The organism is Nonomuraea sp. NPDC054003 (genome assembly GCF_055585125.1).
In genome coordinates, this window is sequence record NZ_JBVJKR010000005.1 from 1 (window position 1) to 55,849 (window position 55,849).

The window sequence follows — 55,849 nt, forward strand, 5'->3', positions numbered from 1 at the left end:
CGGAGTGGCCGCCCTCATGTCACATCGATCTTCCCTTACGGGCGCCAAGGTGACGAACGGGTTCAAACCCGTACACCACTCCCGTGGACGCTAACCGACTGAGCCGGTTTTGCCATCAGGGGCGTGTGTCGTGGCCCCGGTCATGGCCGAGCGGTTCCTACCGTCTTGCGCATGATCAGATGCCTACTTCTCGCCTCGTTCGCGGCGGCGGCGCTGAGCGTGCCCGCTCCGGCGTCCGCCGCCGAGGACGAGCCCGTCATCAGGGAGATCGACGTACGGCCCGCCGCGCCCGTCGTCGGGGCCGAGGACTCCGTCCGTCTGGTGATCGACGTGGTCGCCAGGGGAGTGAGCGGGCGGCACGGGGTCGTCGTCGAGGTCGAGCCGGGCGCTCCGCCGGGGCCGGTGCTCGACAGCCGCCGGCCGGTCCGGCCGCCCGCCGCGGACGAGCGCGAGGAAGGCCGGTTCCCCCAGGACGGGCCCGGCGAGCCCAAGTCGAGCGGGTCCATCGCGGCCACGATGGCCTCGCGCCTGGTCACCGACGGCTGGCAGACCTGGCGGTTCCTGCCCGACAAGCGGCTCAACCGCTTCTATCCGGCCGGCACCTGGACCGTGACCGTGACCGCCAGGGGCGAAGGGGGAGCGGAGCGGACCGAGTACGCCTCGTTCCAGCTCAGGCGGGAGACCAGGCTGGCGGCCGTGAAGGCGGAGCGCGACGGTGCGGGCGTGCGGGTGAGCGGCCGCCTGAAGAGGCTGGATCCGCGCGGCTACGCCGGATTCCTGCCGTTCCGCGAGCAGCGGGTCGAGATCCTGTGGCGGCGGGACGCGTCGGACGGCTGGGAACGCGCGGCCGAGGCCGTCACCGACGGCCAGGGCGGCTTCTCGCGCACCGTGCCCGGCCGGGAGGACGGCGAGTGGCGGGTCCGCTACCCCGGGAACGGTCAGCAGGCCGAGGACGACTCGAAGATCCACCAGTTGTAGGGACAGCCGGCGGCGTTGCGGAATCGTGATCGGCTTTACCGCAACTTTTCCTTACCCTTACGCGTCATTGGCGTTGACGCGCCCTGTCGTGGGGCGCGTCCTCCTACGGGGAAGGAAGTCACTTTCATGATGCGACGACTCGCCGCCGGAGTGGCGGCGGCCGCCATGGGCGCCGCGGTGCTCGCCGGCACGGCCACCCCCGCGATGGCCGACGACGGGGGCCGCACGCGCCTGCAGATCGACGTCAACCCCGAGCCCGCGTGGCGCGGTCAGCCGCTGTCGGTCAAGGGCAAGCTCTCGGTGAAGTGCGACGAGGACTACATCGACGGCTTCGTGTCGGTCCACCACGCCGACCACTGCGACGAGACGGGCACCTGGCACCACCTCGGCTGGAAGCGGATCGTCATCCTCTTCAAGCCGGCCGGCAGCGGCAGGTGGGAGCACGTCGACACGGTCAAGACCTACCGTGACGGCTCCTTCCACACCAAGGTCAGGGCCCGCACGTCCGGCACCTGGCGCGGGGTCTTCGAAGGCTCCCGCCACCTGGCGCCCTCCGAGGGCACCGACTGGGTGAAGGTCCTCGGCCACCGTCACCGCCACTGAGAAACGCACGATGTCGCCCGGTCCCCCCTCGCGGGGCGACCGGGCGATCTACTTTGTAAAGGCGAAGCTCCGGTCGGCCCGGTTGCGGCGGAACCTGCCCAGCCGCTCGAAGTCCAGCTCGTACGCGGCGACGGCGGCCGACGGCTGGGCGGTGAAGAACCCCGCTCCGTCAGCCGGCGACGGGTTCGCCAGACCGGTCACCCCGGCGCAGGGCTGCCCGTGGTACCCGGCCTCGTGATGCCAGTCGCTGACCGCCACGTACGTCATGAACTCGTACGCCCGCGCCACGCTCATGTGCTCCCACAGGCTGCGCGCCGGGCCGGGCGTGGGCCACTGCGTCACCGAGAACGCGGGCACCACCACCACGTCGGCAGGCGGGCCCGCCAGGCTCCCCGAGTACCACAGGTCGGCGCAGAGCAGCACCCGCACCCGGCGGCCGGCCACCTCGAAGCCGTCCCCGATCGGCGCGGGCACGACCCCGTCGTCCCGCTCGACCCCGTACGGGTGGAACTTGCCGTACCCGGCGAGCACCTCGCCGGCCGCGGAGACCGCCAGACCCTGGTTGACCTTGCCGGCGCCGGCGGGCGCGTAGTGGGAGCCGCCCACGACGGCGGCGCGGGCCCGTGCCGCCAGGCCGCGCAGCCGCTCCAGGTACTCCCGCCGCGGCAGCTCGGAGCCGGCCAGTTCGGGGAGCACCACCAGGTCGGCGGGCGGAGCGCCGGCCAGCAGCGTCTCGACGGCGGTGAGGTTCGCGTGGCCGTCGGGGGACCAGCGGGCGGGCTGGACGAGGAGGATCCGCACGAATCCGCTCCTTCGGGGTTTTCCTCGCATCATGCCAGGCGGCCCCGAGGCGGCCTCGGGCCGTCCCCCCGCTGAACCCGGGTCTGCCCTGGCGCGTACCTTCTCACGTTCTGTTCAGGTGCCATGGAGGTGTCGTGGAGCTCAGCCTTTTGCGTGCCCAGGCGCACAGCCCTTCGTACTTCTCGTTGCTGCGCGGCTCCGACGGCCAGCGCCCGCCGGTGGACTTCTGCATCCCGTGCAACCCGTACTTCCCCACGCCGGAGATCTTCGAGCACCTGGGGAGGAACCTGGAGACGATCCTGAAGTTCTACCCGAGCGGCGCAGACACCATCACCGCCGAACTGGCGGCCACGATGGGGCTCCACCCCAAGACCGTGGCCATGGGCAACGGCTCCACCGAGCTGATCACCTGGATCGACCACCTGCTGGTGCGGGAGAGCCTGGCGATCCCCATCCCCACCTTCGGCCGCTGGACCGACCAGCCGATGGAGACCGGCAAGCGGGTCGACATGTATCCGCTGCTGGAGAGCCGGGGCTTCGCGCTCAACGTCAACGACTACGTGTCGTTCATCCGTACCCGCGGCTCCCGCGTCGCGGTCATCTGCAACCCGAACAACCCCGACGGCGGCTACCTGCCCAAGCACGAGGTGCTGCACCTGCTCGACCAGCTCATCGACCTCGACCTGGTGATCGTGGACGAGTCGTTCGGCGACTTCGTGGACGCCGAGCCCTACCCCGGGGTGGCGGCGGAGGCGGCGGTGCGGCCGAACGTGATCGTGCTGCGCAGCCTCGGCAAGAACTTCGGGCTGCACGGCATCCGCTTCGGCTACCTGGTCGCCAACCCGGCGCTGGCCGGGAAGATCGCGGACGCGCTGCCCAAGTGGAACCTGAACTCGTTCGCCGAGGTGGTCGTGTTCATGATGAAGCAGTGCATGGGCGAGTACCAGGAGAGCCTGCGGCGCCTCGCCCAGGACCGGCGCGCCATGTACCACCAGCTGTCGTGCATGCCGGAGCTGACGGTGTTCCCGTCGCAGGGCAACTTCCTGCTGGTGAAGCTGCCGTCCGGCTTCGACGGGGTGCCGCTGCGCGACCACCTGCTGGCCGAGCACGGCGTGTACGTCCGCGAGTGCGGCAACAAGCTGGGCACCACCAGCCAGTTCCTGCGCCTGGTGGTGCGCCCTCAGGAGGACGTGCGGCGGCTGCTGGTCGGCATGACCCAGTTCCTCTACTCGGGGAGCCTGCACGAGGTGCCGGTGATCGGGGTGCACCACCGTCACCCGAACTCGCTGTCGGCCTGACAGGCCTGGTAGGTCTGGGGGCGCGGCGGCTGACATGCCGCGGCGCCCCGCGGTGGGAGTCGCGAGGCGCCGCGGTCTCCTCCACACGCCGCGTGAGGAGAAGCTCAGCAGGCTGTCAGCGGGCGGCGAAGTTCTGGGTCCAGTAGATCTGGCCCGAGGAGTTCTTCACGGCGCCGACGCCGATCAGGTTGTACGAGCAGTTCATGATGTTGGCCCGGTGACCCGAGCTGTTCATCCAGGCCTTGACCACGTCGGCCGGCGTGCGCTGGCCCATGGCGATGTTCTCGGCCCAGCCGCGCCCGCCGGTGAAGCCGGCCTGCCGGATGCGGTCCATGAACGAGCGGCCGTCCTGCGAGGTGTGGCTGAAGTAGCCGTTCCTGGCCATGTCCGAGGAGTGCCCGGCGGCGGCCTTGTTGAGCTGCGGGTCGTGCTTGAGCGCCTGGCAGCCGCCCTTGGCGCGCTCGGCGTTGGTGAGGCGGACGACCTCGTTCTCCTCGGCCGTGCCCACGGTGCCGGGCGACGAGGTCGTGGTGGGCTGGGGAGCCTGGGTGGCGGTGCGGGTGGGGGTCGGCCTGGGCGTCTGCGTCGCCGTGCGGGTCTGGGTGGGCGTCGGCCTCGGCGCCTGCGTGGCGGTGCGGGTGGCCGTCGGAGCGGGCTGGGGAGTCCTCGTCGCGGTGGGGACCGGCGTGGCGGCCAGGTCGCACTCCTTCACGCGGACCGCCCGGGACTTGCCCGCGTGGCCGCGGTAGTCGGTGGCGACGGCGTAGTACGTGCCCGGCGCGCACGCCATCGCGACGGTGACGCGAGGGCTGCGGCCCCGGTCGGCGCCGCTCTTGAGGATCCGGTCCTTGCCCGGCACCGCTCGCAGGATGCGCACTCGTACCGTGCCGTAGGTGTAGCAGCCGCGCAGGGCGGCGGTCGCCCGGATCTTGCCGTCGTCGGCGAGACGCGGCTTGGTCACGGAGACGCGGCAGGCCGACTGGGGCACCGTCGCGGCGTTCGCCGTGGCGACGGGTGCCGAGAGCGCGGCCGCGCCCACGAGGCAAGCGAGTACCCCTAAGGGTCTGCGCATGGGGGGATTCCTTCCAGTTTGCGGTAGAGAGGCTGGATGGATTCCGCATTCTGCCGAGTCCGTCTCGCCTTTGTCACCAAAAACCGGATATTTGTGTAAACCAAAGGGGCCTCTCAGGCGTCTGGGACGCCTGCGAGAGGCCCCTTCTCATGGGGATACGCGGACAGGTGGGACTCGGTTCACCACTGCCGCTGTCGAACGCGCGGCCACCGGCCCGCGCGGAGGCCGGTCAGCCGAGCCCGAAGGCGTCCAGGAGCCCGGCGATCCTGAGCTGGTCGAAGACCCGGGGGGTCGGGTTGACCACCCTGAACCCGGCCTCGACCTCCCACGCCGACTTCATGGCGTCGACCAGCACGCCGACGCCGGAGGAGTCGAGGAACGTCACCTCGCCCATCTCGACCCGCACCGCGCGGGGCCGCCGCGCCGTCACCGCGGAGGAGATCGTCTCCCGCACCCGCGCGGCGTTCGTGAAGTCGATGTCGCCGCGCAGCACCACGGTCAGCGTCCCGTCCGTGACCTCGCCCACCGAAACCACGTCCATGTCGCGTTCGCCTCCTCGGAGCCTGGGCGAGCCTCGCCTGCTTGCCCGTACGCTGCCATACTCGGCCGCGTCCGGTCGAACCGGCCCGGCGCGGCGTCCACGCCGGGCTTCCCCCACCGCTGTCTATCATCGGGACCTCCGCGCCGCTACGGCGGGCTGCCGGTCGATCGTGCGGAGGGACGCCGCCGCCCCCGCCCGGCGAGGTGCGGGCGGGGGCGGCGGCGTGTGCGGGGACGGCCGGGCGGCCGGTCAGCGGGCGCCGAGCAGGTGGTCCATCGCCAGCTGGTCCAGGCGCTCGAACGCCATGCCGCGGCCGCCCGCCGCGTCCGCGTCGAACTCCTCGAAGGCGGTGCGGTCGGCCAGCAGGTCCGCCAGCGACTCCCCGTCCGCCAGCGTCGGGCGGGCCAGGTCGTCCAGCCGGGCCGCCCGCAACGCCTCCTGCACCTCCGGGTCCGCGCGGAACGCCGCCGCGCGCTCCTTCAGCAGCAGGTACGTCCGCATGTTCCCGGCCGCCGAGGCCCACACGCCGTCGATGTCCTCGGTGCGCGGCGGCTTGAAGTCGAAGTGCCGCGGGCCGGTGTATCCGCCGGTCTCCAGCAGGTCCACCACCCAGAACGCGTCGCGCAGGTTGCCGGCGCCGAACCGCAGGTCCTGGTCGTACTTGACGCCGGTCTGGCCGTTCAGGTCGATGTGGAAGAGCTTGCCGTGCCACAGCGCCTGGGCGATGCCGTGGGTGAAGTTGAGCCCGGCCATCTGCTCGTGGCCGGTCTCGGGGTTGACGCCGACCAGCTCGGGATGGGCGAGCTCCTCGATGAACGCCAGCGCGTGGCCCACGGTGGGCAGCAGGATGTCGCCGCGCGGCTCGTTCGGCTTGGGCTCGACCGCGAAGCGCAGATCGTACCCCTGGCCGAGCACGTACTCGCCGAGCAGGTCGAACGCCTCCTTGAGCCGGTCCAGGGCCACCCGCACGTCCTTGGCCGCGCCGGACTCGGCGCCCTCGCGCCCGCCCCACGCCACGTACACCTTGGCGCCCAGCTCGACGGCGAGGTCGATGTTGCGGATGGTCTTGCGCAGCGCGTAGCGGCGCACGTCGCGGTCGTTCGCGGTGAACGCGCCGTCCTTGAAGACCGGGTGCGTGAACAGGTTGGTGGTCGCCATCGGCACCACGAGGCCGGCCGCGTCCAGCGCCTGGCGGAAGCGCTTGACGTGGCCTTCGCGCTCGGCGTCGGTCGAACCGAACGGGATGAGGTCGTCGTCGTGGAAGGTCACGCCGTACGCGCCCAGCTCGGCGAGGCGGTTGACGCTCTCCACCGGGTCCAGCGGGGGGCGGGTGGCGTCGCCGAACGGGTCGCGGCCCTGCCATCCGACGGTCCACAGGCCGAACGAGAACTTGTGCTCCGGGCGGGGAGTGAGGCTGTCAGTCATCGGACTCCTATTCGTAAGGGCAAAAAACAAATTAATATGCGGGAGCGCGGTAGGGAAGCCCACAACCGGGAGGCACCATGTCGGCACAGCGCGTCGTCATCGGCATCGACAGCTCCACCCAGTCGGCGAAGGCCGTCGCCGTGGACGTGGACACCGGCGCGATCGTGGGAGAAGGCCGAGCCCCGCACAGCGTGACCTCGGGCGCGGGCCGCGAGAGCGACCCGGAGCAGTGGTGGCGGGCGCTGTGCGCGGCCGTCGAGCAGACCGGCTGGGCCGGCCGGGCCGGCGCGGTCTCCGTCGGCGGCCAGCAGCACGGCCTGGTCACCCTCGACGAGTCCGGCGCGCCCGTCCGGCCCGCCCTGCTCTGGAACGACGTCCGCTCCGCCGGGCAGGCGGCCGCGCTGGCCGACAAGTACGGCCCCGAGACGCTCGCCCGGCGCACCGGCAGCGTGCCGACGGCGGCGTTCACCATCTCCAAGTGGCTGTGGCTGCGCGAGAACGAGCCGCACCACGCCGCGCGGGCCGCGGCCGTCCGGCTGCCGCACGACTACCTCACCGAGCGCCTGACCGGCGAGGGCGTCACCGACCGCGGCGACGCCTCCGGCACCGGCTGGTGGACGCCCCAGGGGTACGACACGGACCTGCTGCGCGACATCGGGCTCGACCCGGCGCTCCTGCCCAGGGTCGTCTCGGGGCGGGCGGGCACCGTACGGGCGGGCGGGCCGCTGCCCGAGGGCACCCTCGTCGCCTCGGGCACCGGCGACAACATGGCCGCCGCGCTCGGCCTCGGCCTCGAACCCGGCACCCCGGTGCTCAGCCTCGGCACCTCCGGCACCGTCTACGCCGTCACCCGGCAGCACCCCGAGGACCCGACCGGCATCGTCGCCGGGTTCGCCGACGCGCTGGACAACTGGCTGCCGCTGGCCTGCACGCTCAACTGCACCCAGGCCATCGACAAGATCGCCGCCCTGCTCGGCCGGGATCGGGAGGCGGTCGAGCCGGGCGGCGACGCCGTCGTGCTGCCGTTCCTCGACGGCGAGCGGACCCCCAACCTGCCGCACGCCGCCGGGCTCGTGTACGGGCTGCGTCACGACACCACCGCCGGGCAGGTGCTGCAGGCCGCCTACGACGGCGCCGCCGCGGCCCTGCTGGCGGCGCTCGACGACGTGCTGCGCGCCGGCGGCGAGCGGCCCGACCCGGCCACGCCGCTGCTGCTCATCGGCGGCGGCGCCAGGGGCGCCGCCTGGCGGCAGACGATCCTGCGCCTGTCCGGGCGGCCGGTGCTGGTGCCGGCGGCGGCCGAGCTCGTCGCCCTCGGCGCCGCCGCCCAGGCCGCGGCCCTCCTCACGGGCGAGGCCCCGGACGCGGTCGCCCGCCGCTGGGGCACGGCCCGCGGCGAGCTCCTGGAGCCGGTGCCCCGGGACGTCGCGGCGGTGGAACGCATCGCCGGCACCCTGCCCCGCGCCGGCCAGCTCTTCACCCGGCTCTGATGTCGGAAGAACCGCCATGCGTCCCCACCGGCTCTGATCCGAGAGAACCGCCATGCGCCCCTTCCCCCGGCCCCTCGTACCCGACCCCCGCACCCTCCCTGGTCCGGCTTCCCCTCCTGTACCGGCGCGGAGACCTGCTGACCACGCCGGGAGCCCTCGCAGGCTGTCCCCGGCCACGGCGCGTACGCTCCCTGGTCCGGGCCGCGTACGTTCCCTGCTCTGGTCCTTCGGTCAGTGAGACGGGGGCAGTGCTGGGGATGCCCGCCGGTCTTGGTCTTTGGCGCGGGCTGTGTGGGGCGGGTCGGGCGCTCCCCACTCCCGGTTTTCCGCCCGCACCGAGTACGCTCCCCGGTCCGGTTCTTGGGTCTGTGTGATCGAGGGTGACGCGCGGGTGAGCGTTGGTTTGGGTTTTTGGTGGGCGGGCCCGGCTGTTTGGTTGGCGCTTCGGTACGGTTTGCGCCGTTGGGGGTGGTCGGTCAGGTGAGGGCGTTGTTCGGGGGAGGTCCGGGGTGAGAGGCGGGACGCGGCCCGCGTCGCAGCGGAGCATGCGGCAGCACAACCTGGCCCTGGTCATGGGCACCGTCGCCGGGCGCGGCCCGGTGTCCAGGGCGGCCGTCGCCGGGCACACCGGGTTGACCAGGGCGGCCGTGTCGAGCCTGGTCGACGAGCTGCTCGCCGCCGGGCTGCTGACCGAGCTGGGACCGGCCGCCAACGGGCGGGTCGGGCGGCCGGGCAGCGCGCTCATGGTCAGCGACCGGGGTCCCGCCGGGCTCGGGCTGGAGGTCGGCGTCGAGCACCTGGGCGTGTGCGTGACCGACCTGCGCGGCCAGGTACGCGCCTGGACGGTGGTGGACAGCCCGAACGCCGCTCTGCCGCCCGCCGAGGTGCTCGCCCGGCTATCCGCGCTCGCCGACGACGCGACGGCAGACGTGGCCGGGCTGGGGTTGCGGCCGGTGGCGGCGGTGATGGCCGTGCCCGGTCTGGTCGCCGACGCCTCCGGCACCGTCGGGAGCGCCCCCAACCTGGGCTGGCACGACGTCCCCGTGGCGGACCTGTGGCCGGGCGCGCTGCCGCCGCGGGTCGAGAACGAGGCCAACCTGGGGGCGCTCGCCGAGCTCTGGGCGCACCCGGTGGCGTCCGACTTCATCCACGTCTCGGCGGAGAGCGGCATCGGCGCCGCCCTGGTGGTGGGCGGCCGCCTCTTCACCGGCGCACGCGGCCTTGCTGGCGAACTGGGCCACATGCCTGTCCACCCCGACGGCCCGCCCTGCTCCTGCGGCGCCCGCGGCTGCCTGGAACAGTACGCCGCCAAAGCCGCCGTCCTCCGCACCGCCGGCCTCCCTTCCCCTTCCGCCCCCACCACCACCCCCTCCCTCACTACCTCCACGCCCCCCACCTCCACGCCGGCCTCCACCGTGCCCGCCTCCACCGCGCCGGTTTCCCTCGCGTCCACCACGTCCGCGCCTGCTGCGTCCGCGCCTGCTGCGTCCGCGCCTGCTGCGTCCGCGCCTGCTACGTCCGCGTCCGCCACCTCCACTCCCGCCACCACGTCAGCGCCTGCCACGTCCGCACCCGGCACCCCCGCGTCCGCCGCCCCCGCACCGGTCACCCCGGCACCCGTCACCCCCGGGCTAGAAGCTCGGACGACGGCCCATTCAGCCGACTTGGGTGCCGCCCCGGCAAGGCAGCAAGCGGCTCCTCCCGGTTCCGGTGGCCCTCCGGCGACGCCTTGCGGGAGCGGGGGCACTCCGGCGGATCCCTCCGATCCCGATGCGCCCATAGCGGGGCTTCCGGCGGTTTCCTCTGATCCCGGAATACCTGTGGCCGGCCTCCTGGTCGATCCCGATGCGCCTGGGGCGGGGATCCAAGAGCGGTCTGGCGGATGGGGTGGACGGATGCCTGGTCCCGATGGGATCGGGTTGCTGGCGGCGCGGGCGCGGGAGGGGGACGCGCGGGTGGTGGCGGCGCTGGAGGAGGCCGGGAGGGCGCTGGGGACGGCGCTGGCCGGGGCGGTGAATCTGCTCGACCCGGCCGCCGTGGTGCTCGGCGGGGCCTATGCGGAGCTGGGGGAGTGGCTGGTGCCGCCGATACGGCGGGAGCTGGCCGCGCGGGTGACCGTACGGGAGTGGGACCCGGAGGCGCTGACCGTGTCGGAGCTGGGGAGGCGCGGGCCGCTGCTGGGAGCGGCGCTGGCCACGGTGCGCTCGGTGCTGGAGGACCCGGCCGCGCTCTGGGCCTGAACCCCGAGGGTGCTCTCCCGGGCGATCAGCGTGTGGGAGGCGCACACCTCCTGGGGGCGCCGGTCGGGAGCCGGGCCCGCCAGGAGGCCGGCGAGCAGGTCGACGGCCGTCTGGGCGATGCCCGCGCGGTCGGGCGCGATGGTCGACAGCGACGGGGTGGAGAACCGCCCGTCCTCGATGTCGTCGAAGCCGAACAGCGCGATGTCGTCCGGCACCCGCACCCCGCGCGACAGCAGCGTGCGCAGCGCGCCCAGGGCGAGCGTGTCGTTGAAGCAGAAGACCGCGTCCGGCCCGGCCCCGGAGTCCAGCAGATCGGCCATCGCCCGGGCCCCGTCCGCGCGGTGGAAGGCGTCCACGGGCACGACCAGCGCGGGGTCCTCCGCGAGCCCGGCGGCGGCCAGCGCCTGCCGGTAGCCGCGCAGCCGCAGCCGCGCCGTCGCCCCGGACGCGGCCTGGCGCGCGCCTATCGCCGCGATGCGGCGCCTGCCCAGCCCGGTCAGGTGCGAGGTGGCCTCTTGCGCCGCGGCCACGTTGTCGATGCAGACATGGTCGTACGCGGTGCGCCGCCGGCCGATCCGCTCGCCGAGCAGCACCATCGGCGTGTGGTCGGCGCGCTGGGCGAGGTCGGCGGCGGTGAGCGCGAGCGGGCTGAACAGCAGGCCGTCGATGAGGTGGGCCCGGATGCCCGACACGACCAGGCGCTCCTTGGCCCGGTCGCCCTGCGTCTGGTCGATGAGCACGGTCCAGCCGTGCCGGTCCGCGGCGGTGATCACGTTGGTGGCCAGCTCGGCGAAGTAGGGGATGTCCAGGTCGGGCACCGCCAGCGCGATCACTCCCGACCGGCCCTGCCGCAGGTTGCGCGCGGTCAGGTTGGGCCGGTAGTTCAGCTCGGCGATGGCCCGCTCCACCCGCTCGCGGGTCTCCGGTTTGACGAACGGGTAGCCGTTGACGACGTTGGAGACCGTCTTGATCGACACTCCGGCGAGCTCGGCGACGTCCTTCAGTCGTGGCTGCACAGAGGCACTATAGCCGGGTTTCCAACGATGTAACACTTCAGTCTCCTCCTGTTTACAACGTTGGATTCATCGATGTAGAAATGCGGTCATCTCACCACCGTTGGGGAAGTGATCGTGATGACCGAGACGTCTACCCACACCCTCACCCGCCGCGGCCTGCTCGGCCTCGGCGCCGGCGCCGGCACCGCCCTGCTCCTCGCGGCCTGCGGCGGAGGCGGCGGTCCCGCCGGCCCCGCGGCCCGCCGATCCGGCCCCGCCTCCGCCGCCCCGACCGCCTACACGGGCCCGAACGTGACCCTGTCCTTCTGGAACGGCTTCACCGGCGGCGACGGCCCGTACATGAAGAAGCTCGTGGACCAGTTCAACGGCGAGCACCCCAACATCAAGGTGACGATGAACGTCTACCAGTGGGCGGACTACTACGCGAAGGTGCCCGCCGCGGTCACCGCGGGACAGGGCCCCGACCTGGGCATCATGCACGTCGACAGCGTGGCGACCAACGCCGCCCGCCAGATCGTGCTGCCGCTGGACGACCTGGCCGCCTCGCTCCAGCTCGCCGAGGCCGACTTCTCCCCGCCGGTCTGGCAGGCAGGCACCTACAAGGGCGGCCGGTACGCCATCCCGCTGGACGTGCACCCGCTCGGCATGTTCTACAACAAGACCGTCATGCGGGAGGCCGGCCTCGACCCGGAGAAGCCGCCGCAGACCGCCGGCGACTACCTGGCCGCGCTGGAGGAGCTGAAGAAGGCCGGCGTGCAGGGACACTGGGCGACCCCGTTCCCGTTCACCGGCACGTTCCAGTTCACCAGCCTCCTCTACCAGCGCGGCGGCACGCTCTTCAACGACGACGCCTCCAAGGCCATGTTCGGCGGGGACGCCGGCGTGCAGGCCCTGACCTGGCTCGTCGACCTGGTCAAGAAGGGCTACAGCCCGAAGAACGTGGGCCAGGACGCCGACGTCATCGCGCTGAAGAACGGCAAGGCCGCCTTCAACTGGAACGGCATCTGGACCATCAACACCCTCAACGAGGTCGAGGGCCTGGAGTGGGGCGTCGCGCCGCTGCCGCAGATCGGCTCCCAGCCGGCGGCGTGGGCGGGCTCGCACCAGTTCGTGGTGTTCAAGCAGCGCAGCCAGGACGACGACAAGCTCACCGCGGCCAAGGTGTTCATCAACTGGATCAGCCGCCACTCCCTGGAGTGGGCCAAGGGCGGCCAGGTCCCCGCCCGCAAGGCGATCAGGGAGAGCGCCGAGTTCCAGGCGCTGAAGGAGCAGGCGACCATCGGCTCCCAGATCGACCACCTGTTCTTCCCGCCGCCGGTCGCGGGCGTCGCCGACGTCAGCCCGCTCATCGACACCGCCGTCAACAGCGCGATCCTGCTCAAGAAGGAGCCGGCGGCCGCCCTGTCGGACGCCGTGACCAAGGCCGACAAGCTCCTGGAGCAGAACCGCAAGAAGTACGGCGGCTGATCCCGTGGTGGACGTACGCATCCGGCGGCCCGCACCGGTCGGGGGAGGCATGACGGCGCCCCCCGTGCGCAGGCGCGGGCGGCTCACGCCGCTGTTCTTCCTGAGCCCGTACCTGCTGCTGTTCTGCCTGTTCGTGGCCGTGCCGGCGGTGTACGGCCTCTACATCAGCCTGCACGAGTGGGACTACCTGCTGCCCGGCAAGCCGTTCGTCGGGCTGGACAACTACGCGGCGCTGTTCGACCCGGACTCGCCGGTGCACGACAACTTCTGGACCTCGATGAAGGCCACCGGCGTCTTCACCCTCGGCAGCGTGCCGCCGCTGGTGGTGCTGCCGCTCGGGGTGGCGATGATCCTGAACCGGCGCTTCCCCGGCCGGACGTTCTTCCGCGCGGTGTTCTTCCTGCCGTTCGTGCTCGGCGTCGCGGTCATCGGCGTCATGTGGCGCATCCTGCTCGACCCGAACCTGGGCTTCGTCAACCACCTGTTCGGCCTGGACATCCCGTGGACGACCGACCTGCCGTGGGCGTGGGTGTCGCTGATCGGCATCACGGTGTGGTGGACGCTCGGCTTCAACGCCGTCATCTACCTGGCCGGGCTGCAGGACATCCCGCGCGAGCTGTACGACGCCGCGTCCGTGGACGGGGCGGGCGCCTGGCAGCGGTTCGTGCACGTCACCCTGCCAGGGCTGCGGCCGGTGGCGGTGTTCGTCACCACCGTGACGATCCTGGCCTCGGCCAACATGTTCGGCCAGGCGCTGCTGGTCACCCAGGGCGCGCCCGGGATCGAGACCCGCACCGCGATCATGTACATCGCCCAGGAGGGTCTCGTCGACTACCGGATGGGCAGCGCCGCCGCCATGAGCTACGTGCTCACCCTCGCCCTCATCGTGGTCAGCGTGATCAACTTCCGGATCTTCAGGAGCAGGTCATGAAGACGCTGAAGGCGTCCGCCTGGTACGTCATGCTCGTCGGCTTCGCCGCGATCGTGATCGTGCCGCTGCTGTGGATGCTGCTCACCTCGCTCAAGACCAACGTCGAGGCGACCCGGATCCCGCCCACGTTCGTGCCCGAGAAGTGGAGCACCGGCGCCTACGGGACGCTGGCCGAGGGCACCAGCGAGACGCCGGTGCTGCGCTGGTTCCTCAACAGCATGGTCGCCGCCACCGGGCAGACCGTGCTCGTGCTGGTGGTCGCCTCCACCGCCGCCTACGCCCTGGCCCGGCTGGAGTTCCGCGGCCGCGGCCTGCTGTTCGGGATCATCGTGGGCACGCTGCTGGTGCCGAGCTTCACGCTGCTCATCCCGAACTTCCTCGTCGTGGACCAGCTCGGCTGGCTCGACAGCCCGTGGGCGCTCATCGTGCCCGGCGCTGCCAGCGCGTTCGGGGTGTTCTTCCTGCGCCAGTTCTTCCTGTCGCTGCCGCCCGAGCTGGAGGAGGCCGCCACCCTGGAGGGCGCCAACCACCTGCAGATCTTCCTGCGCATCGTGCTGCCGCTGGCCCGGCCCGCGCTGGCCACGCTGGCGGTGCTCACCTTCCTGAGCAACTGGAACGAGTTCATCTGGCCCATCTACGTGCTGTTCAGCCCGGACCAGTTCACGCTGCCGCCGGGGCTGTCCATCCTGCAGGGCGCCTACACCATCGACTATCCGGTGATCATGGCGGGCGCGGTGCTCGCCAGCGTCCCCGTCCTCGTCCTGTTCGTCATCGCCCAGCGCTACGTCATCGAGGGCGTGTCCCGGTCGGGCCTCAAGGGCTGACCCGTCCGCATTTCAAGGAGCTGTTTACGTGGAGACCGCACGGCTGACCCTGGACCGCGACTTCACCATCGCCCCGGTCGGCAGGCGCCTGTTCGGCTCGTTCGTCGAGCACATGGGCCGCTGCGTCTACACCGGGATCTTCGAACCCGGCCATCCGACCGCCGACGAGCACGGCTTCCGCGCCGACGTGCTGGAGCTGACCCGCGAGCTGGGGGTGAGCGTCGTACGGTACCCCGGCGGCAACTTCGTCTCCGGCTACCGCTGGGAGGACGGCGTCGGCCCGGTCGCCGACCGGCCCACCCGGCTGGACCTGGCCTGGCGGCAGATCGAGACCAACCGGTTCGGCCTCGACGAGTTCATGACCTGGACGCGGGCCGCCGGGGTGGAGCCGATGATGGCGGTCAACCTCGGCACCCGCGGCATCCAGGAGGCGTGCGACCTGCTGGAGTACGCCAACCACCCCGGCGGCACCCGCCTGTCCGACCTGCGGGCCGAGCACGGCAGGCCCGACCCGTACGGGATCCGGCTGTGGTGCCTGGGCAACGAGATGGACGGGCCGTGGCAGGTCGGCCACAAGACCGCGGACGAGTACGGCCGGCTCGCCAACGAGACGGCGCGGGCCATGCGGCTCGTCGACCCGGACGTGCGGCTGGTGCTCTGCGGCAGCTCCAACAGCCGGATGCCGACGTTCGGCGGCTGGGAGGCGACCGTGCTGGAGCACGCCTACGACGCCGTCGACTACCTGTCGCTGCACGCGTACTACGAGGAGGACGGCGACCTGCCCGGCTTCCTGGCCAGCGCGGCCGACATGGACCGGTTCATCTCCTCGGTGGTCGCCACCGCCGACCACGTCGCCGCCAAGCAGCGCACCCGCAAGCGGATCGACCTGTCCTTCGACGAGTGGAACGTGTGGAACCAGGCCGACTACCACGGCCGCGAGCGGGAGCCGTTCGAGGAGGCGCCGCGCCTCATCGAGGACACCTACACCGCCGCCGACGCCGTCGTCGTCGGCGACCTCCTCATCACGCTGCTGCGGCACGCCGACCGGGTGGCGGTCGCCTGCCAGGCGCAGCTCGCCAACATCATCGCGCCCATCCGCACCGAACCCGGCGGCCCCGCCTGGCGGCAGAGCATCTTCCACCCGTTCGCGCTGACCGCCCGGCACGCGCGCGGCGAGGTGCTGCGCGTCGAGCCGGTGTCGCCGTCGCTCGACACCGGGCGGCACGGCGAGGTGCCGCAGCTGTCCGCGGTGGCCACGCTCGACGAGGACGGGGTGACGCTGTTCGCCGTCAACCGGTCGCTGGACCGGCCGCTGGAGATGACCGCCGACCTGCGGGACGTGCACGCGGACCGCGTCGTCGAGGCGTGCACCCTCGCCGAGGACGACCCGCACCGGGTGGGCGGCCCCGCCGAGGAGGTGCGGCCCCGGCCGCTCGACGGCGTGAAGGCCGACGGCGGGACGCTCACCGCGGTGCTTCCCCCGGCCTCCTGGACAATGGTCAGACTGGGGCGCCGGGCATGAACCCCCGCGTCCTGGCGGGCGCGCTCCTGTGCCTGCTGGCCGCCTGTTCGACGGCAACCCCCACGGGAGAGAGCATGACCTTCACCAACCCGGTCCACGACGCGAACTTCCCCGACCCGGGCGCCCTCCGGGTGGGCGCGACGTGGTACGCGTACGGGACCAACGGGGGCGGCGCGAACGTGCCCCTGCTCACCTCGCCCGACCTGGTGACCTGGACGCCCCGCGGCGACGTGCTGCCCGAGCTCGGCTCGTGGGCCGAGCCGGGCCACACCTGGGCGCCGGAGGCGATCCAGGTGACCGGCGACCGGTTCGCCCTCTACTACACGGCCCGCGCCGCCGGGACCGGCCGCCAGTGCGTCGGCGTCGCCACCGCTGCCCGCCCGGAGGGGCCGTTCAGGGACGACTCCGGCACCCCGCTCGTCTGCCAGGCCGGCGAGGGCGGCTCCATCGACGCCAGCCCGTTCCGCGACGCCGACGGCGCGCTCTACCTCTACTGGAAGAACGACGGCAACGCGATCGGGGAGACCACCTGGCTGTACGGGCAGCGCCTCACCCCCGACGGGCTCGGCCTCGAAGGGGAGCGGGTGCGGCTGCTGGCGAACACCGCAGCCTGGCACGGCAAGGTCGTCGAGGCGCCCCAGCTCGTCCGCCACGAGGGCCGCTACTACCTGTTCTACTCGGCCAACGCCTTCGACGCCGCCGCGTACGCGGTCGGGTACGCCACCTGCGACACCCCGCTCGGCCCCTGCCACGACGCCCTCGAGAACCCGATCCTGTCCAGCGGCGAGGGGGCGGAAGGGCCCGGCCACAGCTACCTGGTGACGACGCCGGGCGGGCAGACCTGGCTGCTCTACCACGCCTGGCCGCCGGGCGCGATCGGCAGCGTGGAGCCGGGGCGGCGGCTCTGGCTGGACCGGGTCGACTGGGAAGACGGCAAGCCGATCGTGCGCGGCCCCACCGCGACCCCCCAGCCCCACCCCGCCTAAGGTGGGCCGGCCTAGCGTCTTCTGTCCTGGCGGCGGGCCAGCAGCGCCAGCCCGCCCGCCAGCGCGAGCAGGCCGCCGCCCGCCAGCCAGGGCAGGCCGGCGGCCCCGTCCGGCGGCTTCGCGGCGATCGTGAACACCACGTCCGAGCACGAGTAGTACGTGTCCGGAGTGTCGGTGTTGCGCCAGACCGTGTAGATCAGGTGACGCCCCGTCTTGCCCGCGGGCAGGCGGCCCTCCATGACGTATGAGCCGTCCCGCATCGGCGGGTCGGTCGCCTCCACGAACGGGCGCGGCTCCAGGTCGTCCCAGCCGAGCGGCCGGGCGGGGTCGTAACCGTCAGCCGTCACGTACAGGTGGAAACTGCCCCGGTGCGGGATCGTGCCCCGGTACCTGAAGGTGAGGTCGCCGCCCCGCACGAGCGTGGTGGCGGGCCAGTCGGCGCGCGGCAGGTCCAGGCCCCGGTAGGCGTCGAGCCCGCCGCTGCACAGCCTGCCGTCGGGGATCACCTCGCGATCCCGCCCGCCGACGTCCGCCACCCGCAGGTCGTCCCACGCGTCCGGCAGGCCGCCGCCGCTCGCCGCAGCCGCGGCGGCGCACGCCGGCTCCCGCGGCGCCCCCTCCGCCCCGCAGGCCGCCGCCCGGCTGACGGGCTCCTCCAGCGCCCCGTGGGAGCCGGTCGCCCACAATCCCAGCACCGCGACGGCCACTCCGGCGATCCGCTGACGCACCTCGGCCGACCTCCTCCTCCGGCGACACCCTGCGCTCAGAGGTACGCCGCCGGGCCCCGGGCAGTTCAGGCCCATGGCGTAAAGGGGACATTGAGCAGTTAATGAGCGTAGAACGACCTGTTGAGTGAGCAATGCCCCGGCGCATGCTCGCCGGGTGAACAGGGGGCGGGACAAGGCGTACGAGAGCCGGCACCGCAAGGCGGACCGGCTGTACGAACTCGACGGGTTACGGCTGGCGGCGGCGCTGTGCGTGGTGCTCTTCCACTACACGTTCTCCGGGCCGGTGGGCGGCACGACGACGATCACGTATCCGGAGATCTCCGGTCTGACCCAGTACGGCTACCTGGGCGTGGACCTCTTCTTCCTCATCAGCGGCTTCGTGGTGCTGATGAGCGCCTGGGGCAAGAGCCCGCGCGCGTTCGCCGCCTCCCGGCTGGCCCGGCTCTACCCGGCCTACTGGCTGGGCGTGGCCGTGACCGCGCTGGTGACGGTGACGCTCGGCCAGGGCATGTTCGAGGTCTCGCCGGTCCAGGTGCTGGCCAACCTGACCATGTTCCAGTCGGTGGCCGACGTGCCGAACGTGGACGTCGTCTACTGGACGCTCTGGGCCGAGATGCGGTTCTACTTCCTCATCCTGGCGTTCGCCTGGGTGGGGATGACCAGGGGCCGGGTCATGGCCATGCTGTGGGGGTGGCTGGCCATGACCGCCCTGGTCCAGGCCGGGGTGCTGCCGGGAGTCGCCGACCTGGTCGTGCAGTCGGAGTTCGCGCACTACTTCATCGCCGGCATGGCGCTGTTCATGGTGTACCAGTTCGGGGTCACCTGGCAGACGCTGCTCCTCGTGCCGCTCTGCCTGGCCAACGCGGTGTACCGCGGCATCGGGTACGCCGACGCCGTCGGGCGGCGGTACGGGGCCGAGTACGATCCGTGGGTGATCGCGATCGTGATCGCGGCGGCGTTCCTGGTCATGACGCTGGTCGCGGTGCGCGCGCTGCGGCCGCTCGCCCGGCCCTGGCTGGTGACGGCGGGAGCGCTCACCTACCCGCTCTACCTGCTGCACGGTCACATCGGCTTCGTCGTCATCGAGCGGACCGGCGACGTCGTGGACCGGTGGGTGCTGCTGGCGGCGCTGGTCGCGGTCATGTGCCTGGCCGCCCACGCCGTGCACCGCTGGGTGGAGCGGCCCGCCGCCCCACTGGTCAGGCGTCTGGCCGGGCCCCGAACACCTCCTGGTGCCACAGGATCTCCGCCACCCGTTCCAGTCCGGCCGCCAGATGCCGCCGGTAGGTACTGAACGGCAGCCCCAGCCTCTCGGCCGCGGCCTCCTGCGTGGGGACGCGGCCGAAGTACGTGGTGGCCAGCGCCCGGTGGAAGCGGTCCGCGCGCGGGTCCTGCCGCACCTGCTCGACCGCCTGTTCCAGCAGGTCGCGCACGGCCCGCGCGGGGTCGCGCTCGGGGTGCACGGCGACCAGCCGGCACCGGGCCAGCGCGTTGCCCGCCAGCGCGTCCGGCCGCGACACGTTCCGTAGCGCGTCGCGTACCGCCGCGTCGAAGTCCGTACGCGCCAGCACCGCGAGCTCCTTGCCCTGCGGGGACGCGGGCCTGCGCAGGCCCAGCCCGCGCGTGCTCATCCGCTCCAGCCAGGCCTCCGGCGTGATGGTGCGCCAGTCGTGCGCGAACAGGCCGAACGTCTCGCGTCCCAGCGGGATGCGGACGCCCAGGTCGTGCATGTCGTAGTGGCCCAGGTAGCGCCGCCACGAGTCCGGGTCCCGCATGACCAGGAACGTCCAGGCCAGCCGGTCGGAGCGCAGGCACTCGCCCACCGCGCGCCACTGCACCAGGTCCATGACCGGCGACCTGCCGTGGAAGGGGGGCAGCACCCAGGCGCGGGCCAGCGCGATGTGCTCGCCGGGCCGCGGCGGCGCGGTCTCCTCCACGTGCCGCCACGCCGCCGCGATGAGCGGGCAGTCGGCGTCCGGCTCGGCCGGGCCGCTCACCCGCACCCACGACATGAGCGCGACCGGCTCGCCGGTCTCGGTGCGCCGGTGCACCCAGAACCCCTCCGGCTGCCGGTCGATCCAGTAAGCGGCGTCCGAGGCCGACGCCTCGCCCTCGGCCTCGGCGGCCATCCGCAGGACCTCGTCGCGGTCCTCGGGGTTGAAGGCCTCCTCGTGCACCTCGCCGTCGCCGCGCCAGTTCTGGAACTTCGAGGTCACCCCGTCGTGGCGGTGCAGGAAGAACAGCGAGCCCATGGCCGTCAGCGTGTCCTGCCCTGCGGCGGCCCGCACCTGCGCGGCCAGGTGGGCGTGGATGCGGTGGTGCATGTCCGCGTACCCCTCGGGGTCGCGCCAGCGCAGGTCCGCCTCCAGCGCGTCGCGCACCACGTCGTGCGGGAACAGGCCGTGCCGGCCCGACTCGATGAACGGCAGCCGCCGCAGCCAGTCGAACAGCGGCTTCGGATGGTCGGGCAGCACCGCGCGCAGCAGCTCCTCGGTGGTGGCGTGGGCGTGGGCGCACACCTCCAGGGCATGGCGGTGGGCCGCCGAGGGCACCTCGCCGACGAGCTGGTCCAGCAGCGTCTCGGCGAGCTCCTCCGGGATGTCCTTGTCCAGGGTCCAGCGGGCCGAGGCCCGCTCGTCCTTGGCGGCGACGGCCGCGCCCAGGCACAGCGCCAGCGGGTGGCCTCCCGCGAAGGCCAGCAGGGGCTCGCGCAGGTCCGCCGCCACCCCGCGGGCGTCGATCAGCGCCATCGCCTCCTGCGGCGCGAGCGTGCGCAGCCGGATCACCCGCAGCACCTCGGCCCAGCCGGGGTCGGCCTGCCAGCGCAGGTCGGGCGGGTTGCGCCCGGCGACCACGACGAGGGCTCCCGCCGGCACCCGCGGCAGGAACCTCTCGCGCAGCCAGCCCTCCAGGCCCTGGCACCGCTCGAACGTGTCGACCAGGAGCACCCCGCGCTCCACGGTCAGCACCTGCCCGGCCTCGGCCTCGAAGCCGCCGGGCGACGGGTCGACGGTGTGCCCGTCCACCGTCACCACCGGACGGCCCGCCGCGGCGGCCTCTGCGGCGAACCGGCGCAGCAGCGCCGACTTGCCGATGCCGCCCGAGCCGTGCACGAACAGGACCATGAACGAGCGGTCCGTGCCGAGCGCGGATCGGAAGAGGGCCTGCTCCTCCTCCCGCCCCACGAACGCGCGGTCACGGGCGGCCTCCAGGCGCTGCCCCAGTGACGAGAAATCCGCCTCAGGACCCGATAACATGCGGGCCACGATAGCTGTGTGATCTTGACAAGGTCCGGCTAATACAGATCGTCAAACGTGAAAAATTCAACAGAATTTGCTCGCGAGTCATGTTGGCCGAGCACGCGCGGGGCCGTGCTAGTCTTAGAGACGTTGCAGTTCTGGTACCCATGACTTCGTGTGCGCCTAACGGTATGTAACCGTCGGGCGCATTTTGTTTTACCGGTCATTTCCGGATGGGTCCGGACACTCCGGCTCTGTACTCATCAAAGGAGAAATGACATGGCCACAGGCACCGTGAAGTGGTTCAACGCCGAAAAGGGCTTCGGCTTCATCGAGCAGGACGGCGGCGGCGCCGACGTCTTCGCCCACTACTCCAACATCGCCGCTCAGGGCTACCGCGAGCTGCGTGAGGGCCAGAAGGTGAGCTTCGACATCACCCAGGGCCAGAAGGGCCCGCAGGCGGAGAACATCGTCCCCGCCTGACGCTCCACGGCCGAGGGCCCGCATCCCGTTCCGGGGTGCGGGCCCTCGCTCGTTCCCGGCAGCTCCTCGGCCGCGCCGGTCGCTCGCCGCCAGGCCATGGCGCTGCGGGTGCCCGCGACGTGCTAGACGGGACGCGCCGGAGGCTGCCAGTCGTCGCCGGGGACGGGCGGCTCGTCGCGCTTGCGGATGAGGTAGGGCGGCAGGGCCAGCGCGTGCAGGCCGGTCTTGCGCAGGGTGCCGACCGAGTGCTCCGGCGTCTCGGTGAGCGGGTCGCCCGGCCCGTTAAGCGAGGTGTTGACGAGCACCGGGCAGCCGGTCCTCTCGTGCCAGCGGGTCAGCAGCTCGTGCAGGAACGGCGTGCGGCCCGGCTCCACCGTCTGCGGCCGGGCGGTGCCGTCCACGTGCGTGACGCAGGGCAGCTCCTCGCGGTGCTCGGGCCGCACCTCGGCCGCGTACTGCATGAACGGCGCCGGCCGGTCCACGTCGAAGATCCGCCCCGCGTGCTCGGCCAGCACCAGCGGGGCCAGCGGCCGGAACCACTCGCGGCCCTTGACCTCGACGTTGACGTAGTCGCGCAGCTCGGGCACCCGCGGGTCGCCGAGGATGCTCCGGTTGCCCAGCGCGCGCGGCCCCGACTCGGAGCGCCCCCGGTGCAGGCCCACCGTCCGGCCGCCCGCCAGCAGCTCGACGATCGCGCCCGCCAGGTCGGCGGGCCGCTCGGCCGTCAGATCCTCCGGCAGCGCCCGCACCGCCGCGTCGATCTCGGCCGGGTCGGGTTCGGGCCCGAGGAAGTCGTCGGCCCACCGGAAGCCGCTCTCGGCGCCCAGGCACTCGATCATCCCGTACAGGGCGCAGCCCACGGCGGTGCCGCCGTCGTGCGGGCTCGGCGGGATGAACACCTCGCGGAACGGCGACCCGCGGATCAGCCGGCCGTTGGCCGTGCAGTTCAGCGCCGTGCCGCCCGCGAACACCAGGTCCGCCAGGCCCGTCCGCTCGTGCAGCCAGGCCGCGAGCCGGTCGAGCGCCCGCTCGAACGCGCGCTGACCGGCGGCGGCCAGGTTGGCCGACCGCTTGAACGTGCTCGCGCCGTTGGTCACGTAGCGGAACGCCGCGCCCTGGTCGAACGTGTCCAGCCACGCCCGCGGGATGAACACCTCGTGCCCGCGCACGTCCAGCTCCGGCAGTCCGAGCGCGTCCGGGTCGCCGAACGGGGCCAGGTCCATCACCTTGCCCTCGTCGCCCCCGCCGCTCGGCCAGAGCATCCGCGTCAGCAGCGCGTAGAAGCAGCCCAGCCCCGCGGGCCTGGTCCAGTCGCCGTCCCAGAGCTGCTTGGCCAGGCATTCGACCCGGCCGCGCGCGCACCGGTAGAAGGACGACACCTCCAGCAGGTCGCCCGGCGTGCCGCGGGGCAGCTCCACCCGCTCGGTGAAGTCCCGCACCCGGCTGCCCTGCGTGTCCACGACCAGCCCCGCGGCCTCCTCGAACGGCGACGGCGGGAAGGCGCTGTAGAGGTGGCTCAGGTGGTGCGAGACGAGCACGACCGGCGTGTCCCCGGTCAGGCCGAGGGTCTCGCGCAGCTCCGCACGGTAGGCGGCCAGATTGGCGATCTCGGTGTCGGACGAGTAGCCCTCCACCACGAGGTCCACCGGCCCGGCGAGCTGGGGCAGCCGGGGCAGGTAGTGGTCCGGCAGGTCGCCGAGCCGGCCCCGGTGGTGCTCGCGGCGGGTCATCCGCTCCTTCCGCAGGCTGTGGACCGAGGTCCGGCCGCGGGCGACCGCGATCGACCCGTCCCGGGTACGGTTGACGCCGATCACGACAGGACTTCCGGTCATCTTCGAACCCCCCGAACGAGCGACGAACCAGGAGTCCCGTACCCCGATATCACGATATGTCACAGTATGGTGACACGGTGCTCATGAAGGCCCGGCCGGATCCTCTTCCGGCAGCGACCGCACCCGCTCGATGATCGCCGTCGTGGACCGGTCCGAGACGTAGTCCAGCACCCGCACCTCGCCGCCCATGGCCCGCACCAGCGGAGCCTCCTCCAGCATCTCCGGCGTGTAGTCGCCGCCCTTCACGTACAGGTCGGGGCGGACCATCCGCAGCAGCCGCTCGGGCGTGTCCTCCTCGAACGAGATCACGTAGTCGACGTAACCGAGCGCCGCCAGCACCGACATGCGGTCCTCGCACGAGTTGATGGGCCGCCCCGGCCCCTTCAGCCGCGCCGTGCTCGCGTCGCTGTTGACCGCCACCACCAGCACGTCGCCGAGCCGGGCGGCCCGTTCGAGGTACGTCACGTGCCCCCGGTGCAGCACGTCGAAGCAGCCGTTGGTGAACACGATCCGCTGCCCGCGCCGCCGGTGCTCGTCCAGCCGGGCCGCCAGCCGCTCCGGCGTCTGCGCCCGTCCGTCCTCCCGGTGCAACGCCCGCAGCAGCTCCTGCCTGGTGCAGGTGGCGGTGCCCGGCCTGCGCACCACCACCCCGGCGGCGGCCTGCGCGGCCTGCGCCGCCTGCTCCGGGGTCGCCCCGCCGGCCAGCCACAGCGCGAACGCCGCCGTGTAGGTGTCGCCCGCCCCGGTCGTCATGTGGTCCGGCGCCGGCTCGGCGTAGGTCCGGTACGGCGGCCGTCCCTCCTGGTGCAGCAGGGTGCCCTCGCCGTCCAGCGTGGTCACCACCATCCGCGCGCCCGACTCCGCCAGCAGCCGGCCGGAACGCTCGGTCAGGAAGCGCACCCGGTCGTCGTGGCCGCCGTCCTCACCCAGCAGTTGCAGGACCTCGCCGTAGTTCGGCAGCACCACCGCGGGGGCGCAGGTCCGCCACGGCGTGATCGCGTGCGCGTCCACCACCAGCAGGGGCAGCCCGGCCAGCGCCCGCCGCACCGCGTCCGTGCACCCGCCCGCCCCGTAGTCGCAGGCGATCACCACGTCTGCGCCGGGCAGCGACTCCCGCAGCTCCTCGATCACGCGGGCCTCGGCCGCGGCCGGGATCGGGTCGCGGTCCTCCTCGTCGTAGCGGGCGATGAGCTGCTCGCCGACCATGAGCCGCTGCTTGTGCGGGGTGCGCCTGCCGGGCACGGTCACCATGCGGGCGTCCACGCCCAGCAGGCTGAGCGCCGTGGCGAGCTGCTCGGCGCAGGCGTCGTCGCCGACCGGCCCGATCAGCCGCACGCGCGCGCCCAGCGCGGCCAGGTTGGCCGCCGTGTTGCCCGCCCCGCCCGGCGCGTCCTCGGTGGCCTCGACACTCACCACGGGGACCGGCGCCTCCTGGGCGATGCGCTTGACCGGCCCGCGCAGCCACGAGTCGAGCATCACATCACCGACGACCACGGCCTGGATGTCCCTATCCATAGAAGGGCGACTACCAGGAGGAACGGTTCTCAAACGGTCGCGCTGATCTCACGACCCGGCAGGTCCCCGGATGGCGGCGGCGCACCCCGTGATCCGCGCGGTTCTCCCGCTCTATACAGTCGCCCCATGACGACCGTCCGCTCCCTGATCCTGTTCGCGCTGGCCGCCGTCGCGGAGATCGGCGGGGCCTGGCTCGTGTGGCAGGGGGTGCGGGAGCAGCGCGGGCTCCTCTGGATCGCCGCCGGCGTGCTCGCGCTCGGCGCCTACGGTTTCGTCGCTGCCTTCCAGCCGGACCCGCACTTCGGGCGCATCCTCGCCGCGTACGGCGGCGTGTTCGTGGCCGGGTCGCTGCTGTGGGGAGTGCTGGTCGACGGCTTCCAGCCGGACCGCTGGGACCTCGCGGGCGCGGCGATCTGCCTGGTCGGCGTGGCGGTCATCATGTACGCGCCGCGCGCCTAGTCGCAGAGCCGGGCGTCCGGCAGAGGGCGGCCCATCACCACGTCGGCGGCCGTCGGGAAGGCGCCGACGCACTGCTCGTTGATGCGGTAGAGGCTGGACGTGCCCTGACGCTCCACCAGCACGAAGCCGACGTCGGCGAGGATCTTCAGATGGTGGGACACGGTCGACTGGCCCACCCCGGACGCCGCCACGACCTCCCCGACGCTCATCGGCCCCCGGCGCCGGGCGAGCAGCGACACGATCTGGATGCGGGTGGCGTCGGCCAGCGCCCGGAACCAGCTCGCGTACTCTTCCGCCGCTGCGCGGTCCAGCGGCTGCGTCGACTCGTTCATCGGCCACCCACGATAGCCGTCAGGCGTCCCGCCGCAGCACCACGAGCGCCACGTCGTCCTCGCGCGACCCGAAGGCGGCCAGCATCCGGTCGCAGAAATGCTCCAGGTCGTCCTCGACCGTCTCCGCCAGCTCCCTGGCCCGCTCCAGGCTGACGTCCAGCAGCACGTCGCGGTCTTCGAGCAGCCCGTCGGTGAACAGGACGATCGTGCCGCCCGGCGGGAGCATCAGGTGGTCCACCTTGTACTCCTCCTCCGCCACCCCGAGCAGCAGATTGCCCATCCCGTGGTAACGCGCCCCGTCGCCGACCAGCAGGGGAGGGATGTGACCGGCGTTGGCGAGCTGGACCTCGCCGGTGCCGGGGTGCAGCAGCAGCATGCAGACCGTGGCCGTCATGCCCGGGTGGTAACGGCGCAGGACCTTGTTCAGCAGGCTCATCGAGGCCGCCAGGTCCACCTGGTCCATCACCGCGGCGCGCAGCGCGTGCCGCAGCTCGGCCATGACGGTGGCGGCGTGCAGGGAGTGGCCCATCACGTCGCCGATCGCCACCAGCACCCGGTCGTCGGCCTCCAGCACCTCGTAGAAGTCGCCGCCGACCTCCACGCTGTCGATCGCGGGCCGGTAACGCAGCCCCACCGACAGCCCCGGCACCTCGGGCACCCGCGTCGGCAGCAGGCTGCGCTGCAGGGTGAGCGAGATCGTGTGTTCCTGGGTGTAGGCGCGCAGCGCCTCCACGGCGAGCGCCAGCTCCTGGGCGAGCTGCCGCAGCAGGTTGATCTCGTTGCCGTCGAGTATGGGATCGGCCTCCACGCCCAGGAACACCGGCGGCCTGCCCTTCTTGGTGCGGCACAGCACACCCACGACGGGCCGCGTGACCTCCGAGGCCGGCATCAGCGTGGCCCAGTCGGCGGGGGAGATGGTGACCAGCTCGGCGCCGGCGCTCGGGCCCAGGACCATCTCGCACAACCGGTCGAGCAGGTCGGGCGCGACGTCCCTGGTGACGGCGCGCTCGCCCGGCTGGCCGAGGTAGCGGCGCAGCCGCCCGTCGGCCGGCACCGCCAGCGCCCTCGCCTGGCGGCCCAGGATCGAGGCGGTGCCCTGGACGGCCACCTCCTGCAGGCGTTCGAACGAGTCGGACCGGTTGATCCGCAGCGTCACCTCGGCCAGCTCGGCCAGCCGGTCGGCCATCACCTCCGCCCGCCGCCGCGCGCGCGAGTAGCGCAGCGTCGCCTCCACGGTCGCGATGAACTCGCTCGGCTCGATCGGCTCCGCCAGGTAGGCGTCGGCCCCCCGCTCCAGACCCTCGGTACGGTCCTGCACGGTGACGGCGTTCCCCGACACCTGGATGACCGGGATGGACGCCGTCGCCGGATCCGCCTTGATGCGCTCGCACACCTCGAAGCCGCTCATGTCGGGCAGCCAGACGTCCAGGACCACCAGGTCGGGATGGTGCGCGTGCAGCACCGCCATCGCTTCCTCGCCGCCGCCCGCCTCGATCACGCTGTGACCGGCCCGGCGCAGCCAGCTGGACAGGATGTAGCGCTTGGCCGGCGTGTCGTCGACCACCAGCACGCTGGCCGGGCCGGAGTCAGGCACCGCGCCCCCTGGCCGCCTCGCGCACCGCCTCCAGCAGGTCATGACGGCGCATCCCCTGCTTCGACAGCACGGGATGGCCCTCCGCCGCCTTGCCGGGCGCCACTGTCACCACGACCACCGAGACCTCCCCCAGGTTCTCGTCCTCCGACATCCGCTGCAGGAGCGCGTTGCCGTCAAGCCTGGGCATCAGCATGTCCAGCACGAGGACGTCCGGGGGCCGCGCCGTCATCAGCTCCAGCGCCTCGATGCCGTCGGCGGCCTCCTCGATCTCGCTCGCGACCCCGTACAGCATCCTACGGGCCAGCTCGCGGAAGCCCTGGTCGTCGTCGGCGATGAGCAGCCGCCCGATCTCGGGAGGCCCGTGGCGGCGGGGGAGCCGCAGAGTGGCGGTCGTGCCGGAGCCGGGCGCGCTGGTCAGCTCCAGCTGACCGTCGAGCGCCTCGGCCAGCCTGCGCGCGTACGGCAGGCCGAGCCCGGTGCCCTTGGTCTTGACCTGCAGCGCGTTGGGCACCTGGAAGAACTCCTCGAACACGCGGCTCAGGTGTTCCTCGGAGATGCCGATGCCGGTGTCGGACACCGTGATCACCACCTGGCCGGCCTCCTCGTCGAGGTGGGCGCTCAGCCGCACCTCGCCCTCCTGGGTGTACTTCAGCGCGTTCGCCACCAGGTTGCGCAGCACCCGGGTGAGCATGCCCTCGTCGGTGTAGATCTCGCCCACCTCCGGCGCCACCTCGGTGTGCAGGGCGACGTCGCTGGTGGGCTGCATGGTGGCTCTGAGCTGGTGCACGAGCCTGACGAGGTTCACGGACCCGAGCTGGGGATGCAGCGGGCCCGACTCGGCCTTGGCCATGTCGAGCAGCTCGCCGACGAGTGCCAGCAGCGTCTCCGCCGAGCTGCCGATGAACCCGATCTGCTGCTCCTGCTCCCCGGAGAGCGGCTCGCCGCCCGGGCCGGTCAGCAGCCGCACCAGGCCGATGATGGAGTTGAGCGGGGTGCGCAGCTCGTGGCTGACCGTGGCCCAGAACCGGTTCCTGGTCTCGGCCACCTCACGCAGCTGGCTGGACTTCTCGTCCAGCTCGGCGTAGAGGGCGACCACGCCCCTGTTGGTCTCCTCCAGCTCCGTGGACAGCTCGTTGTACAGGGCCAGCACGCCCGCGTTGGTCTCCTGCAGCTCGGCGTTGAGCCGCAGCACATCCTCCAGGGTCGCGGCCAGCTCCCTGTTCTGCTGGCGCAGCTCCTCCATCGCGGTGGTGGGGGCCACGCGGGCCAGTTGCTCGCGGATCCGGGCGGCCGGCATCGAGGGCGTGCGCCCCGGCAGCCGCTTGACGATGGTGACCCGCTCGCCGTCCGTGGTGACGCTGTCCACCAGGCGGCGGGCCAGCGCCACGCCGTCCGACCCGGCCGGGTCGGCGGCCGCGGCGTGCTCGATCGTGATGAGCAGTTCGTCGGCGTGCAGAGCGAGACGCACGAGGGCGCCCGAACCGATGACCTCCCGGCCGACCTCGCTGAGCGCGGTGGCGATCCGGATCTGGTCCTGCGCGTCCATCCCGGCCAGCTCGGCGGCGGCGCGGCAGAGCCGGCGCAGCACGAACACGTCCCGGTCCTCGGCCAGGCGCATCCTGGCCAGCTCAAGCGCGGTCACGTCGCGGCCTCACGATCACTACGCAGGCGTCGTCCCGCCGGCTGCCCGCGTCGCGGAGCAGCCCGGCGGCGATCACGGCGGGGGAGCGGGAGAACAGGCCCGGCATGGTGGTGGGCGACCACCGGTCCGTGAGCCCGTCGGAGTGCAGCACGACCGTCGCGTGCTCGTCCAGTTCGTACTCGTACTGCCTGAGGCGCCGCCGCTGGTGGCCGGTGATGCCGGGCACCGACACCATGCCCTGGCGGTCGTCGGCGTGCGTGATCCAGCCGGAGATGTTGCCCAGCCCGGCGTAGCTCACCCGCGCGGGGGTGACCCGCGCGACCGCGGCCGCGCCGCCGCGGGTGTGCGCCAGCCCGTCGTGCAGGCGGCGCAGGATGGCCAGCGGCTCGTCGGCCGGCCTCTCCAGGAAGAGCTCGACCGCCTCCCGGGAGGCGTGCGCGGCGGCCGGTCCGTGGCCCAGTCCGTCGAACAGCAGGACGGTGATGTCCTGCTCGCCGGTGGACACGGCGAAGGCGTCACCCGAGACGACCTCCTCGCCGATGGGGCGGACGAGGCCGCTGGCCGGCGGCGGCTCGATCGTTCCCTTCGCGGCGAACTGGACGGCGAGCAGCGTTCCCCGGCCCGGCAGCGAGTGCACGTCGTACGAGGACGCCATGCGGGTGATGGCGCCCAGTCCGATGCCGAGCGTGCCGGAGGTCGAGTAGCCGTCGCGCAGCGCCCGCGCCACGTCCGGCATGCCCGGCCCCCGGTCCAGCGTGATCAGTTCGACCACCTGCGGCGCGACGGGGCAGGGGCGGACCAGGGCCACACCCTGCACGGCATGCTTGACCAGGTTGGAGACGGCCTCGGTGACCGCCACCGCCACCTGGCCGACGCGCTCGTCGCCGAACCCGGCCGTCTTGGCGAGGTCGACGGCCAGCCTGCGCACCGCCCCCACCGCGCTGGGCTCCTCGGCGCGGATCCAGGCGTCGTCGCGGACCTGGTCGGCTTCGATCATCCTCGGGCCCATTTCGTCACGACGATCGTGGTGCCCTCACCGGGGGCGGAGGTCAGGTCGAACTGGTCGACCAGCCGCCGCGAGCCGCCGAGGCCGAGGCCCAGCCCGGGGCCGGTGGTGTAGCCGTCGACCAGCGCCTGTTCCACGTCGGCGATGCCGGGCCCCTCGTCGCTGAAGGCCAGACGCAGCCCGCGACGCCGGCCGTCCTCGACGACCTCCACGGTGACGCGGCCCCCGCCGGCGTGCACCAGCACGTTGCGTGCCAGCTCGCTCGCCGCGGTCACCACCTTCGTCTGGTCTATCAGGGACATGCCCGCCTCGATCGCGACGGCGCGCACCTGCTGGCGGACCGCCACCACGTCGGCGTTGCTGGCGATGGGCATCCGGCCGCCGTCCGTCATCGCGTCGTGTCCCTGCCGCGGAGGTGGCCGAGCGCCGCGACGCCCTTCTCCAGGTCGAGCGCGGTGCGCACACCGCCGAGTGACAGACCGAGCTCCACCAGGGTGATGGCCACGGCCGGGCGCATGCCGACGACCACGGTGTCGGCGTCGAGCAGCCGGCACATGGCCGCGATGGTGGCGAGCATCCTGCCGATGAACGAGTCGATGATCTCGACCGCGGTGATGTCGATGACGACGCCCCGGGCGCCGGTCGCGACGACCCGTTCCGCCAGGTCCTCCTGCAGACCCAGGACGCTCTGGTCGTCGAGGTCGATCTGGATGGAGATGATCAGGATGTCGCCGAGTTTGAGGATGGGGACACGTTCCATCACGCGTCCTCCGCGCGGATCGCGATCTGCGTCCGCCGGCCCTCGCCGAACTCGATGCCGCTGCGCCGCAGCGTGTACGCGAGCGCGTCGGCCAGGGTGGCCTTGGTCACGATGTCGCCGAACTCGATGCCGAGCGTGACGATCGTGTACGCGATCTGCGGGCTGATGCCGGAGATCACGCACTCGGCGCCCATGAGCCGGGCGGCCACCACGGTCTTGAGCAGGTGCTGGGCCACCTGCGTGTCGACGGCGGGCACGCCGGTGATGTCGATGACGGCGTGCTCGGACCCGGTGTCGACCAGGGTCTGCAGCAGCTTCTCCATCACGACCTGGGTCCTGGCCGAGTCGAGGGTGCCGACCAGGGGCACGGCCACGATGCCGTCCCAGAGCTTGACCACCGGGGTGGACAGCTCCAGGAGCTGCTCGGCCTGGTCCAGGATGACCTTCTCCCTGGCGGCCGCGTACGTCTCGATGGTGTACAGGCCCAGGTCGTCGATCAGCCGCGAGAACCAGATGAACCCGCGCAGCGCCTCGGGCTCCCCGTCGGCCTCGACGACCTCGTACACCGCCTCCTTGAGGCCGAACACCGCGCGTGCGGTGTCGGAGGGGGTGTGGCCCCGGCGGACGCGGTCGCGCGAGAGCTCCGCGAGCAGGCCGCGAATGTCGGCGAGGTCACTGCCTTCCTCCGCCAAGGCGGTGCGCAGGGCCTGGTAGAGCTCCTTCAGCTCGTCTACCGGGGCCTTGGCGAGGGCGCTCCAGCGGCGCAGGATCTGCTCGTCCGAAGTGCCCAGCAGCTCCTCTATGCGTCGCCTGGCGACGTCGGCATGGACGTTCAAATGGACTCCTGATGATACGTATGACGCACTGCCGGGCAAAGATTAACGCCCGATTGGTCCGGCAGGTGAAAGATGTGTGATTTGTCCCGAACCGTGTGCTCTCACGACGATATCCGATGCCGAGCACCACACCGCGTACCGAGATATTCCCGTGGGGCGAAAGCGGAAAGCCGCTGGCCGGGCCTGGTCAGGACACCGCCGCCGTGGTACGCCGGGGCACCAGCGTGGGCGTGATCGAGATGCGCGCCGACGCCGTCCGGCCGCCGATGCGCTCCAGCAGCAGCCGGCCCGCCGTGCGGCCCATGGTGACGCCCGACTGGTCGACGCTGGTGAGCGAGATGTGCGCCAGCGCGGCCAGCCAGCTGTTGTCGTATCCGGCGACCGAGACGTCGTCCGGCACGGCGAGCCCGGCCTCGCGCAGCGCGGCGAGGGCGCCGATGGCGGCCAGGTCGGCGCCCGCGAAGATCGCCGTCGGCGGCTCCGGCCGGCTCAGCAGCTCGCCGACGCCCTTGTGGCCGCCTTCCTCGGTGTACGTGGTCCACGCGATGTCGGCGTGCTCGCCCAGGCCCAGCCGGACCATGGCCCGCTCGTACGCCCGGGCGCGGATGGCCTGCAGCAGGGTGGCGGGCTCGCCCCGGCTGGAGTCGCGGTGGGCGATGTGCGCGATGCGGCGGTGGCCCAGGCCGGCCAGGTGCTCGACCACGAGCTCGGCGCCCACCTCGTCGTCGTCGAAGACGGCGTCGTAGCGGGGGGAGCGGTCGTGGCGGCCGAGCACCACGACCGGCACCGTGGCGGCGATCGCCTCCAGGTCGGACTGCGGGCTGAGGGGGGCGACCAGCACGATCCCGCCCACCGACTGGTCGATGAGCGCGTGGATGGCCCGCGACTCGCTCGCCGGGCCGCGGCCCCCCTGGCTGATCACGACCTCGTACCCGGTGCCGGCGATCTCCTCGACGACGCCGTCGACCAGGTCGGGGAAGAACGGGTTGCGCAGGTCGGGCAGGAGCACGCCGAGAGTGGAGGTGTGGCCGCGCAGCGCGCGGGCCGCCACGTGCGGCCGGTAGCCCAGCTCGTCGATGGCCGCCAGCACCCGGGCGCGCATGGAGGGGCTGACCCCGTAGGCGTCGCGGAGCACCTTGGACACCGCCGACCTGGACACCTGGGCGTGCAGCGCCACGTCCGCGATGGTCACCCTGGTCATCCGGCCTCCCCGTAGAACGAACCACACCAGACGTGCCGTCGAGCCTCTTGACGCCCCTCCGGAGCGGAGGATAGCAATGGAGAACGTTCTACATCCCGTCTCGGAGCACCTGGATTCCCTCGACACCGCCCGCTTTCACGACATAACCGGAAAGCGGCCTTTCCGCATGCCATAAATTTCCGGAAATATCGCCGATGAGTAATCGTTATCCGGGCAAAGTCTTGACGCTACCGAATCGCAAAGTTTAAGTTAGCGGCGATTGGGGGGTTTGAAACGATTTAATGGTCCACGCGAAATTCCTGGAGGGCGTCATGAAGGCCGCTTGCCTCAGAGTCGCAGCCGCCGCCACCGCCGTGGTCACGTCACTGACCTCATGCGGGTCGTCCGAGCCGACCTCGGCCGACGGGACCGTCACGCTCAAGCTGCTCATCGACAACGCCGAGGCCACCGTGGCCGCCGCAGAATCCGTGGTGCGGGCGTTCGAGGCCGCCGAGCCCACTGTCGAAATCGACACCGAGACCCGTCCCGGCGGCGCCGAAGGCGACAACATCGTCAAAACCCGGCTCTCCACCGGCGAAATGGCCGACGTTTTCTGGTACAACTCGGGCTCGCTCATCCAGGCGCTCAACCCGAGCCAGACGCTCGTCGACCTCACCGGCGACCCCGTCCTCGCGAACGTGCAGGAGTCCTACCTGCCGGTGGTGTCCCACCAGGACAAGGTGTACGGGGTCCCGGCCGGCACCGCGGCCGGCGGCGGCATCCTCTACAACCGCAAGGTCTACGCCGACCTCGGCCTGGAGACGCCCAGGTCCTGGGCCGAGTTCATGGCCAACAACGACAAGGTCAAGGCCGCCGGCCTGGCGCCGGTCATCTCCACCTTCAAGGAGACCTGGACCTCGCAGCTGTTCGTGCTCGGCGACTTCTACAACGTCCAGGCCGCCGTGCCCGCCTTCGCCGCCGGCTACACCGCCAACAAGGCCAAGTACGCCACCACCCCGGCCGCGCTGTCGGGGTTCCGGAAGCTCGCCGAGGTGCACGCCGCCGGCCTGCTGAACGACGGGTTCGGCTCGGCCACCCTGGACAACGGGCTGAAGCTGCTGGCCGAGGGCAAGGGCGCGCACTACCCGATGCTCACCGGCGTGATGCCGGCCCTCATCGAGCAGTACCCGTCCGTCAAGACCGACATCGGCTTCTTCGGCATCCCCGGCGACGACCCGGGCACCCACGGCGCCACCGTCTGGGAGCCCGCCGGCGCCTACATCCCCGCCTCCAGCGAGCACGTCGACGCGGCCAAGAAGTTCCTCGCCTTCATCGCCTCACCGGCCGGCGCCCAGGCGTTCTCCGAGGGCGTCGCCCCGACGGGACCGTACCGGATCAAGGGCGCCGAGCTGCCCGAGGACGTCATCCAGGTGGCCAAGGACCTCAGCGCCTACATCGAGAGCGGCGCCTCCGCGCCCGCGCTGGAGTTCGTCTCGCCGGTGAAGGGCCCGTCGCTGGAGCAGATCACCGTCGCCGTCGGCTCCGGGCTCACCACGCCGGCGGAAGGCGCGGCCCAGTACGACAAGGACGTGGAGAAGCAGGCCAGGCAACTGGGGCTGGCCGGATGGTGACCTCGGCCCGGCCTCGCCGGGCGGCCGCTCCGGAGAGCGGCCGCCGCCCGGCCCGGCCCAAGGCCCGCGCGGTCTACCCGTACGCGTTCTACCTGCCGGCCGGGATCGTCTACACCGTCATCTTCCTCGTGCCGACGGTGATGGCCTTCTACTTCGCGCTCACCCGGTGGACGCTGTTCGACAGCACGTTCGTCGGCCTGGACAACTTCCGCGACTTCTTCGCCGAGCAGAACCTGCGCGTCGGCTTCCGGAACACGATCGTCTACGCGGTCGTCACCAGCGGGCTGAAGGTGGTGCTCGGCCTGCTGCTGGGCGTGCTGCTCACCTCGAACCTGCGGCTGCGCGGCTTCCTGCGCTCGGTCGTGTTCTTCCCCGTGCTGGTCAGCACCGTCGCGGTCGGCATCACCTTCAGCGTCCTGCTCAAACCCGACACCGGCCTGGTCGACAAGGCGCTGGGCGTCTTCGGGATCTCCGGCCCCGACTGGCTCGGCGACGCCACGACCGCGCTGCTGTCGGTCGCGCTGGTCGACGTCTGGAAGGGCGTGGGCCTGGCCACCGTCATCTACATCGCCGGGATCATGTCGATCCCGCGCGACTACTACCAGGCGGTCGAGGTCGACGGGGGCGGCGCCTGGCACCGGTTCCGGCACGTGACGCTGCCGCTGTCCTGGCCCGCCACCTACTCGGTGATCATCCTGTCGTTCATCGGCGGCCTGCGCACCTTCGACCTCATCTGGACCATGACCCGGGGCGGTCCCGGCTTCACCAGCGACGTCATCGCCTCGATCATCTACAAGCAGTATCAGGCGGGCTTCTACGGCCTGGCCACGGCCGGGAACGTGATCCTGTTCCTCGCCGTCACCGCGATCGTGGTCCCGCTCGTCCGCCTGCTCGACCGCCGGGAGATCCACTCGTGAGGACAACCGTGCGCAGGATCGGCGCCGAGACGCTCGCGCTGGCGGTGGCCGCCGCCGTCTTCCTGGTGCCCTTCTCGTTCATGCTGCTCACCGCGGTCAAGGACGAGAAGCAGGCCGCCGACCTGGACTTCGCCTGGCCGACGAGCTGGCCCGTGGTGCGGAACCTGGTGGAGGTGATCTCCGCCCGCGACTACCTGCTGCTGACCGCGTACGTGAACAGCACCATCCTCACGGTCACCTCGGTCGCGCTGCTCGTGGTGTTCGCCTCCATGGCGGCGTTCGTGCTGCAGCGGCGGCCCGGCCGGGTGGCCGGCGTGGTCAACCTGCTCGTGCTGTCCGGGCTGATCATCCCGCCGGCCGTGGTGCCGACCATCTGGGTGCTGCAGGGCATCGGGCTGTTCAAGACGCTGCCGGGGCTCATCCTGGTCGAGGTCGCCTACAGCCTGTCGTTCGCGATGCTGCTCTACCGGGCGTTCATCGCCGCCATCCCGCGCGAGCTGGACGAGGCCGCCATGATCGACGGCTGCACCGGGATGGCGCTGTTCTTCCGGGTGATCTTCCCGTTGATGCGGCCGGTGACCATCACCGTGATCCTCACCACGTCCGTCGCCGTCTTCAACGACTTCGTCAACCCGCTCTACTTCCTGCCCGGCGACGAGAACGCCACCGTCCAGCTCACCCTCTACAACTTCCAGAGCCAGTACAGCACCCAGTGGAACCTGCTGTTCATGGACATCGTCCTGATCACGATCCCGCCGCTGCTGGCCTTCGTCTTCTTCAACCGCAAGATCGTGGCCGGCATGACCGCCGGCGCGATCAAGGGCTGACCCACTCGCACGAGGAGCACCATGACCCGAGCGTCCGGCATCACCGTCGACGCCCCCCGTTTCGAGCACCACCGCTTCGACCCGCACCGGCCGCCCCTCGGCATCGGTGCGTCCAGGCCACGCCTGACCTGGACCGTCACCGCCGCACCACCGTCCTGGACGCAGGACGCGTACGAGATCGAGATCCGCACCGGCGGCGGCACCGCCAGCCACCTGGTGCGCTCGGCCGAGTCCCGGCTGGTGCCGTGGCCCGGCGAGCCGCTCGGCTCCGCCGAACGCTGCGCCGTCCGCGTCCGGGTGCACGGCGGCGGCCGAGCCGGCGACTGGAGCCCCTGGTCGGAGGCGGAGACCGGGCTGCTGACGGCGGACCGCTGGCAGGCCGCGGCCGCCGCGCCGCCGACGTCGCTCACCGGCCCGCCCGACGGCCCGGCGCCGCTGCTGCGCCGCGGCTTCGACCTGCGCGAGCGGCCCGTGCGGGCCCGCCTGTACGTGACCGCGCACGGCCTGTACGAGGTCGAGATCAACGGCCAGGTCGTCGGCGACGACGTGCTCGCGCCCGGCTGGACCAGCTACGGCCACCGGCTCCGCTACCGCACCCACGACGTCACCGCCCTGCTGCGGCCCGGCCCCAACGCGATCGGCGCGATGCTCGCCGACGGCTGGTACCGGGGCCGCGTCGGCTTCCTGGACGGCAGCACCGCCACGTACGGGACGCGCACCGCGCTGATCGCCCAGCTCGAACTCGTCTACGCCGACGGCGGCACCGAGACGCTCGTCACCGACGGCTCGTGGCGCGCCGCCCCCGGCCCGATCACCGCGACCGGCCTGTACGACGGCGAGAAGCACGACGCCCGGCTGCTGCCCGGCGGCTGGTCGTCGCCCGGGTTCGACGACTCCGGCTGGCTGCCCGCGGACGTGCTCGACCACGATCCCGCCCTGCTGGTGGCCCCCGACGGCCCGCCGGTGCGCCGGGTGGAGACGCTCGCCCCCGTCGCCACCCTGACCGGGCCGTCCGGCGAGACCATCCTCGACTTCGGCCAGAACATCTCGGGCCGGCTGCGCATCCGCGTGCAGGGTCCCGCCGGGCACACCGTCTCCCTGCGCCACGCCGAGGTCCTGGAGGACGGCGCGCCCGCCGTGCGCCCGCTGCGCGGCGCGGCCGCGCACGACACCTACACCCTGCGCGGCGGCGGGGCCGAGGAGTGGGAGCCGCGCTTCACCATCCACGGCTTCCGCTACGCCGAGGTGACCGGCTGGCCGGGGGAGATCCCGCCGGACGGCGTGGTCGCCGTCGTCTGCCACACCGACATGCGCCGCACCGGCTGGTTCGGCTGCTCGGACCCGCTGCTGGAGCGGCTGCACGAGAACGTGGTGTGGAGCATGCGCGGCAACTTCGTCGACATCCCCACCGACTGCCCGCAGCGCGACGAGCGGCTCGGCTGGACCGGCGACATCCAGGTGTTCGCCCCGGCCGCGGCGTTCCTGTACGACTGCGCGGGCCCGCTCGCCTCCTGGCTGCGCGACCTCGCCGCCGAGCAGGCCGAGCTGGGCACGGTCCCGCCCTACGTGCCGTGGGTGCAGGTGCAGTTCCCGCCGCTGCCGGCCGCCGCCTGGGGAGACGCGGCGGTCCTCGTGCCGTGGGTGCTGTACGAGCGCACCGGCGACCTGGAGCTGCTGCGGCGGCAGTATCCGAGCATGCGGGCCTGGGTGGACCAGGTCGCCGAACTGGCGGGGCCGGACCGGGTGTGGTCCGACGGGTTCCAGTTCGGCGACTGGCTCGACCCGTCCGCCCCGCCGGACGCGCCCGCCGACGGGCGCACCGACCCTTATCTGATCGCCACCGCCTACCACTTCTCCACCGCCTCCATCCTGGGACGGGTGGCCGGGCTGCTCGGCCACGACGACGACGCGGCCCGTCACGCCGCTCTGGCGGGGGAGGTGCGGGAGGCGTTCCGGCGGGAGTACGTCACGCCGTCGGGACGGCTGGTCGGCGACAGCCAGACGGCCTACGCGGTCGCCCTCCGCTTCGGACTGCTCGACGACGGCGGCGAGCGGGAGAGGGCCGGGCGGCGGCTGGCGGAGCTGGTCGCCAGGGACGGGTACCGGATCGGCACCGGCTTCGTCGGCACCCCGCTGGTCTGCGACGCCCTCGCGGAGACGGGCTCCCACGACGCGGCCTACCACCTGCTGACGCAGCGGGAGTGCCCGTCGTGGCTCTACCCGGTGACGATGGGGGCGACCACGATCTGGGAGAGGTGGGACAGCCTCCTGCCCGACGGGTCGGTCAACCCGGGGGAGATGACCTCGTTCAACCACTACGCGCTGGGGGCGGTGGCCGACTACCTGCACCGCGTGGTGGCCGGGCTGGCCCCGGCGGCGCCCGGCTACCGCCGCCTGCGGGTCGCGCCGCGGCCGGGCGGCGGCCTCACCCACGCCTCCGCCGCGCACGACACCCCGTACGGGCGGGCGGCGGTGTCGTGGCGGCGGGCGGGCACGGAGCTGACGGTCGAGGTGACGGTGCCGCCCGGCACGACGGCCGAGGTCGATCTGCCGGGTCGGGCCCCGGTGCAGGCCGGGCCCGGTGAGCACGTCTTCACCTGTGACCACCGCGCGGCGGATGACGACCCGCCGATCCCGGCCACGGCGGGCCCGTTCCCGCTCCCCGAACCCGTCGCGACGTCGTAGGTCACGAACGGGCGGGGCGCCACGGGCGTGGTGTCCCGCCCCTTCCTCGCTCCGTCAGGTGAAGGGCCTGGCCACCTCGTCCAGGATCTCCTCGCCGACCTCCAGCAGGGACCGGGCCTCCTCCTCCTCGATCCACTGGAAGGTCGCCAGGCGCAGCGCCCCGAGGAAGGCCGCCGCCATCACCCGCGGCCGTGCCGGGGCGCGCCGGTCGGCGATGGCCTGCGCCAGCTCGCGTTCGAGTGCGGCGTGGTTGGCGAGCTGGCGTGCCAGCAGCGCCGGATGCTTCTTGGCCAGCCGGGTGCGGATCGCCCACTCGCGGTCGGGGGTGCCGACCTCCTCGTACAGATCCAGGATCGTGGCCCGCATGGCCTGCCACGCGCTGTGGCCGGGAGGCTGCTCCTGCACCAGCGCCACCAGCCGGCGGAAGCGTTCCTCCTCCCCGTACAGGAGGGCGTCTTCCTTGCCGGCGAAGTAGTTGGAGAAGGTGCGGCGGGAGATGTTGGCGGCGTCGGCGATGGCCTCGACCGTCACGCCGTCGAAGCCGTGCTCGACGACGAGCCGCAGCGCCGCCTCGTGCACGGCCTGCCGGGTCTCGGCCTTCTTGCGCTCGCGCAGTCCCAGCGTCGTGGTGTCCATCTTGCGGTCACTCTACCCGCCGGGAATAGATGCGCAATGCGCAAACTTTCTCAATGGGAAGTAGAGTATCCGGTCGTCACCCCGAGATCCGAAACGGAGGTCGCGCGTGAGCGCACCCATGACAGCACCTGCCGAGCCGATGACGCATCGGCAGGTGCTGAAAGCCCTCAGCGGGTTGCTGCTGGTCCTGTTCGTCGCCATGATCAGCGGCACGATCGTGTCGGTCGCGCTGCCCCAGATCATCGGCGCGCTGAAGGGCACCCAGTCGCAGTACACCTGGGTCGTCACCGCCTCCCTGCTGGCCGCCACCGCGTCGACGCCCATCTGGGGCCGGCTGGCCGACCTCTTCAGCAAGAAACTGCTGCTCCAGATCTCCATCGTGATCTTCATGGTGACCTCGCTGGCCTGCGGGTTCGCCCAGAACACCGAGCAGCTCATCGCCTTCCGGGCGCTGCAGGGGCTCGGCATGGGCGCGCTGCAGATCCTGGTCCAGGTCGTGATCGCCGCGATGATCAGCCCCAAGGAGCGCGGCCGCTACAACGGCTACCTCGGCGCCGTCATGGCCGTGGCCACCGTCGGCGGGCCGCTGCTCGGCGGGCTCATCGCCGACACCTCGTGGCTGGGCTGGCGCTGGTGCTTCTTCATCGCCGTGCCCTTCACCGTCGTCGCCCTGGGCCTGCTCCACAAGACGCTGCACGTCGCCACCGTCCGCCAGGACAACGTCAAGATCGACTACGCCGGGGCGACCCTCATCGCGGCCGGCGTGAGCGTGCTGCTCATCTGGATCACGTTCGTCGGCAACTCCTTCGACTGGCTGTCGTGGCAGACCGCGGCCATGGCCGGCGGCGGCGCCGTCCTCCTGGCGCTGGCCACCTGGGTGGAGACCAGGGCCGCCCAGCCGGTGGTGCCGCTGCACGTCATCCGCCGCCGCACCCCCGCCCTGGCCATCGTGGCCAGCCTCGCGGTCGGCATGGCCATGTTCGGCGGCTCGGTCTTCCTGGGCCAGTACTTCCAGATCGGCCGCGGCTACACCCCGACCGAGGCGGGCCTGCTCACCATCCCGATGATGGCGGGCGTGCTGGTCTCCTCCACGATCAGCGGCCGCATGGTCTCCAGGAGCGGCAAGATCAAGCCGTACATCGTGACCGGCTCGATCGTGCTCACCCTGGGCTTCCTGGTGCTGTCGACGATGGACCACCAGACCTCGCTGTACCTCATCGGCGCCGCCATGGTGCTGGTCGGCGTGGGCGTCGGCATGTCGATGCAGAACCTGGTGCTGGCCATCCAGAACACCGTCCCGCTGCGCGAACTCGGCGCGGCCAGCGGCGCCATCACGTTCTTCCGCTCGCTCGGCGGCACCATCGGCGTCTCGGTCCTCGGCGCCGTCCTCGCCAACCAGGTCGCCACCAGCATCAGCCAGGGTCTGGCCAAGGCCGGCATCCCGGCCTCGGCCAGCGGCGGCGCGGCCACCCTCGACATCGCCGCCCTGCCGGAGCCGATCAAGACGATCGTCCGATCCGCGTACGGGGACGCGACCGGTCACATCTTCCTCATCTCGGCGGGGCTCTCGGTCGTGGGCGTCATCGCCACCCTCTTCTTCAAGTCCGTCACCCTCCGCGACACCCTGGACCTCCCGGACCCCAAGCAGGCGGACGAGCACCCGGTCCCGGCCTCCTGACACCGGCCCCTTCCCGTGCCGAGCCGCCAGGATGAATCCGTGACTCCTGATCATCGGGTGACCCGGGTCGAGAAGATGCTCGACGGCGGTACGGGGTTCAGCGCCGCCTGGACGGCCGTGGGGGACAAGGTCACCGTTCCCGTGGCGTCGCGGCCCGTCCCAGACTCCAGGCTCCTGTCCTCGATCGGGCGCGGCCTGCGTGCGTGCGGCCAGACCCGCGTCCTCGCCGCGCCGCTCGGTGCACGGCGAGTCGAGACGATCCTGGTGGGCGATGGCGCCCTCGCGCTCCCGGGTTCGTGGGCCGGCTCCGACGTCGTCATGACTTTGCCCGACATGTCGGGAGCGGTTTTCATGACCATGCGGCAGTACGCCCTCGTCTCCGGCCCTCGTGCGTTCGTCGCGGCCTGCCTCGCTTGCGGGACCGAACAGGCGAAGGCGGATTTCGCGCGGCTCGCGCGGCGGCTCGCCACGACGAATCCCTTCCTGCTGGAGGTCGCGGCGGCTCATCCGCCCCGATGGCCCTCCTGGCGGACGCCGGCGGAGGTGCCACCGGAGTCGGTCACCCGGAGGAAACTCTCGCTGATCGACGGGTTCGTGGCGGGCCGTCTCGACGTCGAGCGGTTCCGCCACGCTTGGGTGGCGGCGAGAAGGGAAGCCATGGCGGCGGGGGAGCGGGCGCACGGCGATCTCGGCCGGCTTCTCGACGAGGCGTTCCACGAGATCGACGACTACGACGTGTACTCCGACGAGCGGGAGTTCACGCGGAGGATGACCGTGCTGCACGCCCGGCTCCACCGCATGTCGCGCAGGCAGGAACCCCGCTGACAGTCGGGTTCGCCCACTCCACCCGCGCGGGTCAGTCCGCCTTCTTCCAGCGGGCGATCAGCTCGTCGTAGTCCAGGGTCTCCGGCTTGCCGCGCTCGTCCGGGAGCTTCGCCACGGGCGCGCCCGGCTGGTCGAACCAGTACTGCGCGTCCCGTTCCTGGTTCAGCTTGGGCGCGCACTGGCCGCCGTAGCCGCGGCGCTCCAGCCGGGACAGGATGTCGTCCTGCTGCTTGGCCAGGCTGTCCATCGACTGCTGCGGCGTGGTCTCGCCCGTGACGGCGGTGGCCACGTTCTGCCACCACAGCTGCGCCAGCCGCGGGTAGTCCGGCACGTTCGTCCCGGTCGGCGTCCACTGCACGCGCGCCGGGCCGCGGTAGAACTCGATCAGCCCGCCGTACTTCTCCGCGTTCTGCTCGAAGTACTCGCTGCGGATGTCGGTGTCGCGGATGAACGTCAGCCCCACGATCGACTTCTTCAGCGACACCGTCTTGGACGTGACGAACTGCGCGTACAGCCAGGCCGCCGCCCTGCGCTCGGCCGGGGTGCTCTTCAGCAGCGTCCACGACCCGGCGTCCTGGTAGCCGAGCTTGTGGCCGTCCTTCCAGTACGCGCCGTGCGGGCTCGGCGCCATCCGCCACTTGGGCGTGCCGTCCTCGTTCACCACCGGCAGCCCCGGCTGGGTGAGGTCGGCGGTGAAGGCCGTGTACCAGAAGATCTGCTGGGCGATGTTGCCCTGCGCCGGCACCGGGCCCGCCTCGCTGAAGTTCATGCCCGCGGCCTCGCGCGGGGCGTACTTCTTCAGCCAGTCGACGTACTTGGTGAGCGCGTACACGGCGGCGGGCCCGTTCGTGTCGCCGCCCCGGCTGACGGACGAGCCGACCGGGCGGCAGTTCTCCACCCGGATGCCCCAGTCGTCCACCGGCAGCCCGTTCGGGATGCCCGGGTCGCCGTTGCCCGCCATCGACAGCCACGCGTCGGTGAACCGCCACCCCAGCGACGGGTCCTTGCGCCCGTAGTCCATGTGGCCGTAGACCTTCTGGCCGTCGATCGTCCCGTCACCGTTCACCTTGCTGGTGAAGAAGTCGGCGATGTCCTCGTACGCGGCCCAGTTGACCGGCACCCCGAGTTCGTAGCCGTACGCGTCCCTGAACTGCTTCTTGACGGCCGGGTCGGTGAACCAGTCGTAGCGGAACCAGTACAGGTTCGCGAACTGCTGGTCGGGCAGCTGGTAGATCTTCTTGTCGGGCCCGGTGGTGAAGCTGATCCCGATGAAGTCCTCCAGGTCCAGCGTCGGCGAGGTGACCGCCTTGCCCTCCCCGGCGATGTAGTCCGACAGCGGCAGCACGTAGTCGCCGCGCGCGTGGGTGCCGATCAGGTCGGAGTCGTTGACGTAGGCGTCGTAGATGTTCTGGCCGCCCTGGATCTGCGTCTGCAGCTTCTCGATCACGTCGCCCTCCTGGATCAGGTCGTGCTTGAGCCTGATCCCGGTGATCTCGGAGAACGCCTTGGCGAGCTGCTGCGACTCGTACTCGTGGGTGGTGATCGTCTCCGACACCACGTTGATCTCCATGCCGCGGTACGGGGCCGCGGCCTTCATGAACCAGTCCATCTCGGCGAGCTGCTGCTCCTTGGAGAGCGTGCTCGGGGTGAACTCGGTGGACACCCACCGCTGGGCGGCCGCCTTGGCGTCGGCCTCCCTGAACTCGCCGCCGCCTGCCGAGCCGCCGCCCTGCGAGCAGCCCGTGGCCAGCAGGACGAGCACGGCCGCGCAGATCGTGCTCCTCTTGGGGATCTTCCTGCCGAACGGCATCGCCGCCTCCTTAGTCAGCCCCACATCCCGATCGCCAGCACCACCAGGAACGCCACCGCCAGCGCCAGCCACATGGACAGATCGGTGACGGCGATCCACCCGGCGAGCACGGCGGCCGCGCTGATCAGGCCGATGTACAGCCGGTCCCCCCGATCGGTCTCGATGCGCAGGAACCCCCGCCGCGACACCGGCGGCGAGATCCTCGCCCAGATCGCCATCCCGCACAGCAGCAGGCCGAGGCCGGCGAAGACGGCGGCGGTGGGCCCGGTCCACACCATCCAGTCGGGCATCGGCTACACCCTCCCCAGACTGAAACCCTTGGCGATGTAGTTGCGGACGAACCAGATGACGATCGCGCCCGGCACGATCGTCAGCACCCCGGCCGCCGCGAGCAGCCCCCAGTCGACGCCCGCCGCGCTCACCGTGCGGGTCATGGTGGCGGCGATCGGCTTGGCGTTCACCGACGTGATCGTGCGCGCGATGAGCAGCTCGACCCAGCTGAACATGAAGCAGAAGAACAGCGTGACGCCGATCGCCGACCGGATCATCGGCAGGAAGATCCTGACGAAGAACCGGGGCAGCGAGTAGCCGTCGATCGCGGCCGTCTCGTCGATCTCGCGCGGGATCCCGGACATGAAGCCCTCCAGGATCCACACCGCGAGCGGCACGTTGAACAGCATGTGCGCGATGGCCACGCCCAGATGGGTGTCGAACAGCCCGACCGCCTGGTAGATCTGGAAGAACGGCAGCAGGAACACCGCGGGCGGCGCCATCCTGTTCGTCAGCAGCCAGAAGAACAGGTGCTTGTCCCCGGCGAACCTGAACCGGGAGAACGCGTACGCGGCCGGCAGCGCGATGACGAGCGACATGACCGCGTTCATGGACGTGTAGACGATCGAGTTGAGATAGCTGGAGTACCACACCGGGTTGGTGAAGAACGTGACGTAGTTGTCGAACGTCACCCGCTCCGGGATGAGCCGGAAGCTGCCGAGGATGTCCTGGTTCGGGCGGATCGACATGCCGAACATCCACAGCAGCGGCAGCATCAGCGTGATCCCGTACAGCCAGAACACCGTCCGCGCCCACGGCAGCCTCCGCACCGTGCTCACCTCCCGGTCCTGGTCAGCACGGTGAAGAACACGTAGCAGACGATCTGCACGGCCAGGAAGTACAGCAGCGAGAACGCCCCCGCCGGCCCCAGGTCGAACTGCCCGACCGCGATCTTCGACAGCAGGACGCTGAGGAACGAGGTCGCGTTCCCCGGCCCGCCCCCGGTCACCACGAACGGCTCGGTGTAGATCATGAAGCTGTCCATGAACCGCAGCAGGATCGCGATCGTCAGCACCCCGCGCAGCCGCGGCAGCTGGATGTGCCGGAACGTCGCCCACGCCGACGCGCCGTCGATCTGCGCCGCCTGGAAGTACGGGTCGGGGATCGACCGCAGCCCCGCGTACGCCAGCAGCGCCACCAGCGGCGTCCAGTGCCACACGTCCATGACGAGCACGGTGATCCACGCGTCGCCGGCGTCCAGCGTGTAGTTGTAGTCCAGGCCGAGCACGTTGTTGACGGCCCAGCCGCCGAGCCCGATGTCCGGCCGGGCGAAGATCTGCCAGATCGTGCCCACCACGTTCCACGGGATGAGCAGCGGCAGCGCGACCAGCACCAGCGCCGCCGGCACGCCGAGGCCGCGACGCGGCATCACCACCGCCACCGCCACGCCCAGCGGGATCTCCAGCAGCAGCACCTGCGCCGAGAACAGCAGCGTGCGGACGAACGCGGCCCGCACCTCCGGGTCGCGCGCCACCGACCGGAACCACTCCAGGCCGACGAAGAGCCGGTCGTCCGGGCTGAAGATGTCCTGCACCGAGTAGTTCACGACCGTCATCAGCGGGATGACGGCGGTGAACGCGACCGACACCACCACCGGCAGCACCAGGAACCAGGCCCGGTTGGCGCGCCGCTTGCCCTGGGCCCGGTCCTCGGCGGCCGGCTCCGTCCGCCGCGAGGGGAGGGCGGCCGTCACGGGGCGCTCCCCGGCAGCGGCTCGACCACCCCGCACCGGACCGCGTCCCTGAACAGGAACGCCCGGCCCTCCGCGAAGCGCAGGAACGTCACGGAGCCCGGCTCGTGCGCGGCCGCCGCGTCCGTGCGGGCGACCAGCGGGTGCCCGTTCACCTGGGTGTGCACCAGGTCGTACGCGCCCATCCGGTCGATCCCGGTCACCCGGGCGGCGATGCCGGGCGGCGCCTCCTCGCTTGTGAGCCGCACGAACTCCGGCCGCACCCCGATCCGCACCGGCCCCGGCGGCAGGTCGCCGGACGCCCGGCCGACCGCGGCGTCGCCCACCCGCACCAGCCCGCCGGCCACCGCCCCGTCCAGCACGTTCATGCCGGGCGAGCCGATGAAGTGGCCGACGAACTCGTGCGCGGGCGACAGGAACAGCTCGCCCGGCTCCCCGGCCTGCACGATCTCGCCGTCGTTGAGCACCACCACCTCGTCGGCGAACGTCAGCGCCTCCGTCTGGTCGTGGGTGACGTAGACCAGCGTGTGCCCGGTGTCGCGGTGGATCTCCTTGAGCTTGCTGCGCAATGTCCACTTCATGGCCGGGTCCACCACGGTCAGCGGCTCGTCCAGCAGCACCGCGGCCACCTCCGGGCGGACCAGGCCGCGGCCCAGCGCCACGATCTGCTGGCGGCCCGGGTCCAGCCGCCGCGACCGGCGGCGCAGGTGCTCGTCCAGCCCGAGCAGGCCCGACACCCGGCGCACCCGCCGGTCCACCTCCTGCCTCGGGTACCCGCGGTTGCGCAGCGGGAAGGCCAGGTTGTCGTAGACCGACATCTGGTCGTACAGCACCGGGAACTGGAAGACCTGCGCGATGTTCCGCCCCGCCGGCGGCACCCCGGTCACCTCGCGGTCGTCGAACCAGATCCGTCCCCGCGTCGGCGTCAGCAGCCCGCTGACGATGTTGAGCAGCGTCGTCTTGCCACACCCGCTCGGCCCGAGCAGCGCGTACGCCCGGCCGGTCCGCCAGGTCCACGTCATCGGCTTCAGCGCCCACGTGCCGCCGCCGTCGTAACTGTGCGCCACGCCTTCCAGGCGGATCTCAGCCATGCGGGCGGACCTCCGCCCCCAGCGGGGCATGCAGCCGCGCGCCGTCCTCGCCGAACACGAACACCCGCGCCGGATCCACGTACGCCACCGCCGGCTCTCCCGGCTCGTACGGGTGCGTGCCCGCCAGATGCGCCACCAGGTGCGTCCCGCCCTCCAGCAGCAGGTGGACGAACGTGGCGCTGCCCGTCACCTCCGCCAGCCTGATCTCGGCCGGGAACTCCAGCATCCCGGGGCCGGCCCGTTCGATGCCCACCTGGTGCGGGCGCACCGCCACCACCACCCGCCGGTCCGGCCCGGTCAGGCCCGGCGCGGGGAACGAGGCGCCCAGGCACTCGATCCGGCCGTCGCGCACCAGGCCGGGCAGCAGGTTCAGCGGCGGGTCGCTGAGCGTCGCGGCCACCTCCAGCGTCGGCGGCCCGGCGTACAGGTCAGCGGGGTCGCCCCGGTGCCGCACCCGGCCCTCGCCCAGCACCACCGCCGGCGCGGCGAAGGCCAGCGCCTCGTTCGGGTCCGCCGTCGCGTACAGCACCACGCCGGGGGAGTCCCTGAACATCCGCTTGAGGTCGGCGCGTAACTGCTCGCGCAGCTTGAAGTCCAGGTTGGCGAGCGGCTCGTCGAGCAGCAGCACGTCCACCGGCCGGGCCAGGGCCCTGGCGATCGCGGTGCGCTGCTGCTGGCCGCCCGACAGCTCGCCGGGACGGCGGCCGAGCAGCTCGCCGATGCCCATCAGCTCCGCGACCTCGCGCACCCGCCGGTCCACCTCGCCCTTGGGGAACTCCGCGGCCAGGCGCAGCGGGGAGGCGATGTTCTCGTAGACGGTCAGCGACGGGTAGTTGATGAACTGCTGGTAGACGAAGGCCACCGACCGCTTGCGCACCGACACGCCGGTGACGTCCTCGCCGTTGACCACCACCCGCCCGGCGTCCGGCGGCAGCAGCCCGGCCACCACCCGCATCAGCGTGGTCTTCCCCGCGGTCATCGGCCCGAGGAGCGTCGTCATGCCACCGGATGACTCCAGGTGGATGTCGTCGAGCCAGATCTCCCCGCGCCGGCGTACGGAGACGCCATCGATGACGAGCGTCACTGTGCCCGGTCCTTCCCGGAACAGGTGTCAGCTACCGCGACGATCGAGACTTTTCACCTCTAGTTAACATGATCCACAACCTCGTGCAAAGGCCGGATTCTGTGGTGCGAAGCGGGATTTATCCGGCGGGAAGATGAGAATCCACAGGCATCTCTTGTACGTAGAGTTACTTTATGATTACGGTGGGTAGCAATCCCGGGGTGACCCGATTACCCGCCCAAGGAGGGCACATGCGACCCACCACCCGCTCGCTGACGGCCGCCGCGCTCGTGGCCGCCGGCCTGCTCGCCGCTACCCCCGCCCACGCCGTCGTCGACCCGGTCGCGGTCTCGCTCTGTCTGGCCGAGAGCGCCGCCGGTGCGACCAGCCTCGTCGACCCCAGCTCGCCGGGCATCCCGGCCGAGCTCCCCGCCGTCCACTGCCTGGCTCCCTGACACCTTCCCCCAGGCCGGTGGCGAGGGCGGCGCGGTCTCCAGCCGCGCCGCCCGGACGGATCCCCCGGTCCCCGCCCCCGCGCGCGTCCCCCCACTCATGAACGAAGGAGCTGCGATGTCCGACCGAGCCCTGGCCGCCGCCCTCGCCGCGGCGGCGATCGTCCTGCCGCCTCATATCGGCGGCGAACCGATCGCCCGCCTGGAGGCCGTGGTCCAGCACGTGAACATCCTCACGTCCTAGATGTATCCGCAGCTGCGCACCCTTCCCGCCCGGCGACGCGCCGCCAGCCGGCTCGGCTATGTGATGTTCCTGAGCCGCTGGATCCAGGCGCCGCTCTACTTCGGCCTCATCGCCGCCCAGGTGGTCTACGTGTGGCGGTTCATGGCCGAGCTCGTGCATCTCGTCCACCTGGGATTCACCGGCCATCCGGCCGAGACCACCGTCATGCTCATCGTGCTCGGCCTGGTCGACGTGGTGATGATCTCCAACCTGCTGATCATGGTGATCGTCGGCGGCTACGAGACGTTCGTCTCGCGGCTGCGCATCGAAGGCCACCCCGACCAGCCGCAGTGGCTCTCCCACGTCAACGCCAACGTGCTCAAGGTCAAGCTCGCGATGGCCATCATCGGCATCTCGTCCATCCACCTTCTCCAGATCTTCATCAACGCGGCCAGACCGGCCGTCACCGACAGGGAGCTGCTTTGGAAGACACTGATCCACCTGACCTTCATCGCCTCGGCGGTGGCGCTCGCGCTGATCGACCGGATCATGCAGAGCAGCCGCCACCGCTCCGACCAGACGGCCGGTCCCGCCGGCGCCTCGCCGTCACGGGTCTCGGCGGCGTGATCGCCGGCCTGGTGTGCGCCGCCGCCCCCGCCGCCCCCGCCGCCGCCGAGGCTCCCGAGACCGCCAAGCCCTCCTCCTCCCTGATCGGCGATGTGATCATCTTCAACGACGAGATCGTCGAGCCGGTCTCCGCGCCGGTCAGCACCTGCGGGGCCGCGCTGAAGCTGCTCAGCGCGGGCACCAGCACCTGCGCCGACGCCTCCCGGGTGTCGGACGACGACGCCTGACGAGGGCCCACCAGACCGTGCCCGCCCCTCATCTCCCCCAGCGGGGGCGGGCACGCCATCATGAGAACAGGCACTTCGCTCGATGAAAGTTTCACGAGATTGCCGATAATTTCAGCTCTCCACCTGCTCTAACAGCAGCGTGCGCGCGCGGGCATTGACCCTGTCTCCTGCCTGTCCCTACCGTCCCGGCAGGGATCCCGAAGACGCCGAAAGATTTCGGGACCGGATCTTGGCAAGCTTGCGGAGGTAGGTGCTCGTGCTTTCGTCAACCCCCATCAGACCCGGCAGCCGGCCCAGGACGCTCGCGGCGGCGGCCCTGCTCGGGCTGCTCGCCGTGTTCTTCCTGCCGGCCGGCCCCGCCGACGCCTCGGCCCCACTGCGCCAGCACGCCGCGGCGCGGGGCAAGTTCATCGGCACCGCGCTCGCCACCGGACCGCTGTCGAACGAGACCCAGTACCGGAACATCGCGGCGACCGAGTTCAACCAGATCACCGCCGAGAACGCGATGAAGTGGGACGCCACCGAGCCCAACCAGGGCCAGTTCAACTTCTCCGGCGCCGACACCATCGTCAACTTCGCCACCCAGAACAACCAGCAGGTGCACGGCCACACCCTCGTCTGGCACAACCAGACCCCCGGCTGGGTGCAGGGCCTGGGCGCCACCGCCATGCGCTCGGCCATGCAGAACCACATCAGCCAGGTCGTCGGCCGCTACGCCGATAACGCCGCCGTCGTCTCCTGGGACGTGGTGAACGAGGTCTTCGAAGAGAACGGCAACCTGCGCTCGTCGTTCTGGTACAACACGCTGGGCCAGAGCTACATCGCCGACGCCTTCCGCTACGCCCGCGCCGCCGACCCGGACGCCCGGCTGTGCATCAACGACTACAACGTCGAGGGCATCAACGCCAAGAGCACCGCCATGTACAACCTGGTGCGCTCGCTGCGCGAGCAGAACGTGCCCGTCGACTGCGTCGGCTTCCAGAGCCACCTGGCGATCCAGTACGGCTTCCCCAGCGACCTCCGGCAGAACCTGGAGCGCTTCGCCGCCCTCGGCGTCCAGGTCCGCATCACCGAGGTGGACATCCGCATGCAGATGCCCCGCAGCTCCAGCAAGGACACCACCCAGGCCAACTACTACCGGGACGTGATCCAGGCCTGCCTGGCCGTGAACGCCTGCGCCGGCGTCACCATCTGGGGCTTCACCGACCGGCACTCGTGGGTGCCCGACACGTTCTCCGGCGAGGGCGCCGCGCTCATCTACGACGAGAACTACCAGCAGAAGCCGTCCTACACCGCCGTCCACAACGCGCTCGACGGCGGCACTCCCTCCGACACCACCCCGCCCACCACCCCGGGCACCCCGGCCGCCTCCAACGTCACCGGCAGCTCGGCCACGCTGACCTGGTCGGCCTCCACCGACTCCGGCGGCAGCGGCCTGGCGGGCTACAACGTCTACCGCGAGCAGGGCACCACGGACCCGCAGCTCGGCCAGTCGTCCACCAATTCGATCAACCTGACCGGGCTGTCCGCCAACACCCAGTACCAGGTGTACGTGCGAGCACGTGACGGCGCCGGCAACCTGTCCAGCCCGTCCAGCGCGGTCACCTTCACCACCACCGGCGGCGGCGGCCCGAGCGGCCCCTGCACCGCCACCGGCACCGTCCAGACCCAGTGGGGCAACGGGTACGTCATCCAGCCCGTCACCGTGACCAACAGCGGATCGTCGGCCATCAACGGCTGGACCGTCACCTTCACCCTCCCCGCCGGCCACAGCGTCACCGGCTCCTGGAACGCCACCCTCACCACCAGCGGCCAGACCGTCACGGCCAAGAGCATGGGCTACAACGGCAACCTCGGCCCGAGCGCCAGCACCTCGTTCGGCTTCCAGGTCAGCCGGCCCAACGGCAACACCCAGACGGTGTCCGGCTACACCTGCGCCTCACCGTGAGATCCCCGCGCGGGTTCGAGGGAGGCACGGCGAGCGCCGAGGAGCCCGCGCGGTCACCCCTCTGACCCTCCGCCCGCGTTCCGTTCCTCCGTCCCCGTGACTGCCTCGACGGGGCGGAGGAACGGAACCACCCCGTCCCGCCGCCCCGTCCCGTCCGGGACACCCCTCTCCGGTACGAGACGGGGGCCGGCGGGGCGGGGTTTCCGTCCGTCCCGCCCCGGCGCGCGGACCATGATCCCTCTGCCGTACCGTCTGCTCCAGGGGACGAGAGGGGAGCGCCGATGGTGACGGAGCCCGTGCGGGCGGAGGCGCTGCGGCTGGCCGGCGGGGGAGACCTGCCCGCCTACGTGTACGACCTGCCGGCGCTGCGTGCGCACGCCGCCGGAGTGCGCGGCGCGCTGGCCGGGACCGCCGAGCTCTACTACGCCGTCAAGGCCAACCCGGCCGCCGAGATCCTGCGCGCGCTCGTCCCGTACGTGGACGGCTTCGAGGTGGCCTCCGGCGGCGAGCTGGCGCACGTGCGCGAGGTCGCCCCTGACCTGCCGATCGCCTTCAGCGGACCCGGCAAGACCGACGCCGAGCTGGCCCTCGCCCTGACGCCCGGCGTGCACCGGCTGCACGTGGAGAGCCCCCGCGAGCTGGCCCGCCTGATCGCCCTCGGCGCCCCGGCGGACGTGCTGCTGCGCGCCAACCCCGACCTGCCCGGCGAGGACACCCGGCAGGCCGCCGCCAGCCCGTTCGGCATGGACCAGGACGGCCTGGCCGCCTGCCTGCCGCTGCTGGCCGCCGCCCCGCACATCCGGGTGCGCGGCCTGCACACCCACCTGACCTGGGCCCAGCACGACGCCCCCGCCATGGCCGCTCTGGCCCGCCGGGTGACGTCCTGGGCGCTGCCCTGGCTCCGCGCACACCTGCCCGGCCTCACCGAGCCGGAGCTGGACCTCGGCGGCGGCATGGGCGTCGACTACCGGGCGCCGGACCAGGTGTTCGACTGGAAGGCGTACGCCGCCGCCTTGCCCGCCGCCCTGCCCGCCACAGGGGCGCGGCTCCGGGTCGAGCCCGGCCGGTCGCTCACCGCGTACCACGGCTGGTACGTCACCGACGTGCTCGACGTCAAGCGCAACCACGGCCGCGACTACGCCGTCCTGCGGGGCGGCACCCACCACCTGCGCACCCCCGTCGCCCGCGGCCACGACCAGCCGTTCACCGTCCTGCACCGGGCGATCGCCGGCCCCGCGCTCACCGGCCCGGCCACCCTGGTCGGCCAGCTCTGCACGCCCAGGGACGTGCTCGCCCGCGACGTCCCGGTGACCGGGCTGCGGCCTGGCGACCTCGTGGTGTTCGAGCTGGCCGGCGCGTACGCCTGGAACCTGTCCCACCACGAGTTCCTCATGCACCCGCCGCCGCGCTTCCGCTACCTCGACTGAGACCGTGCCGGGCCGGGTATCTACCGGCTCTCCTACCAAGGAACGGGTGCGAATGATCTTTGACGACCGGCGGGAACCGTTGCGGGTGTGGCAGTACGCCGAACGGTATCTGGGCGCGGGCACCCGCGCCTACAGTCGTTTCTCCGCGGACCTGGAGATCTCCGAGCCGTACCATCCGCAGCTCGGCCTCGACCGGTTCGCGGTGCCGACCTTCCGCGTGCCGCCCGAGCGGGGGACCTTCCTGCGCAACGCGCTGGAGTCCACCACGGTCAAGCTCTACCGGGGCGGCGACGGGTTCCTGCTGCCCGTGCACCCCGAGACGCTCGCCTTCCCCGGCCTGCCCGACCGGGACGCGCTCACCGAACGCGGGCCCGACCTGACCGTGGTGCCGTCGGCCAACGCCCGCACCGTGTTCGTCGAGCGCATCGGCGACGAGCCGGTGGAGCCGCACTTCGTCAAGCTCCACTACCCCCGGCGGCTGTCGCGCTTCACCCGGCGGCTGCGGCGGCCGATCATCTCGGTGCAGCTCTGGGCGGCCGAGGAGCTGTCGGCGGCCGGGCTGCCGGTCCTCCCCGAGGTCGCCGCCGGAGTCCTGGGCGCCGACCCGGCCGAGGCCTGGGGCTTCCTGATCCGTGAGATCCGCCCCCACCTGCTCCCCGGCCCGGCCCGGGGGACCCCGCGGTTCACCGTGCCGCTGTTCGCGCTGTACGGGCAGGACGTGCGCGGCCCCGACGACCCGCCGCTCATGGCGCAGCTCGCCGCCCGCAGCGGCGAGGACCCCACCGGCTGGCTGGCGAGCCGGGTCGTCGCCCCCATGGTGCGCCTCTGGCTGCGCGCCGTCTCCGCCACGGGCTGCGTACCGGAGCCGCACGGCCAGAACACGCTGTTCGCGTTCGACCCGGACGGCCGCCGCACCGCGATCCTGTACCGCGACTGCGGCGTCTACATCGACCCCGCCACCCGCGCCGAGCGCGGCCTGACCCGCGACCTGCCACCCGTGAACGTCATCTCCCGCGACGTCGAGCAGCCGCGCGAGCGCGTCTTCAGCCTCACCTACGACAGCTTCATGGGCCACCACGCGCTCGAACGCCTCGCCAGGGTCGCCGCGGACACCCTCGGCGTGGACCCGGAGCACCTGCGGCGCGCCGCACGGGAGGAGTTCGCCGCCGGGCCGCGCGTCGGCCTGCCGCCCACCGTCCACTACTACGAGGACCGCCTGCATGCCAACGGCCGGTGGAACCTCGTCGACACCGGCGAGCCCCCCGCCTGGCGCTAGCTACAGCAGCGCCTGGTAGACGAGCTGCCGCAGCCTGCTCCTGATCGGATGGGTGTCCGAGGGGAGGAGCTGGGTCATGAAGACGACCGTCAGCTCCTCCGCCGGGTCCACCCAGAACGCGGTGCTCGCCGCCCCGCCCCAGCTGAACTCGCCCGCCGAGCTCAGCGTCCGGTGCCGGGCGGCGTCCCGCACCACCGCGAACCCGAGCCCGAACCCGACCCCCGCGTACGGCACCTCGGCGAACACCGGCCGCCCGAACTCCTCCAGGTCGGCCCCGCCCGGCAGGTGGTTGCGCGTCATGTAGGCGACGGTGCGCGGGCCGAGCAGCCGCACCCCGTCCAGCTCGCCGCCGCGCAGCAGCATCTGGGTGAACCGGTGGTAGTCGCCCGCCGTCGAGATCAGCCCGCCGCCGCCCGACAGGAACGACGGCCGCCGCAGCTCCGCGCCCCGCGTGTCCATGGGCACGGCCCTGCGGTGGCGGTCCGCCGAGTAGAGCGTGGCCATCCGCCCCGCCCGCTCCCCGTCGATCCAGAACCCGGTGTCGTCCATGCCCAGCGGCCGGAAGATCCGCTCGCTCAGGAACTCGTCGAGCGGCCGGCCCGACACCACCTCGACCAGCCGGCCGAGCACGTCGGTGGCCACCGAGTAGTTCCACTGCGTGCCCGGCTCGAACAGCAGCGGCAGCTCCGCCCACCGGTCGACCGCCTCGGCCAGGCCCATCCCGCGCGGCGCTCCCGGGTCGAACCCGGCCCGCCGGTAGAGCTCGTCCACGACGCTCACGTGCTGGAACCCGTACACCAGGCCCGAGGTGTGGGTGAGCAGGTGCCACACCCGCACCGGCTCCGCCGCCGGCCGGGTGACGGGGGAGAAGGCCGGCCCCTTCTCGTACACGCGCACGTCCGCGAACGCCGGGAGGTGACGGCTGACCGGGTCGGTCAGCTCCAGCAGCCCCTCCTCGTACAGCATCATCACCGCGACCGAGGTGATCGGCTTGGACATGGAGTAGATCCGGAACAGCGTGTCCGGCTCCACCGGGGCGCCCGACGCGACGTCGCGCGACCCGTACGCGGACAGGTGGGCGATCTCGCCGCGCCGGCTCACCAGCGCCAGCCAGCCGGGCAGCCGCCCGTCGTCCACGTACGGGGCGAAATGGGCGTCGATCCGCCGGAGGCGGGCGGAGTCGAGGCCGACGTCCTCCGGGTCGCAGGTCACCTTCAGCTCGCCCACCGCGCCTCCTCCGGAGCCCGGAACAAATCTAGAACAGGATTCTAGGCCGGTCGCGCGGCGTTGTGCAGCCCTCTGATCGCCAGCACGTACCCGTACACCCCGAAACCGACCATGATCCCTCTGGCAACCGGCGAGATGTAGGAGTGGTGCCGGAACGGCTCGCGGCGGTGCACGTTGGAGATGTGCAGCTCGATCACCGGCAGCTCCACGCCCTCGATCGCGTCGTGCAGCGCGACCGAGGTGTGGGTGTAGGCGCCGGGGTTCAGCACCGCGCCGACGGCCTGGCCGGCCTTGACCGCGGCACCCGCCTCCTGGATCCAGTCGATGAGCTGGCCCTCGTGGTTGGACTGCCCGAAGACCAGCTCCAGGCCGAGCGCCTCGGCCTCCTCCCGGCACATCGTCTCGACGTCGGACAGGGTCGTGGTCCCGTACACCTCCGGCTTGCGGGTGCCGAGCAGG

51 protein-coding genes and 1 pseudogene (1 of these 52 cut by a window edge) are annotated in these 55,849 nt (G+C 71.9%); 26 read left to right on the forward strand and 26 right to left on the reverse strand.

Annotation, left to right across the window (positions count from 1 at the left end; all coding sequences use genetic code 11):
• The first annotated feature begins 171 nt into the window (after nt 1–171).
• Nucleotides 172–978, forward strand: coding sequence for a hypothetical protein (locus ACZ6YG_RS13735; protein WP_466018171.1), 807 nt, complete (start codon nt 172–174; stop codon nt 976–978).
• A gap of 126 nt (nt 979–1,104) precedes the next feature.
• Complete coding sequence (locus tag ACZ6YG_RS13740) at nt 1,105–1,581, forward strand: hypothetical protein (RefSeq protein ID WP_219547734.1); 477 nt, start codon at nt 1,105–1,107, stop codon at nt 1,579–1,581.
• A 48-nt stretch (nt 1,582–1,629) separates the two neighbouring features.
• Here ACZ6YG_RS13740 and ACZ6YG_RS13745 read toward each other — a convergent pair whose 3' ends face one another.
• Complete coding sequence (locus ACZ6YG_RS13745) at nt 1,630–2,382, reverse strand: carbon-nitrogen hydrolase family protein (RefSeq protein WP_187281134.1); 753 nt, start codon at nt 2,380–2,382, stop codon at nt 1,630–1,632.
• Nucleotides 2,383–2,516: 134 nt separating this feature from the next.
• Between ACZ6YG_RS13745 and ACZ6YG_RS13750 the strand changes: the two genes are divergently transcribed.
• Nucleotides 2,517–3,680: a pyridoxal phosphate-dependent aminotransferase gene (locus ACZ6YG_RS13750; RefSeq protein ID WP_219547738.1), complete on the forward strand. Its 1,164-nt coding sequence runs from the start codon at nt 2,517–2,519 to the stop codon at nt 3,678–3,680.
• 115 nt (nt 3,681–3,795) lie between these two features.
• On the opposite strand, the gene ACZ6YG_RS13755 is transcribed toward ACZ6YG_RS13750, so the two are convergent.
• The 3 genes from ACZ6YG_RS13755 to xylA form a co-directional block, all read right to left on the reverse strand.
• The gene (locus ACZ6YG_RS13755; RefSeq protein WP_466018172.1) at nt 3,796–4,752 is read right to left on the reverse strand and encodes a CAP domain-containing protein; all 957 of its coding nucleotides are present in this window, start codon (nt 4,750–4,752) and stop codon (nt 3,796–3,798) included.
• 229 nt (nt 4,753–4,981) lie between these two features.
• Nucleotides 4,982–5,293: an STAS domain-containing protein gene (locus ACZ6YG_RS13760; RefSeq protein WP_219547742.1), complete on the reverse strand. Its 312-nt coding sequence runs from the start codon at nt 5,291–5,293 to the stop codon at nt 4,982–4,984.
• Nucleotides 5,294–5,542: 249 nt separating this feature from the next.
• Nucleotides 5,543–6,718, reverse strand: a complete 1,176-nt coding sequence (xylA, locus tag ACZ6YG_RS13765) for a xylose isomerase (RefSeq protein ID WP_148031333.1) — start codon at nt 6,716–6,718, stop codon at nt 5,543–5,545.
• A 77-nt stretch (nt 6,719–6,795) separates the two neighbouring features.
• On the opposite strand from xylA, the gene xylB reads away from it, so the two are divergent.
• Both xylB and ACZ6YG_RS13775 read left to right on the forward strand, forming a co-directional pair.
• A complete protein-coding gene (gene xylB, locus ACZ6YG_RS13770) occupies nt 6,796–8,208 on the forward strand; it encodes a xylulokinase (protein ID WP_219547746.1) in 1,413 nt (470 codons plus the stop codon).
• 509 nt (nt 8,209–8,717) lie between these two features.
• A complete protein-coding gene (locus ACZ6YG_RS13775) occupies nt 8,718–10,448 on the forward strand; it encodes an ROK family transcriptional regulator (protein ID WP_466018173.1) in 1,731 nt (576 codons plus the stop codon).
• A 20-nt stretch (nt 10,449–10,468) separates the two neighbouring features.
• Here ACZ6YG_RS13775 and ACZ6YG_RS13780 read toward each other — a convergent pair.
• Nucleotides 10,469–11,500, reverse strand: a pseudogene (locus ACZ6YG_RS13780) (LacI family DNA-binding transcriptional regulator); the annotation flags it as partial.
• Between the two features lie 81 nt (nt 11,501–11,581).
• On the opposite strand from ACZ6YG_RS13780, the gene ACZ6YG_RS13785 reads away from it, so the two are divergent.
• The 5 genes from ACZ6YG_RS13785 to ACZ6YG_RS13805 are packed head-to-tail and all read left to right on the forward strand — an operon-like array spanning nt 11,582 to nt 17,194.
• A complete protein-coding gene (locus tag ACZ6YG_RS13785) occupies nt 11,582–12,931 on the forward strand; it encodes an ABC transporter substrate-binding protein (protein WP_466018174.1) in 1,350 nt (449 codons plus the stop codon).
• Between the two features lie 49 nt (nt 12,932–12,980).
• Entirely contained in the window at nt 12,981–13,862 is an 882-nt protein-coding gene (locus ACZ6YG_RS13790; protein WP_219547751.1) for a carbohydrate ABC transporter permease, read from the forward strand.
• Nucleotides 13,859–14,686, forward strand: coding sequence for a carbohydrate ABC transporter permease (locus ACZ6YG_RS13795; RefSeq protein ID WP_466018175.1), 828 nt, complete (start codon nt 13,859–13,861; stop codon nt 14,684–14,686). The genes ACZ6YG_RS13790 and ACZ6YG_RS13795 overlap by 4 nt, the downstream gene beginning before the upstream one ends.
• Nucleotides 14,687–14,714: 28 nt before the next feature.
• A complete protein-coding gene (arfA, locus tag ACZ6YG_RS13800; protein WP_466018176.1) occupies nt 14,715–16,208 on the forward strand; it encodes an arabinosylfuranosidase ArfA in 1,494 nt (497 codons plus the stop codon).
• The gene (locus ACZ6YG_RS13805) at nt 16,205–17,194 is read left to right on the forward strand and encodes a glycoside hydrolase family 43 protein (protein WP_271280401.1); all 990 of its coding nucleotides are present in this window, start codon (nt 16,205–16,207) and stop codon (nt 17,192–17,194) included. Before arfA ends, ACZ6YG_RS13805 begins: the two co-directional genes overlap by 4 nt.
• Nucleotides 17,195–17,205: 11 nt before the next feature.
• Here ACZ6YG_RS13805 and ACZ6YG_RS13810 read toward each other — a convergent pair whose 3' ends face one another.
• Nucleotides 17,206–17,922, reverse strand: coding sequence for a lytic polysaccharide monooxygenase auxiliary activity family 9 protein (locus ACZ6YG_RS13810; protein WP_466018177.1), 717 nt, complete (start codon nt 17,920–17,922; stop codon nt 17,206–17,208).
• A 154-nt stretch (nt 17,923–18,076) separates the two neighbouring features.
• Here ACZ6YG_RS13810 and ACZ6YG_RS13815 point away from each other — a divergent pair, with 154 nt between their 5' ends.
• The gene (locus ACZ6YG_RS13815) at nt 18,077–19,216 is read left to right on the forward strand and encodes an acyltransferase family protein (RefSeq protein ID WP_466018178.1); all 1,140 of its coding nucleotides are present in this window, start codon (nt 18,077–18,079) and stop codon (nt 19,214–19,216) included.
• On the opposite strand, the gene ACZ6YG_RS13820 is transcribed toward ACZ6YG_RS13815, so the two are convergent.
• A complete protein-coding gene (locus ACZ6YG_RS13820) occupies nt 19,122–21,179 on the reverse strand; it encodes an ATP-binding protein (RefSeq protein ID WP_466018179.1) in 2,058 nt (685 codons plus the stop codon). The genes ACZ6YG_RS13815 and ACZ6YG_RS13820 overlap by 95 nt on opposite strands.
• 261 nt (nt 21,180–21,440) lie before the next feature.
• Here ACZ6YG_RS13820 and ACZ6YG_RS13825 point away from each other — a divergent pair, with 261 nt between their 5' ends.
• Entirely contained in the window at nt 21,441–21,644 is a 204-nt protein-coding gene (locus ACZ6YG_RS13825) for a cold-shock protein (protein ID WP_148031343.1), read from the forward strand.
• A gap of 122 nt (nt 21,645–21,766) precedes the next feature.
• Here ACZ6YG_RS13825 and ACZ6YG_RS13830 read toward each other — a convergent pair whose 3' ends face one another.
• Nucleotides 21,767–23,476: a carbamoyltransferase C-terminal domain-containing protein gene (locus ACZ6YG_RS13830; RefSeq protein ID WP_466018180.1), complete on the reverse strand. Its 1,710-nt coding sequence runs from the start codon at nt 23,474–23,476 to the stop codon at nt 21,767–21,769.
• Nucleotides 23,477–23,557: 81 nt separating this feature from the next.
• The gene (gene rfaE2 / locus ACZ6YG_RS13835; protein ID WP_466018181.1) at nt 23,558–24,991 is read right to left on the reverse strand and encodes a D-glycero-beta-D-manno-heptose 1-phosphate adenylyltransferase; all 1,434 of its coding nucleotides are present in this window, start codon (nt 24,989–24,991) and stop codon (nt 23,558–23,560) included.
• Between the two features lie 126 nt (nt 24,992–25,117).
• On the opposite strand from rfaE2, the gene ACZ6YG_RS13840 reads away from it, so the two are divergent.
• Complete coding sequence (locus ACZ6YG_RS13840) at nt 25,118–25,450, forward strand: YnfA family protein (RefSeq protein WP_466018182.1); 333 nt, start codon at nt 25,118–25,120, stop codon at nt 25,448–25,450.
• On the opposite strand, the gene ACZ6YG_RS13845 is transcribed toward ACZ6YG_RS13840, so the two are convergent.
• The 8 genes from ACZ6YG_RS13845 to ACZ6YG_RS13880 all read right to left on the reverse strand — a co-directional run bounded on the left by ACZ6YG_RS13845 (nt 25,447) and on the right by ACZ6YG_RS13880 (nt 32,821).
• Nucleotides 25,447–25,782, reverse strand: coding sequence for an ArsR/SmtB family transcription factor (locus tag ACZ6YG_RS13845; RefSeq protein WP_148031347.1), 336 nt, complete (start codon nt 25,780–25,782; stop codon nt 25,447–25,449). The two genes, ACZ6YG_RS13840 and ACZ6YG_RS13845, sit on opposite strands and share 4 nt — an antisense overlap.
• A 19-nt stretch (nt 25,783–25,801) precedes the next feature.
• A complete protein-coding gene (locus ACZ6YG_RS13850) occupies nt 25,802–27,376 on the reverse strand; it encodes a SpoIIE family protein phosphatase (RefSeq protein ID WP_466018183.1) in 1,575 nt (524 codons plus the stop codon).
• Nucleotides 27,369–29,018 carry an ATP-binding protein gene (locus ACZ6YG_RS13855; RefSeq protein ID WP_466018184.1) on the reverse strand — a complete coding sequence of 550 codons (1,650 nt, stop codon included), beginning with the start codon at nt 29,016–29,018 and terminating at the stop codon, nt 27,369–27,371. The genes ACZ6YG_RS13850 and ACZ6YG_RS13855 overlap by 8 nt, the downstream gene beginning before the upstream one ends.
• Nucleotides 29,005–30,015, reverse strand: coding sequence for an ATP-binding SpoIIE family protein phosphatase (locus ACZ6YG_RS13860; protein WP_271279553.1), 1,011 nt, complete (start codon nt 30,013–30,015; stop codon nt 29,005–29,007). Before ACZ6YG_RS13860 ends, ACZ6YG_RS13855 begins: the two co-directional genes overlap by 14 nt.
• Complete coding sequence (locus ACZ6YG_RS13865; protein ID WP_148031351.1) at nt 30,012–30,416, reverse strand: anti-sigma regulatory factor; 405 nt, start codon at nt 30,414–30,416, stop codon at nt 30,012–30,014. The genes ACZ6YG_RS13860 and ACZ6YG_RS13865 overlap by 4 nt, the downstream gene beginning before the upstream one ends.
• Entirely contained in the window at nt 30,413–30,784 is a 372-nt protein-coding gene (locus ACZ6YG_RS13870; RefSeq protein ID WP_364230617.1) for an STAS domain-containing protein, read from the reverse strand. The genes ACZ6YG_RS13865 and ACZ6YG_RS13870 overlap by 4 nt, the downstream gene beginning before the upstream one ends.
• Nucleotides 30,784–31,620 carry an STAS domain-containing protein gene (locus ACZ6YG_RS13875; RefSeq protein WP_364230619.1) on the reverse strand — a complete coding sequence of 279 codons (837 nt, stop codon included), beginning with the start codon at nt 31,618–31,620 and terminating at the stop codon, nt 30,784–30,786. The genes ACZ6YG_RS13870 and ACZ6YG_RS13875 overlap by 1 nt, the downstream gene beginning before the upstream one ends.
• 187 nt (nt 31,621–31,807) lie before the next feature.
• Nucleotides 31,808–32,821 carry a LacI family DNA-binding transcriptional regulator gene (locus ACZ6YG_RS13880; protein ID WP_148031354.1) on the reverse strand — a complete coding sequence of 338 codons (1,014 nt, stop codon included), beginning with the start codon at nt 32,819–32,821 and terminating at the stop codon, nt 31,808–31,810.
• Between the two features lie 311 nt (nt 32,822–33,132).
• On the opposite strand from ACZ6YG_RS13880, the gene ACZ6YG_RS13885 reads away from it, so the two are divergent.
• The 4 genes from ACZ6YG_RS13885 to ACZ6YG_RS13900 are packed head-to-tail and all read left to right on the forward strand — an operon-like array spanning nt 33,133 to nt 38,860.
• The gene (locus ACZ6YG_RS13885; RefSeq protein WP_271279549.1) at nt 33,133–34,431 is read left to right on the forward strand and encodes an ABC transporter substrate-binding protein; all 1,299 of its coding nucleotides are present in this window, start codon (nt 33,133–33,135) and stop codon (nt 34,429–34,431) included.
• On the forward strand, nt 34,425–35,348 hold the full coding sequence (locus tag ACZ6YG_RS13890; RefSeq protein WP_466018185.1) for a carbohydrate ABC transporter permease: 924 nt from the start codon (nt 34,425–34,427) through the stop codon (nt 35,346–35,348). Before ACZ6YG_RS13885 ends, ACZ6YG_RS13890 begins: the two co-directional genes overlap by 7 nt.
• Complete coding sequence (locus ACZ6YG_RS13895) at nt 35,345–36,175, forward strand: carbohydrate ABC transporter permease (protein ID WP_219545774.1); 831 nt, start codon at nt 35,345–35,347, stop codon at nt 36,173–36,175. Before ACZ6YG_RS13890 ends, ACZ6YG_RS13895 begins: the two co-directional genes overlap by 4 nt.
• A 21-nt stretch (nt 36,176–36,196) precedes the next feature.
• Nucleotides 36,197–38,860: a family 78 glycoside hydrolase catalytic domain gene (locus tag ACZ6YG_RS13900; protein WP_466018186.1), complete on the forward strand. Its 2,664-nt coding sequence runs from the start codon at nt 36,197–36,199 to the stop codon at nt 38,858–38,860.
• A 54-nt stretch (nt 38,861–38,914) separates the two neighbouring features.
• Here ACZ6YG_RS13900 and ACZ6YG_RS13905 read toward each other — a convergent pair whose 3' ends face one another.
• Nucleotides 38,915–39,496: a TetR family transcriptional regulator gene (locus ACZ6YG_RS13905; protein ID WP_219545772.1), complete on the reverse strand. Its 582-nt coding sequence runs from the start codon at nt 39,494–39,496 to the stop codon at nt 38,915–38,917.
• Nucleotides 39,497–39,614: 118 nt separating this feature from the next.
• Between ACZ6YG_RS13905 and ACZ6YG_RS13910 the strand changes: the two genes are divergently transcribed.
• Complete coding sequence (locus tag ACZ6YG_RS13910; protein WP_397199057.1) at nt 39,615–41,174, forward strand: MDR family MFS transporter; 1,560 nt, start codon at nt 39,615–39,617, stop codon at nt 41,172–41,174.
• Between the two features lie 39 nt (nt 41,175–41,213).
• Nucleotides 41,214–41,999: a hypothetical protein gene (locus ACZ6YG_RS13915; protein ID WP_466018187.1), complete on the forward strand. Its 786-nt coding sequence runs from the start codon at nt 41,214–41,216 to the stop codon at nt 41,997–41,999.
• Nucleotides 42,000–42,030: 31 nt separating this feature from the next.
• Here ACZ6YG_RS13915 and ACZ6YG_RS13920 read toward each other — a convergent pair whose 3' ends face one another.
• From ACZ6YG_RS13920 to ACZ6YG_RS13945, 6 genes are read right to left on the reverse strand one after another with little or no spacing between them, the layout of a single operon-like run.
• Complete coding sequence (locus ACZ6YG_RS13920; RefSeq protein WP_397199056.1) at nt 42,031–43,809, reverse strand: ABC transporter substrate-binding protein; 1,779 nt, start codon at nt 43,807–43,809, stop codon at nt 42,031–42,033.
• Between the two features lie 14 nt (nt 43,810–43,823).
• Nucleotides 43,824–44,099: a DUF2160 domain-containing protein gene (locus ACZ6YG_RS13925; protein WP_466018188.1), complete on the reverse strand. Its 276-nt coding sequence runs from the start codon at nt 44,097–44,099 to the stop codon at nt 43,824–43,826.
• A gap of 3 nt (nt 44,100–44,102) precedes the next feature.
• Nucleotides 44,103–44,918: a carbohydrate ABC transporter permease gene (locus ACZ6YG_RS13930; protein ID WP_222708925.1), complete on the reverse strand. Its 816-nt coding sequence runs from the start codon at nt 44,916–44,918 to the stop codon at nt 44,103–44,105.
• Nucleotides 44,915–45,832, reverse strand: coding sequence for a carbohydrate ABC transporter permease (locus tag ACZ6YG_RS13935; RefSeq protein ID WP_222708926.1), 918 nt, complete (start codon nt 45,830–45,832; stop codon nt 44,915–44,917). The genes ACZ6YG_RS13930 and ACZ6YG_RS13935 overlap by 4 nt, the downstream gene beginning before the upstream one ends.
• Nucleotides 45,829–46,920 carry an ABC transporter ATP-binding protein gene (locus tag ACZ6YG_RS13940; RefSeq protein WP_466018189.1) on the reverse strand — a complete coding sequence of 364 codons (1,092 nt, stop codon included), beginning with the start codon at nt 46,918–46,920 and terminating at the stop codon, nt 45,829–45,831. The genes ACZ6YG_RS13935 and ACZ6YG_RS13940 overlap by 4 nt, the downstream gene beginning before the upstream one ends.
• Entirely contained in the window at nt 46,913–48,004 is a 1,092-nt protein-coding gene (locus ACZ6YG_RS13945; RefSeq protein ID WP_466018190.1) for an ABC transporter ATP-binding protein, read from the reverse strand. Before ACZ6YG_RS13945 ends, ACZ6YG_RS13940 begins: the two co-directional genes overlap by 8 nt.
• Nucleotides 48,005–48,234: 230 nt before the next feature.
• Between ACZ6YG_RS13945 and ACZ6YG_RS13950 the strand changes: the two genes are divergently transcribed.
• From ACZ6YG_RS13950 to ACZ6YG_RS13980, 7 genes are all read left to right on the forward strand, one after another.
• Nucleotides 48,235–48,438, forward strand: a complete 204-nt coding sequence (locus ACZ6YG_RS13950) for a hypothetical protein (protein ID WP_364230640.1) — start codon at nt 48,235–48,237, stop codon at nt 48,436–48,438.
• A 115-nt stretch (nt 48,439–48,553) separates the two neighbouring features.
• Nucleotides 48,554–48,679, forward strand: a complete 126-nt coding sequence (locus tag ACZ6YG_RS13955) for a hypothetical protein (protein WP_261808515.1) — start codon at nt 48,554–48,556, stop codon at nt 48,677–48,679.
• Nucleotides 48,680–49,285, forward strand: coding sequence for a TIGR00645 family protein (locus tag ACZ6YG_RS13960; protein WP_148031365.1), 606 nt, complete (start codon nt 48,680–48,682; stop codon nt 49,283–49,285).
• Nucleotides 49,282–49,512, forward strand: coding sequence for a hypothetical protein (locus ACZ6YG_RS13965; protein ID WP_466018191.1), 231 nt, complete (start codon nt 49,282–49,284; stop codon nt 49,510–49,512). The genes ACZ6YG_RS13960 and ACZ6YG_RS13965 overlap by 4 nt, the downstream gene beginning before the upstream one ends.
• A gap of 256 nt (nt 49,513–49,768) precedes the next feature.
• On the forward strand, nt 49,769–51,460 hold the full coding sequence (locus tag ACZ6YG_RS13970; protein WP_466018192.1) for an endo-1,4-beta-xylanase: 1,692 nt from the start codon (nt 49,769–49,771) through the stop codon (nt 51,458–51,460).
• 281 nt (nt 51,461–51,741) lie between these two features.
• A complete protein-coding gene (locus tag ACZ6YG_RS13975; protein ID WP_271278405.1) occupies nt 51,742–52,887 on the forward strand; it encodes an alanine racemase in 1,146 nt (381 codons plus the stop codon).
• 52 nt (nt 52,888–52,939) lie between these two features.
• On the forward strand, nt 52,940–54,163 hold the full coding sequence (locus ACZ6YG_RS13980; protein WP_466018193.1) for an IucA/IucC family C-terminal-domain containing protein: 1,224 nt from the start codon (nt 52,940–52,942) through the stop codon (nt 54,161–54,163).
• Here ACZ6YG_RS13980 and ACZ6YG_RS13985 read toward each other — a convergent pair whose 3' ends face one another.
• Both ACZ6YG_RS13985 and aroQ read right to left on the reverse strand, forming a co-directional pair.
• Complete coding sequence (locus ACZ6YG_RS13985) at nt 54,164–55,390, reverse strand: serine hydrolase domain-containing protein (protein ID WP_466018194.1); 1,227 nt, start codon at nt 55,388–55,390, stop codon at nt 54,164–54,166. It abuts the gene before it with no gap.
• Between the two features lie 41 nt (nt 55,391–55,431).
• A protein-coding gene (aroQ, locus tag ACZ6YG_RS13990; protein WP_466018195.1) for a type II 3-dehydroquinate dehydratase crosses the window boundary here: on the reverse strand, nt 55,432–55,849 show its 3' portion. Its footprint extends 38 nt past the window's final position; the window shows 418 of its 456 coding nt (coding positions 39–456); its start codon lies off the right edge, out of view; its stop codon occupies nt 55,432–55,434.

Excerpts from the sequence above, each read along its gene's own strand:
- ACZ6YG_RS13735 (WP_466018171.1), top strand. The coding sequence starts at position 172 with ATGATCAGATGCCTACTTCTCGCCTCGTTCGCGGCGGCGGCGCTGAGC.
- ACZ6YG_RS13740 (WP_219547734.1), top strand. The coding sequence starts at position 1,105 with ATGATGCGACGACTCGCCGCCGGAGTGGCGGCGGCCGCCATGGGCGCC.
- ACZ6YG_RS13755 (WP_466018172.1), bottom strand. The coding sequence starts at position 4,752 with ATGCGCAGACCCTTAGGGGTACTCGCTTGCCTCGTGGGCGCGGCCGCG.
- ACZ6YG_RS13760 (WP_219547742.1), bottom strand. The coding sequence starts at position 5,293 with ATGGACGTGGTTTCGGTGGGCGAGGTCACGGACGGGACGCTGACCGTG.
- xylA (WP_148031333.1), bottom strand. The coding sequence starts at position 6,718 with ATGACTGACAGCCTCACTCCCCGCCCGGAGCACAAGTTCTCGTTCGGC.
- xylB (WP_219547746.1), top strand. The coding sequence starts at position 6,796 with ATGTCGGCACAGCGCGTCGTCATCGGCATCGACAGCTCCACCCAGTCG.
- ACZ6YG_RS13785 (WP_466018174.1), top strand. The coding sequence starts at position 11,582 with ATGACCGAGACGTCTACCCACACCCTCACCCGCCGCGGCCTGCTCGGC.
- ACZ6YG_RS13790 (WP_219547751.1), top strand. The coding sequence starts at position 12,981 with ATGACGGCGCCCCCCGTGCGCAGGCGCGGGCGGCTCACGCCGCTGTTC.
- ACZ6YG_RS13795 (WP_466018175.1), top strand. The coding sequence starts at position 13,859 with ATGAAGACGCTGAAGGCGTCCGCCTGGTACGTCATGCTCGTCGGCTTC.
- ACZ6YG_RS13805 (WP_271280401.1), top strand. The coding sequence starts at position 16,205 with ATGAACCCCCGCGTCCTGGCGGGCGCGCTCCTGTGCCTGCTGGCCGCC.
- ACZ6YG_RS13820 (WP_466018179.1), bottom strand. The coding sequence starts at position 21,179 with ATGTTATCGGGTCCTGAGGCGGATTTCTCGTCACTGGGGCAGCGCCTG.
- ACZ6YG_RS13825 (WP_148031343.1), top strand. The coding sequence starts at position 21,441 with ATGGCCACAGGCACCGTGAAGTGGTTCAACGCCGAAAAGGGCTTCGGC.
- ACZ6YG_RS13830 (WP_466018180.1), bottom strand. The coding sequence starts at position 23,476 with ATGACCGGAAGTCCTGTCGTGATCGGCGTCAACCGTACCCGGGACGGG.
- rfaE2 (WP_466018181.1), bottom strand. The coding sequence starts at position 24,991 with ATGGATAGGGACATCCAGGCCGTGGTCGTCGGTGATGTGATGCTCGAC.
- ACZ6YG_RS13840 (WP_466018182.1), top strand. The coding sequence starts at position 25,118 with ATGACGACCGTCCGCTCCCTGATCCTGTTCGCGCTGGCCGCCGTCGCG.
- ACZ6YG_RS13845 (WP_148031347.1), bottom strand. The coding sequence starts at position 25,782 with ATGAACGAGTCGACGCAGCCGCTGGACCGCGCAGCGGCGGAAGAGTAC.
- ACZ6YG_RS13860 (WP_271279553.1), bottom strand. The coding sequence starts at position 30,015 with ATGATCGAAGCCGACCAGGTCCGCGACGACGCCTGGATCCGCGCCGAG.
- ACZ6YG_RS13865 (WP_148031351.1), bottom strand. The coding sequence starts at position 30,416 with ATGACGGACGGCGGCCGGATGCCCATCGCCAGCAACGCCGACGTGGTG.
- ACZ6YG_RS13870 (WP_364230617.1), bottom strand. The coding sequence starts at position 30,784 with ATGGAACGTGTCCCCATCCTCAAACTCGGCGACATCCTGATCATCTCC.
- ACZ6YG_RS13880 (WP_148031354.1), bottom strand. The coding sequence starts at position 32,821 with ATGACCAGGGTGACCATCGCGGACGTGGCGCTGCACGCCCAGGTGTCC.
- ACZ6YG_RS13885 (WP_271279549.1), top strand. The coding sequence starts at position 33,133 with ATGAAGGCCGCTTGCCTCAGAGTCGCAGCCGCCGCCACCGCCGTGGTC.
- ACZ6YG_RS13890 (WP_466018185.1), top strand. The coding sequence starts at position 34,425 with ATGGTGACCTCGGCCCGGCCTCGCCGGGCGGCCGCTCCGGAGAGCGGC.
- ACZ6YG_RS13900 (WP_466018186.1), top strand. The coding sequence starts at position 36,197 with ATGACCCGAGCGTCCGGCATCACCGTCGACGCCCCCCGTTTCGAGCAC.
- ACZ6YG_RS13905 (WP_219545772.1), bottom strand. The coding sequence starts at position 39,496 with ATGGACACCACGACGCTGGGACTGCGCGAGCGCAAGAAGGCCGAGACC.
- ACZ6YG_RS13910 (WP_397199057.1), top strand. The coding sequence starts at position 39,615 with ATGACAGCACCTGCCGAGCCGATGACGCATCGGCAGGTGCTGAAAGCC.
- ACZ6YG_RS13920 (WP_397199056.1), bottom strand. The coding sequence starts at position 43,809 with ATGCCGTTCGGCAGGAAGATCCCCAAGAGGAGCACGATCTGCGCGGCC.
- ACZ6YG_RS13925 (WP_466018188.1), bottom strand. The coding sequence starts at position 44,099 with ATGCCCGACTGGATGGTGTGGACCGGGCCCACCGCCGCCGTCTTCGCC.
- ACZ6YG_RS13940 (WP_466018189.1), bottom strand. The coding sequence starts at position 46,920 with ATGGCTGAGATCCGCCTGGAAGGCGTGGCGCACAGTTACGACGGCGGC.
- ACZ6YG_RS13950 (WP_364230640.1), top strand. The coding sequence starts at position 48,235 with ATGCGACCCACCACCCGCTCGCTGACGGCCGCCGCGCTCGTGGCCGCC.
- ACZ6YG_RS13955 (WP_261808515.1), top strand. The coding sequence starts at position 48,554 with ATGTCCGACCGAGCCCTGGCCGCCGCCCTCGCCGCGGCGGCGATCGTC.
- ACZ6YG_RS13960 (WP_148031365.1), top strand. The coding sequence starts at position 48,680 with ATGTATCCGCAGCTGCGCACCCTTCCCGCCCGGCGACGCGCCGCCAGC.
- ACZ6YG_RS13975 (WP_271278405.1), top strand. The coding sequence starts at position 51,742 with ATGGTGACGGAGCCCGTGCGGGCGGAGGCGCTGCGGCTGGCCGGCGGG.
- ACZ6YG_RS13980 (WP_466018193.1), top strand. The coding sequence starts at position 52,940 with ATGATCTTTGACGACCGGCGGGAACCGTTGCGGGTGTGGCAGTACGCC.